Below are 56319 nucleotides of genomic sequence, written 5' to 3'. Positions count from 1 at the left end.
GCGCGGCGGCGAGTTCGGCGGGCGGCAGCATGAGCTCGTCGCGACGGGTGCCGGAGGCGGCGATGTCGAGGGCGGGGTAGAGCCTTCGATCGGCGAGCCTGCGGGAGAGCCGCAGTTCCATGTTGCCGGTGCCCTTGAACTCCTCGAAGAACACCTCGTCCATGCGGGAGCCCGTCTCGACGAGGGCGGTCGCGAGGATCGTCAGGGAGCCGCCCTGCTCCAGGTTGCGGGCCGCGCCGAAGAACTTCTTGGGCGGGTAGAGCGCGCCCGCCGCGACGCCGCCCGCGAGGATCCGGCTGGCGGTGGGGGCGGCGAGGTTGTGGGCGCGGCCGAGCCGGGTCAGCGAGTCCAGCAGGAGGACCACGTCGCGGCCCTGCTCGGCGCCGCGCTTGGCGCTCTCCACCGCGAGATCGGCGATCTCGATGTGCTCGGCGGCGGGCCGGTCGAAGGTCGAGGCGACGATCCGCGCGTTCGGCACCTTGCGCCGCAGGTCGGTGACCTCCTCGGGGCGTTCGTCCACGAGCAGCACGATCAGCTCGCACTCGGGGTGGTTGGTCGTGATGGCGTTGGCGAGGGTCTGCAGGATGACCGTCTTGCCCGCCTTGGGCGGGGCGACGATGAGCCCGCGCTGGCCCTTGCCGACGGGGGCGAGCAGGTCGATGATCCGTCCGGCGGGGGACGGGCCGAGCCGGAGCCGCTCGGTCGGGAACAGCGGTGTGAGGTTCTCGAACCGCGGCCGGTCGCGGCGCCCGCCGTCGACCGTCGCGAGGACGGCGGGGCCGCCCCTGCCGCGCGGCCGGGCGGTGCCGGCGACCCGGTCGCCGGGCCGCAGGTCGTACCGCTGCACGAGCGCGAGCGGCACCTGGACGTCCTCGGGCGACGGCGTCAGGCCGCGGACCCGCAGATGGGCGTTCTTGCCGGTGACGGAGAGGACACCGGAGACGGAAACGGTGGTACGCGCCACCGAATCCTCGGTAAGGGTGGTCATGCGTGCTTCCAGGGGGGAGGGCGCGCGGCTTTCGCTTCGCGCGGGATGAGGAACGCGCTCGAAAGGGAAGAAGGCGCGTGATCGGCACTGTGCCGGAGGGGAGGCGGCGCGCCGTGACACGGCGGAAGAACTGCTCTGCCTCTCCCCGAAGGAAACACGCACGGGGCGCGGATGTCAACCCATCTTGCGGTGGTCCCAGGACGCGACCCGGGTCGGCTCCAGCACAACGGCGACGCGCTTGGCCATCGCGAGCCGGACTCCGTCGACGAACGAGGGGTCCACCTCCGAGACGTCCTCGGGCACCGGCAGGCCCACCATCCGGTGCGTGATGAGCGTGCCGATGGGGACGATGACGTCCTGGTCCTCGACGATGCGGGCCTCGCCGTACAGGGTGGCGCCGCGCAGCTCGTTGTAGAGGGTGCCGCCCTCGACCAGGCAGGTCATCACGGGGTTGCGGCGGAGGTTCACGACCTTCTGCGACGTCCGGTACGTGGTGAAAGCGATCTTGCCCTCGTGGAGGGTGTAGAACATGGTGACCAGGTGTGGCACGCCGTCCTTGTTGACGGTGGCGATCTGCACCTTGTGCTCCTGCGCGAGGAACTCCGCCAACTCCGCGTCCGACATCCTGATCTGATCGCGTTTGCTCACACCGGCTCCCGAATCACGTTCTGGAAAGGCGCGACCAGACTATGCCGCGCGACGCGCGTCACACCAGCCCCGGCCGTCCGCGAAGTTATCCACAGGCTGGGGAGCGGGATTTTGGGAATCGGCGCACAATGACGGTGGGTGCCCGGCCGGGCACCGGACGTCGAGCCGAACGGGGGCGCGAGATGGCACGCGTACACGTGGTGGACCGGGCGCGACGCGCGTGGGAGCGCGTGGTGACGGCGGTGTTCCGGGGTGTCGCGCGGGCGTTAGGAGGTCGCGGGTCAGCGCAGGGCGCGCGCTGTCAGCGCGGCGGCGAGCTCCGGGCCGGAGGGGTCGAGGCCGGTGAGCGTGGCGATGCCGCGCAGCCGGTAGTCCAGGGTGTTGCGGTGCACCCGCAACGTCTCGGCGGCGCGCCGCCGGTTGTGCCCCTGGTCGACGTACACCCGCAGCGTCTCCATCAGCTCCGGCCTGTCGTCCAGCGGGTCGAGCCGCGCCGCGAGCTGCGCGAGGCCGTTGCCGGGCCTGGCGATCTGGTACTCCAGCAGCACGTCCGTCATCCGGTAGAAGCCCGGCGGCTTGCCCAGCCGCGTCACCAGCTCGGCGACCTCCGTCGCCTCGCGCAGCGCCGCCGGAATGCCCTCGGGGCCCTGCGCGGGCGCCGTCGTCACCGTCACCGCGCGGTCCGTCGCCACGGTGATCCGTTCCACCAGCTCCGCCAGCGGATCCACCCGCGGCTCCTCCTCGGCCGGGCGGGCGGAGGCCCTGGCGCGCGCGGGCCTGGCCGTCGCCTGCTCGGCGGGCCTGGCCGGGAGCAGCGCGGTGCCCGAGGCGCCGTCGAGCATCGCCAGCACATGGGCCTGCGTGTAGGCGTCCAGCGCCGACTGCACCTGCCGGGTCAGGTGCCGGGCCGTCGCCGGATCCTGCTCCGGATCGGCCCGCAGCACCAGCACGTCATAGGCCGAGGCGATCGGTACCCCGGCGCGCAGCGCGGGCTCGTCGGCGGGGATGCCCGCCAGCAGCGAGTCCAACACCGCCCGTCGCGCCGCCCGCAGCTCGCCGTAGCGCTCCCGGCCCTCCTGGGCGTGCGCCAGCGCGACGGCAGGCACCACCGAGCGCAGATACGTGAAGAAGTGCAGCGCGAGCGCGCCGAGCTCGGCGGCGTCCTCCTCGCGCGCCTCCGCGGCGATCGCCTCCCAGCACAGCTCGATCGCCAGATGGTAGGCGGTGAGCACCGCCTCCAGCGGCACACCCTGCTCGGCCCTGCGCGCCGACCACGCGATCACCTCGGCCCGCTCGTCCACGGTGAACGTGCGCTGCTGGCGCAGGGTCCGCACCGAGATCCGCAGGTTCGCCTCGATCGCCGGGCGCAGCTGGCCGTCCAGCACCTCGCGCGGCTGCTCGGCGTAGAACGGGATCCGCCGGGCGAACTCCTCGACGAGCCGCTCGGTGAGGTCCGGCAGGTGCTCGACGAGCCAAAGGTGAAGTCTCGGTTCGCTCACCGCTCCGATGCTGGCGGCGTCCGCGCCACCCGGTCCATGGCAGACCGCACTCGGCTCACGGAAAGAGTTGTGCGCGCGCCCAAACACCTTCGGCAGGGCGCACAGGAGGCACCGCCCCCCACCGGACATCTCCGCAGGTGGGCAATGTCACACGCCGGGGGCATTGTGCGGACGCACAGGGCCGCCCGGCGCATCGGAGTCCGACGCCTATCGCCAGCAGTGGCGTGGGACACGCATCATCCTCGCACCGTCTGTGAGGAGGATCATGGTGAACCCGCCGGCCGTGCGAGACGGCACAGCCTTGTCCGTGCGCGACCTCACGGTCTCCTATCGGGCCGTGCGCGCGCTGCACGGCGTCTCGCTCCAGGTGCCGAGGGGCGAGATCGTCGCCGTCCTCGGCGCGAACGGCGCCGGCAAGACCACGCTGATGCGTGCGATCTCCGGGGTCCTGCGCTTCCACGGCGGCTCCGTCGGCTCCGGGCAGATCTCGTGCGGCGAGACCACGCTGACCAAGGCCGCCCCGCACCGCATCGTCGCCTCGGGAGTCGTCCAGGCCCCCGAGGGGCGCCGGATCTTCGGCCGCATGAGCGTCGAGGAGAACCTGCGCGTGGGGGGCTTCCACGCGCCGGCCGAGGTGCGCAAGCGCGTCTTCGACCTCTTCCCGATCCTCGGGGAGCGCCGGGCACAGCGCGCGTCGCTGCTGTCCGGCGGCGAGCAGCAGATGCTCGCGATGGGCCGCGCCCTCATGGCGCAGCCCAAGGTGCTGCTGCTGGACGAACCCACCCTGGGCCTCGCGCCCAAGATGGCCGAACACATCGCCAACACCGTCACCGAGATCAACCGCCAGGGGACCTCGGTGCTGCTCGTCGAGCAGAACGCCGCGCTCGCGCTACGGCTCTCGAACTACGCCTACGTGCTGGACGTCGGCGAGGTCGCCCTGGAAGGGGCGTCGGCCGAACTCGCCGCGAGCGACGAGGTCCGCCGCCGCTACCTGGGCGTCTCCGAGGACGCGACGCCCGTGCTCGCCGCCCGCCGCGGCATCACCAAGTGGAAGGGGTGAGCGGCATGACCGAGGTGCCAGAACTCACCGTCGAGAACCTGACCGTCAGGTTCGCCGGGATCGTCGCGCTCGACGCGGTGAGCTTCGCCGTCGCGCCCGGCACCCTGCACGCCGTCATCGGGCCGAACGGCGCGGGCAAGTCGACCTGCTTCAACGTCCTGTCGGGGGTGTACCGGGCGACGTCGGGGCGCGTCACCTTCGGCGGCCACGAGCTCACCTCGATGGCGCCGCACAAGGTCGGCGAACTCGGCATCGCCAGGACCTTCCAGAACCTCGCGCTGTCCCCGATGCTCACCGTCGAGGACAACCTCATGACCGGCAGGCACCGGCTCATGCGCTCGGGATTCGTCAGGTCCGGGCTGCGCTGGCCGAGCGCGGTACGCGAGGAGCGGCTCCACCGGGACCGGGCCAGGGAGATCGCCGAGTTCGCCGGCATCGGGAAGAAGCTGGCCCACCCCGTCGGGGCGCTGCCCTACGGCGACCAGAAGCGCGTCGAACTCGCCCGCGCCCTGTGCGGGGAGCCCCGCCTGCTCATGCTCGACGAACCCGTCGCGGGCATGAACGCCACCGAACGCCACGAGATGGCCGAGCTCATCGTCACCGTACGCGAGTCGCTCGGCATCTCCATCCTCCTGGTCGAGCACGACATGGGCCTCGTCATGCGGCTCGCCGACCACGTCACCGTCCTCGACTTCGGCCGTCTCATCGCCTCCGGCACCCCCGCCGAGGTGCAGAACGACCCCGAAGTCCTCCGCGCCTACCTGGGAGAGGAGGCCGCCTCGTGATCGGCCTTCCCGCCGTTGCCGGTCCACGCCTCCGGGAGGGGGCGGCGTGACCAGGTTCATCGAACTGCTCATCAACGGGCTGAGCCTCGGCTCGGTCTACGCCCTGATCGCCCTGGGCTTCGTGGTGATCTTCCGGGCGACCGAGGTGGTCAACTTCGCGCACGCCTCGCTGCTGCTGCTCGGCGGGTACGTCACCGCCGTCCTGCACGCCGACCTCGGGTTCGTCGGCGCGCTCGCCGTCGGTGTCCTCGCCGCCGCCGCGGTCGGGGCGCTCATCGAACTCGTGCTGCTGCGCCGGGCCAAGGCGCCCCGCCAGGTCGTCGCGATCGCCACCATCGGCATCGACATCGTCCTCATGGCGGAACTCAGCAGACGGCTCGGCACCCAGGTGCTGTCGCTCGGCGACCCGTGGCGCGAGAAGGTCGTGACGATCGGCGGCATCACCGTCGCGCAGACCCGGATCGCCGCCCTCGTCGTCGCCGCCATCCTCATCGGGCTGTTCCTGCTCGCCTTCAAGTACACGTCCTGGGGCGTGTCCATGCGAGCCGTGGCCGAGGACTCCGAGACGTCGGCGCTGATGGGCATCAGGCTCGGCCGGATCTCCATGTCGGCCTGGGCGGTCGCCGGGGCGCTCGCCGCCGTCGCCGCCGTGTTCATCACCGCCTTCCCCACCCCGGGACTCGACCGGACCAGCTCGATCGCCGCCCTCAAGGCGTTCCCCGCGGCGATCCTCGGCGGCCTCGACTCGGTGACGGGCGCGCTCGTCGGCGGCCTCCTCATCGGCGTCACCGAGGCGCTGGTCGGCGGCTACCAGAACGACCTGACGTTCCTCGGCCGCGGTCTCGGCGACGTCGCACCGTACGTCGTCATGATCGCGATCCTGCTGGTGCGGCCGTCGGGGCTGTTCGGCACCCGGGAGGTCTCCCGTGTCTAAGCTCCGCTACCTCCCGCTGCTCCTCCTCCTGCTCCCGCCGTTCTACCTGGATCTCTTCTGGCTCCAGGCAGGGCTGTTCGTCATGGCCGCCGCGATCGGCGCGATCGGCCTCAACCTGCTCACCGGCTCCACCGGCCAGCTGTCGATGGGCCACTCGTTCTTCCTCGCGGTCGGCGCCTACGGGTACGTCTACTTCGCGGGCGAGAGCGACGAGCACCTCGTCGGGCTCGGGCTGCCGCCGGTCGTCGCCATCGTCTGCGCGGTGGTGCTCGCCGGGCTCGCCGGGCTCGCGTTCAGCCCGATCGCGGGCCGCCTGTCCGGCGTCTACCTGGGCATCGCGTCCCTCGCCCTGATCTTCATCGGCCAGCACGTGCTGTTCAACGTGCACGACGTGACCGGCGGCTACAACGGCAGGGCCGTGCCCCCGCTGGAGATCTTCGGGTTCACCTTCGACAACTCGGGCGACGTCGCCCCCTTCGGCATCCCGTTCGGCGGGCTGGAGAAGCTCTGGTTCGTCGGGCTGATCCTGCTGGGCGTCTCCGCGCTGTTCGCGCTCGGCGTCCTGCGCAGCCGCCCCGGACGGGCCATGAACCTCATCCGCGACCAGCAGACGGCGGCGGGCGTCATCGGGATCCCGGTGGCCCGCACCCGAGCGGCCGTCTTCACCCTCTCGTCCATGTACGCCGGGCTCGGCGGCGTGCTGCTCGCCCTCACCTTCCAGCGTGCCGTGCCCGACTACTTCGGCATGCTCCTCGCCCTCGACTACCTGGCCATGATCGTCATCGGGGGGCTCGGCTCGGTGACCGGCGCGATCGTCGGCGCCACTTTTGTGACGCTGCTGCCCCAGCTCCTCACCCGCTACAGCGACTCCCTCCCGCTCGTGTCCCCTCCGGGGACGGGCGGGGTCAGTCCCGCCGACGCGGCGCGCTACCTGTACGGCGCGGCGGTCGTCGGGATCGTCCTCTTCCTCCCCGCGGGCCTACGCGGCCTCCGCATCCCCTCCCTCACACCCCGCAAGGAGACCACCCCGTGAAGATCAGGAACATCATCGCCGGCATCGCCGTCCTCGCCGTCACCGCGACCGCGTGTAGCGGCAAGTCGGCCGACAACGGCGGCGAGACCGGCAGCGACGGCGTCAAGACCGGGCCCGGCGTCACCGCCGACAAGATCACCCTGGGTTCGCTCACCGACCTCACCGGTGTGTACGCGACCCTCGGCAAGAGCATCACGCAGGCGCAGCAGCTGTACTTCGACGAGCTCAATGCGGCGGGCGGCGTCTGCGGCCGCACGATCGAGGTGCTGGTGCGCGACCACGGCTACGACGTGCAGAAGGCCGTCACGGCCTACACCGAGGTCCAGTCGAAGGTCGCGGGCCTGCCGCAGGTCATCGGCTCGCCGGTGATGGCGGCGATCGGCGCGAACGTCGCCAACGACAAGATCATGACGATCCCGGCGGCGTGGCCGTCGGCGCTGCTGAAGGCGCCCTACGTGCAGGTCGTCGGCAGCACCTACGAGCTGGAGATGGCGAACGGCATCGACTTCCTGCTGAAGGAGAAGGGCATCAAGTCCGGCGACAAGATCGGCCACGTCTACTTCGAGGGCGAGTACGGCGAGAGCGCGCTCGCGGGCTCGAAGTACGCGGCGGAGAAGGCGGGGCTGAAGCTCGTCGAGCAGCGCATCAAGCCGACCGACACCGACATGACGTCGCAGGTCAGCGCGCTCAAGGCGGAGGGTGTCAAGGCGATCCTCATCAGCGCGGGCCCGCGCCAGTCGGCGTCGCTCGCGGGTGTCGCGGCGGCGGGCGGCTTCGCTGTGCCGATCGTCTCCAGCAGCCCCGGCTACAGCCCGCAGCTCCTCGGTACCGCCGCGAAGCCCGCCTTGGAGGCGCTGTTCTACCAGGTCAGCTCGGTCGCGCCGAGCGGCGTCGACACGCCGGGCATGAAGGCCCTGGTCGCCGCCTACGAGAAGAAGCACCCGGGTGAGCTGCTCGACAGCGGTGTCACCTTCGGCTACATCGGCGCCATGGTGTTCGGCGAGGCCCTGAAGAAGGCGTGTGCCGCCAAGGACCTCACCCGCGAGGGCATCTACAAGGCCCACCAGACGCAGAGCGCCTTCGACAGCAACGGCCTGGGCGTCCCGCTCGACTTCTCCAAGCCGGGCCAGCCGGGCACCCGCCAGACCTACATCCACAAGCCCGACTCCAAGGCCAAGGGCGGCACCACCCTAGAGTCCGGCCCCGGCGCCTCCGAAGCCGCCAACTCCTACCCCTTCTCCTAACCCCAACCCCCCAACCCTGAGCCCCCTCCTCTCTGCCCAGAGCAGGGGGCCCAGCCCAAGGCCCCTCCCACCCCCGGGAGGGGCCTCCTCTCATACAAACGAAACAAGCGGACACCCCGCACATCACCGCTCTAACGGTTTCCCTCTACAGGCCCGTCCGCGACAGCCGCGCCAACACCGCCGAAGAAACGACCGACAGCAGAATCAAGCAGATCCCCGAATTCCGCCGCCGTGGAAATCCGCGGACATTCAGTGACAACGTCATCAGCGCACAACGCGTCGAGGTCAGCCCACCCTCCGCGATAGAGGACCACCTGCACTTCAGTCCATCCGTCCGCACCACGGATCCGCACCCCGATCGAGTCCGGTTCGGCGACAAGAGCCCGCTCGGTCTCCAGCCTCCGGGGCCACGACACCGCCCCCTCCCGCCAGGTGATCCCCCCGAATTCAAGCCCGGCTTCAGCCCACCCCACAACCCGCACGGCGACCTCCGCCGCAGCCCGGTCAAGATCAACGACTTGGTCCACCGGCCCGCTCCCCTCCCGCTACCGCACCTCGGCGTCCCTGGACTTCTCGGCGACCCCTGGGCAAGCCGGGGAGCATCCTCGTACCTGCTCTGCTTTGGTGGGTGGACGATCTGCTCGACTCTGAAGCAAGTTGCGGTTTACCCTGCGCGGGTGAGTCGACGCAGCCCTCAGGAAAAGAAGCGCTTGAGCTACGCTCGCGACCGCCGCAACGACTACGCCGAGAACGACAAGTCCTCACGGACGGCCGTCCGCCTCAACAAGCGCTTCCCCAACCGGTCCAACCGGCACCAAGCCCGGCAGGACCTCCGTGCTGCCACCGGCACCCGCGACTCCGAAACCGCAGAGATCGCCGAGAACACGCTTCGGTCTCGACGCCCCAGGAAGTGGCGCAAGGTCCCGGACAGAGCACTCGGCGATCATGTCGAGACCATCCTCACGCGCCGAATCCGAACCGACCCCGCCGACGCCGCTTCCGAAACCAGGCTCACCACCGTCCGCACCCGCCGACGCGCCCATACCCGCCGCTCCGCGCCCACCGAATGGACCTACCTGGGCCGTACGGCTCAACACTGGTGATTCTCCTGGCCGGCGCTCCCCCACGTCGTCGCGGCGCGGCTCGGGCACGCGGACCCGGCGATCACGCTTCGGGTCTACGCGCACGTGACCCGGTCGGCTGAGGTGAAGGCGACGGATCCCTTCGCCGAAGCGATCAAGGAAGACGAAGAAGCCGGGTGAACCGCGGCTGTTAGCAAGAAGGCCCCTTCCGGATCGGAAGGGGCCTTCTGGGGTGGAGCCGCCTAAGGGAATCGAACCCTTGACCTACGCATTACGAGTGCGTCGCTCTGGCCGACTGAGCTAAGGCGGCAGCAGCGGCTTGGGGCCGTGCGGGTAGCAGTCTACAGGGTTTGGGGGGTGGGTGGCATCGTGGATTAGGTGCAGGTTGTGTTGGTGGGGGGGAGGGTGAGGGTGGTGAGGTAGGTGTCTACGGCGTTGCGGATGCAGGGGGGGCCGGAGAGGTAGGCGGTGTGGCCGTCGCCGTCGTAGGTGAGGAGGTGGCCGTTGGCGAGTTGGGAGGCCAGGTTCTTCGACCACTGGTAGGGGGTGGCGGGGTCGCGGGTGGTGCCTACGACGAGGATCGGGGCGGAGCCCTCGGCGCGCAGGGCGCGGGGCTCCTCGGTCGCCTTCACCGGCCAGAAGGCGCACGGGAGGGTGTTCCAGACGATGAACTCGCCGAAGTTCGGGGCGGCCTTCGCGGCGGCCTCCGCCTCGGACTTGTAACCGGCGAGGTCGGAGCTCGGCTTGTCGAGGCAGTTGACCGCCATGTTGCTCTCCGTCTGGCTGGAGAACGTGCCGTTCTGCTCGCGTTCGACCAGCAGGTCGGCGAAACGCAGCAGGGTGGTGCCGTCGCCCTGCATGGCCTGGGCCAGGGCGCCGCGCAGCAGCGGCCAGGCCGCCTTCTGGTAGAGCGGCGTGGCCAGGCCCCAGGCGACGAGCGACTGGTCGACGTCGCGGGAGTCGGCGGTGTTCTTGAGGGCCTGCCTGTCGGCCTTCTCCAGCAGGGCGGTGACCTTCTTCATCCCGGCGTCGACGTCGGTGCCGAGCGGGCAGTCGGGCTGCTTGACGCAGTCCTCGGTGAAGGCGCGCAGTGCCGTCTCGAAGCCCTTGGCCTGCTGGATGTTGGTCTCGGCGGCCGTCAGCGTCGGGTCGAGCGCGCCGTCCAGGACGAGGGCGCGGACGTTCTGCGGGAACTGCTCGGCGTACCAGGCCCCCAGGTAGGTTCCGTAGGAGGCGCCCCAGTAGGTGAGCTGGGAGTCTCCGACGGCGACGCGGATCGCGTCCATGTCGCGGGCGGCGTCCCTGGTGGAGACGTACGGCAGGATGTCGGCGGATTTCTCCTGGCAGCCCTCCGCGAAGCCCTGGGACACCGTTGTGAGCTGCTTCATCTCGGCGTCGTCGTCGGGCGACATGTCGGTTTCGAGGTAGGCGTCGAGCTGCGCGTCGGTGAGGCATTCGACGGGGCTGCTCTTGCCGACGCCGCGCGGGTCGAACCCGATGATGTCGAACGCGCGGCGCAGGCTCTCGCCGAACGCGCGGCCGTTGGTCCTGATGAAGTTGACGCCGGAACCGCCGGGACCGCCCGGGTTCGTCACGAGGGAGCCCTGTTTGGCGCCGGTGGCCGGGATCTTGATGAGGGCGAGCGCGATCTTCCTGCCGTCCGGCGCGCCGTAGTCGACGGGGACGTCGAGCGTGCCGCACTGGAAGCCCTCGCCGCAGTCCTTCCAGGCGACGGGCGGTGGCGTGTACTGGCCCGCGGGGCGCGACGGGGCAGAGGAATCCGTGGTGGTGCAGGCCATCGTGACGGCGAGGGCGGCGCCCACCGCCGCGCACGCCCGCATCCAAGACTTGCCGCTCACCGTGCCGTCCCCCTTCGTTTTGACGCCCGACCATCGTCGCACCTCCCGCCGACAAAAAAGCAAAACGCCTCGGCGCCTGTGGATAACCCGCTGAAGAACGAGAAGAATGCGGGGTTACCAGGTGATAAGTCGCTTGGTAAATCGCGATCGGAAATGCCCGCTGTGTCCCGGCGATGGCGTTTGTGCCGACGGACGGTCAGACCCGGCGCGCGGCGTCGAGCAGCGCCGACCGGTAGGACGACCCGAACAGCACGACGTGGACGGCCAGCGGATGCAACTGGTGCAGCGGCACCCGCTCCCGCCACCCTTCGGCCAGCGGAGACGCCTCGTCGTAAGCGGCGAGAACGGAGTCCAGGAGCGGGGCGCCGAAGAGCGCGAGCATCGCGAGGTCCGTCTCGCGGTGCCCGCCGTGCGCCGCCGGGTCGATGAGACGGGCGCCGCCTGACGTGTACACGACGTTCCCGCTCCACAGGTCGCCGTGGATCCGGGACGGCGGCTCGACCGGTTGCGCCGCCCGTCCGAGCGCGTCCTCGACCTCACGCGCGTCACGCTCGGACAGAACGCCGCTGTCACGGGCACGCCGTAGATAGGGCAGCACCCTCCGCTCGGCGTACCAGGACGTCCATTCCTCGCCCGGCGTGTTGTCCAGGGGCAGGTCGGCGATGTTCCCGTCCCACGCGGCGCCGAAGGAGGGCGCGCCACGCGCGTGCATCGCGGCGAGCGCACGGCCGAACTCTTCGGCCGTCTCCTTACGCGGGGAAGAGGAGGCCAACCAAGGCAGGACAAGAAGGTCGTCGTCAACCGCGAGCACCTCCACCGCTGGAGGGCCGAGCCACCGCAATCCGTCGGCCTCGGAAGAGAAGTCGTAGCCCTTCTTGACGAACACCTCGCGCCCGTCGTCCAGCGTGACGTGGTGCAGGGTCCAGGAGTGGCCGCGCCCCAGGTCCCGTGTCCGCGCCACGGTGGAGCCGAGCAGCCTCACGCCCCGCGCACCTCCGCGAGGATCCCCGGCACGGCAGCTTCGATGAGCTCAAGGCACTCCTCGAAGTCGGCGTCACCGCCGTAGTACGGGTCGGGGACGTCAAGGTCGGCGGCCTGCGGGTCGAAGGAGCGCAGCAGGCGGATCTTCTCCCTCTCCTCCGGGGTGGACGCAAGGGACCGGAGCGCCTTCGCGTGCCCCTGGTCGAGCGCGACGACGAGGTCGTACCGGGCGAACCAGGACGGGCTGAACCGGCGTGCCGTGTGCGCGCTCGTGTACCCGTGCCTGGAGAGCGTCCGGACCGTCCGGTGGTCGGCCGGGTCGCCGACGTGCCAGCCGTCCGTCCCCGAGCTGTCGACCTCGACGTCCAGGCCCTCCTCGGCGAAGTGCCGCCGCACGACGTGCTCGGCCATGGGAGACCTGCAGATATTGCCCGTGCAGACGAAGGTGATCCGGTACGTCATGGCACTCATTGTGCCCGCCACGACCGCGTGAGGGGCCAGCGGACCCGGCAGCGATATCCTGCGAGGTGCCCGAACCGGCATCTCGCAGAAGGACGCGCAGTGACTTCTCAGAATGTGGCTGACCTCCACGCCAAGGCTCGCCAGGACTACGAGGCGTTCAAGGCCCGTGGGCTGAAGCTGGACCTCACCCGGGGGAAGCCCGCGCCGGCCCAGCTCGACCTGTCCGACGGCCTCCTCGAACTGCCGGGCGAGGGCGCCTACACCTCCGCCGACGGCACCGACCTGCGCAACTACGGCGGCCTCACCGGCATCCCCGAGATCGCCGAGATCTTCGCCGAGGGCCTCCAGGTGCCCGCCAAGCAGCTCATCGCGCTCGGCAACGCCAGCCTCGCGATCATGCACGACACACTCGTCTACGCCCTGTTCAACGGCGTTCCCGGCGGCGCGGGGCGCTGGCTCGACGAGGAGATCACCTTCCTGTGCCCCGTCCCGGGCTATGACCGGCACTTCGCTCTCACCGAGCGGTACGGCATCAAGATGGTGCAGGTGCCCATGACGGACGAGGGCCCCGACATGGACGTCGTCGAAGGGCTCGTCGCGCAGGACCCGACGATCAAGGGCATCTGGTGCGTGCCCAAGTACAGCAACCCCACGGGCGTCTCCTACAGCGACGACGTGGTGCGCCGCCTCGCCGCGATGCCTACGGCGGCCCCCGACTTCCGCGTCTTCTGGGACAACGCTTACGCCGTCCACCACCTGACCGAGGAGCACGACGAGATCCTCGACGTGCTCGCCGAGGCCGCTGCGGCCGGGAACCCCGACCGGGTGTTCGTGTTCGGTTCCACGTCCAAGGTGACGTTCGCGGGTGCGGGCGTCGCGTTCTTCGGGTCGTCCGAGGCGAACCTCAAGTGGTTCACCGGGCTGCTCGGCAAGGGCACGATCGGCCCCGACAAGATCAACCAGCTACGGCACGTGCAGTTCCTCAAGGACTCCAAGGGCCTCGCGGAGCACATGCGCAAGCACGCCGAGATCGTCAGGCCGAAGTTCGACGCCGTCGAGCGCATCCTCAGCGAGCGGCTCGGCGGCACCGGCCTGGCAGCCTGGACGCAGCCCAAGGGCGGCTACTTCATCAGCCTCGACGTGCCTGAGGGCTGTGCCAAGCGGGTCGTGCGGCTTGCCAAGGAGGCGGGCGTCGCGCTGACCCCGGCGGGCTCGACCCACCCGTACGGCGACGACGCCGCCGACCGGACGATCCGTATCGCGCCGACCTTCCCGGTGCTGGCGGAGCTGGAGGTCGCGATCGAGGGCCTGGCGACCTGCGTCCTGCTCGCCGGATACGAGAAGCAGCTCTGACCGTTTCCTGCGGAGAGGCCCGGGTGCGTCCCGGGCCTTTCTCATCGCTGGGCGGAGGTGCTGCTCGGGGTCTCGATCGGCTTCGCGTAACCCGTCCCCTGGCAGCCGGACGCGGTCACCGTCACCGTCACCGTCAGCGCCAGCAGGAGCGCCGTCAGGCGCGAGGCGTTCATCAGATCCTCCAGTGTTTCGTATTACCGGAGATCGTGCTCCCGACCGGTTGTGAACCACTTGGATTTTTCTTGGGCGCTACCTTGGACTGGCCGCTGACATTGGAGGATCAATGAAGCTTCTTGTTACGGGTGGGGCCGGTTACATCGGATCGGTCGTCGCGGCCCAGCTGGTCGAGGCGGGCCACACCGTCGTCGTGCTGGACAATCTGACGACGGGATCGGCGGCGGGCGTGCCCGAGGGCGTCGAGTTCGTCAGGGGGGACATCAGGCAGGCGGGGGACGTGCTGTCGGCCGGGGGGTTCGACGCCGTCCTGCACTTCGCCGCCAAGTCGCAGGTCGGCGAGTCGGTGCGGCGCCCCGAGCTGTACTGGGACAACAACGTCGGGGGCACGCTGTCGCTGCTGGAGGCCATGCGCGACAACGGGGTCCGGCGCATGGTGTTCTCCTCGACCGCGGCGACCTACGGCGTGGCGGGAGACGAGCCGATCACCGAGCAGGCGCCCGCCGCGCCGATCAACCCCTACGGGCAGTCGAAGATCGCGGTGGACTTCGCGCTGCAGGGCGAGGCCGTCGCCTACGGGCTCGCCGCGACGAGCCTGAGGTACTTCAACGTGGGCGGCTCCTACAAGGGACTCGGCGAACGCCACGACCCGGAGACGCACCTCATCCCGAACGTGCTGCGCGCCGTCGCGGGCCTCATCCCCTCGGTCCAGGTGTACGGGACGGACTACCCGACGCCGGACGGGACGGCCGTGCGGGACTACCTGCACGTCGCCGACCTCGCCGAGGCGCACCTGCTCGCGCTGGACGCCGTCGAACCGGGCGTCCACTCGATCTACAACCTGGGCAGCGGCAGGGGCTCCTCCGTGATGGAGGTCATCGACACCGCCCGGGCCGTCACCGGGCGGCCCGTCCCGCTGGACGTCCATCCGCGCCGTCCCGGCGACCCGCCCTACCTCGTGGCCTCCGTCGCCCGGATCGAGGAGGCACTCGGCTGGAAGGCGCAGCGCCCCCTGCCCCAGATCATCGAGGACGCCTGGAGGTTCCTCCAGTCCAGCCGCTGACGCCGCCCACCGGCCTGGACGGCGCGGATGCGGCCGTCCGGGCCGATGGCCGGGTGTCGGTGACGGGTGGTCAGGGGGCGGCGGGACGGTAGGCGTCCGGCCAGGGGTCGTCGGGCGTGTGGAGGTTGAGCTTGCGACGCTGCTCAGGGGTGAGCCAGTCGTGGGCGAGGCGCCGGGCCAGGTAGTCCGCGACCGAGGTGGCGGCGGGGATCTCCGGGTCGGTGGTCTCGCCGTCGGGCAGGAAACGCAGATTGAGGAACTTCTCGATCAGGTGCTCCGCCGGGACGCCCGACCGCACGGCGAGGGTGATCGCCTCGCCGAGCGCGGCGGCCAGCCCGGCGGCGGGGGAGCCCGCGTCGCCCCAGCTGATCCTTACTTCCCTTTCACCATCTGTCTCGACCCACACGGGGGTTCCGCCGATCATCATCACCCGCCGAAGCTATCGCCGACCCCTGACAGAACCGGACTCCCCGATCCCCGCGTGTCAGCGCTGGAACCGGGCTCCCCGATCCCCGCGTGTCAGTGCTTTGGACCCGGCTCCTTGAAGCCCGCGTGTCAGTGCTGGAACCGGGCTCCCCGGCCCCCCGCGTGTCAGTGCTCTGGAACCCGGTTCCCCGAGTTCCCGGGGTCAGCGCTTCCAGAAGGGGCGCGGCTTGGTGAGGGCGGTGAGGCGGTCGACGAGCTCGGACCAGAGGGACAGGGGGTCGGGGGCGGTCTTGAGGGTGGTGAGGAGCGGGGTGAGGTCGGGGATCTGGAGGGCCTCCAGACGGGTGATGAGATCTGTCAGGTGGCGGCGGCGCGCGGGCTCGGGGGCGTCGGCGAGCGCCCTGAGCCGGTCGAGCTCCACCGCCAGCAGCGGCGTGAGATCGGGGCTCGCGGGCCGCGGCGCGGCGGCACGGCGGGCGCGGGCGGGCCGCGGCGCGGGCGGCCCTGCGGTGTGCTGGGGGCCGCCGGTGCCGTACGGGGGCGGCTCCGCGGCGCGCTCGGGTGCGTCGAGGACGGGCGAGGGCGGCCCCGCGGGGGCGCCCGCGTAGCCGGGAGGCGCGGCCGCCGGCGCCGGGGCGGGCACCGGCATCGAGGCGGCGGCCATCCGGGGCGCCGCGCCGAACGCGGGGGCGGCGACGGACAGCGGCTGCGCCCAGCCGTCCGGCAGTTCGACCGGCTGGACGACGGGGTGCGGCGCCGCGCCGTCCGTCACCACCCGGGTGTCCACCGCGATGTACGCGGTGAACCGGCACAGCACGCCGTGCCGCAGCGACGTCGCGACGATCCGCTCCTCCAGCGTGCCGGACGGGCTCGCCGCGTAGGAGTCCTCCAGATCGCGCAGGTGGGCGCGCGCCCACAACACGGCAGCCGGTGACTCGGGGACGACCACGGGCGTCAGCGTCCGCGCCCAGGACCCCTCGTCCGCGCGGACCGTCAGCGGGCCCGCGCCCCGGTAGCGCCCGGAGATGACGAGCGGCACCCCGGGGAACAGCGACGGCGGCCGCGCGGGGGAGACCGTCTCGCCGAGCAGTTCCAGGCCGGGGCCGGGGTCGAGGGTGATGCCGGTGCGCACGGGCGCGGCGATCCGGTGGTGGATGTGCTCCATCGCGGCGTCGAGCCTGTCCTCCGACTCGACGAGTTCGCAGCGGCCCTGCCCGTAGGCGGCGAGCCTGCCGAGGAAGCCCGCGTTCACCGCCCTGTCGACGCCCACCGTGTGGATCCTGATGCCGTCGGGCCGGGGCGCGGGGAGCGCCGCGAGGATCTGGTCCTCGTTGCCGACCTGGCCGTCGGTGACGAGGACCAGGACCCTGTCGCGCGCGGGGTCGGCGAGCAGGGCGGTGGCGCGGCGCAGCGGGTCGAGCATCTCGGTGGCGCCGCGCGCCTCGGTCTTGGCCAGGTGCTCGACGGCGCGGAAGCGGTGCCTGTCGGTGGCGTCGGCGAGGCCGTCGGGCAGCCCCTCGGGGGTCTGGACCTCGTGGTCGAAGGCGAGGACCGCGAACCTGTCGCGCGAGTGCAGGCTGTCGATGATGCGGGCGGCGGCCCGGCGCGCGGCGACCATCTTCCAGCCGTGCATGCTGCCCGACCTGTCCAGCACGAGGACGACGTCCTTGGGCCGTGGCGCGGCCTCGGCCGCTGGCAGCAGCGTGAGGGTGAAGGTGCCCTCCCCGCCTTCGGCGTCGGGCGTGAGAACCAGCGACTCGGCCCCGACTTCGTCGGGAGCGCCCGCCGGGCTGTGTTCGTTTGGGCCCGTGGGGCGCTTCGCGGGCCCGACTTCGTCGGGAGCGCCCCTCGGGCCGTAGGGCAGGCGCAGGATGAAGTCCCTGTCGAGTCGTGCGCCGTGCGCGACGGTGAGCACGCCCGCCTCGTCCGGGGTGACGGGGTGGGTGCAGGTGACGGGGCCGAGGGGGAGCCCGGCCGGGTCGATCCGCGCGGTGAGCGCGAGCGTGACGGGGTGGGGGTAGCCGGGCAGCAGGACCGGCGGGCTGATGCGGGAGGCGTCGGGCACGTCGGTGGTGTCGGGCGTGACGCCCAGGCCCGCGTCCGGCCCGCCCAGCGGGGTGCCGGGGACGTAGCGGGGCGCGACGACGAGCGGGAACCGGAAAACGGCGGTGCCGTCCTCGCAGGGGAGCGGCTGGCTCAGCGTGAGCCGGACGGTGACGCGCTCGCCCGGCGGGATGTTGCCGACGCGCATGGAGAAGACGTCGGGCCGGTCCTCCTCGGCGATGGACGCGCGCTGCCCGGCGGCTATCGCGGTGTCGTACGCGGCGCGCGCCTCGCCGCGTTCGCGCAGTTCGGCCCGGAGGGTACGGCCCGCCGCCTCCATGACGAGGGCCGTCACCGCGGCGCGGTCGGGCAGCGGGAAGATGTAGGTGGCTTCGAGGGGGATCTCGAAGGCGTTGCGGAACTCCTGCACGACCTCGACCCCGGCGGCGAGCCCGGCGATGTCGGCGTGGATCCGCACGGCGTCGAGGGGCAGGATCCCCTCGGAGGTGCTGAGGACGCCGGTGACCGCCCCGGCGGGGGGCGGGCACGCGCCCGGCTCTTCGATCTGCGTGGTCACTGCTGCCTCCAGACTGGCTTGCGCTTGCTCGGACGTCGTGCTGGGTTCAGGTGCGCGCGGCGGGTTCCCCCTCTCCTGGCAGCAGGCCCCGGTGGGCGAGTTCGGCGAGCAGCGGTGAGGCCGCGCGCAGCAGCGCCGCAGCGTCCTCACCGCCGACCGGCCCGCCTTCGAGCAGCAGCGTCACCCCGGGCGCGAGCCGCACCCCCTGCACGGCGAACACCACGTCCACCGGCGCGGACTCCGTGCCTGCCGCCGCGTCGGCGACGGCTGGCAGTGGACCTCGCGCGGAAACCGCGGCTGGTGGGGGTTCCGGGCTCGGCGCCGACCCCGCGCGCGTCGACCGTGCTTCGGACCGCTCAGGCTCGGGGCGCTCGTCGGGCGCCGGGGGTTCGGCGGCCCAGAAGCGGCGGGGCGAGGGCCGGGGGGCGCTCCAGGCGATGTCGACTTCGGGGAGCGGGCCGGTGATGGCGGTGAGCCTGCCGTCGGGCGCGCTGACGAGCTCGGCCTGGATCTCGGCGAGGCTCAGCCCCGTGGCCTGGCGGCGCTTGACCGCGACGAGCTGGAGCAGGTGCCGGGGCGTGTAGCGCGCGTGCCTGCCGTGCCGGACCGGCGGGTCGAGCAGGCCGAGCGTGGTGTACCAGCGGATGAGCCGCTCGTTCGGCACGTCCTGGACGCGCCCGTTGACGTCGAGGTCGGCCAGGGCCGCCGCGGCGCGCGCGGCCAGCTCGGCGATCGTCCACCCCTCGCTCATCTGCGTCACCTCCCGCCCGTTGGCACCGTGCGCCGGCGCCGCGGTTCGGCGGCCGACGCTGCAATACTGACACTGTCATCGTTGCAGTGTCAAACCGCGCCCGGCTTGCCCTGGTATGCCGCGACGACACCTGCCGGGTGCGCCGAAGTCCTTGAATGCGGCCCGACCTGCCACGACTCTTGCCCCCGGGGGTGAGCAGGTGGGTCGGAGTGAGATGGGGATGGCCGGAGCTTCGGCTTGGGCGCGTTACCGGACCCTCTCCTCGCGGGTCGAGCGCTGCGCGGTGGGCAGCGCGCTGGGCGCCGCGGCGGGAGTGATGACGGCGGGGTTCGTCGACTGGCGGATCGGCGCCTGCTCGGGGGCGGGCGTCGCGGCCCTGCACTACGGGCTGAGCTACCTGGTGCCGGGGCCGGAGACCGAGTGGCGGCGCGGGGCGCGCGCCGAGCGCAGGACGGGCCGCGACCTGGGCGGGCTCGGCAGGGGCTATGCGGTCCTGCACGACCGGACGGTGCCGTACCTGTCGGCGACGAACCTCGACCATCTGGTGGTCGGCCTGACCGGCGTCTACGTCGTCATCACGCGCAGGGTGCGGCGGGGCGTCCGGCTCTGGGCGGACGAGGGGCGGCTGTGGGCGGGGGAGGAGCCGGTGGGCGGCATCGGCGAGACCGCCGCGCGCGCCGCCGAGCTCGTCTCGCGGTTCCTCGCGGAGGAGCTCGACGAGGAGGTCGGCGTTGTTCCTCTGGTCGCCGTCCAGTCGGGGAAGGTCGAGCCGGAGGGTCTGGAGCACGAGGGGGTCACCTTCCACCGGGGCCGGGAGATCCCCGAGTTCGTCAAGGCGCATCCGGTGATCTTCACCTCGGCGCAGGTGACCGCGATCGCGGCGGCGGCCGACCGGCTCTTTCCGCCCATGCGGCTGCAATTCTGAACAACCGGACCTCTGTCCGATCGGCGACGGTTCCCGGAAAGGGCGTTGCGAAGATCGCGATATTTGCGGTGAATCACCTGGATCGCTCTGAAGAATTGCTGAGCAATTCCAGGGATTCGGTGGAGGTGAAGATGGCGGCCCCTTTAGCTTTTCCGCCATGGATGACCGCCAGCTCGTCGAGGCGCTGCGCGCCCGTGATCCCGGTGCGCTCGCCTCGGTCTACGACGCGTATGCCGAGCCCCTGTACGCGTACTGCTGGTTCCGGCTGACGAACGCCGAGGCGGCGCAGGTGGCCCTGCGCGACACCTTCATCGTCGCGGAGGCGCACGCCGACAGGCTGCACGACGTCGCGCTGTTCCGGCCCTGGCTGTACGCGATCGCCAGGTCCGAGTGCGCGCGGCGGCCCTTCCCGACGTCGCCTCCCGACCTCCCGGCGCCGGAGGGCGACCGGCGCGAGGCGGACCAGCGGCTCATCGCCTGGCGGGCCGTCCGGGCGCTCGAACCGCGCGCGCGGGAGGCGCTGGAGCTGGAGACGCTGCACAAGCTGTCGGTACGGCACGCTTCGCTGGTGCTCACCGTGCCCGAACGGCAGACGCAGGCGCTGCTCGCCGACGGGAGGAACGAGCTGCGCAGCACCCTGACGGTGGAGCTGCTCTCCCACCTCGGGCCCTTCGGCTGCGCGTCCCGCGCGGACATCCTCGCGGCGGGGGAGGCGGGCGAAGTCGACGCCAACGTGCGGGCGAACCTCCTCGCGCACGTGAAGGCGTGCCCGGAGTGCGCCGTCCACCGGCCGACGGAAGCGGTGTCGCCCGCCAAGATCTTCGCGATGGTCCCCAGTCCGGCGCCGCCCGCCGGGCTGCGCGCGAAGGTGATGAGCTGCTTCACCGATCCGGACCTCGTGGGCTACCGGCTGTTCGTCGCGACCCGCAGCACCGACTTCACGCCGCTCGGCTTTCCCGGCCACACGACGGTCCCGCTCGATGAGGAGCCTAAGGACCGCGCGCGGTGGTGGCGCAGGATCCTGGTGGTCGGGGTGCTGTCGGGAGGGCTGATCGCGGGGACGACGTTCGTTGGCTGGCTGGTGGGCGATCCCCGCCACGATGTGCGCACGATCGCGTCGGGGGGCACGCCGGGGTCACGGCCCGCTCCTTCGGGTGACACTGCCGACGACCGGCCGCGTCCGCCCGAGCCGCGCGACGGCGCCCTGCCCGCGCGGCTCCAGGTGGGCGGCAAGGGGGCGGCGGCGTCCGACACGGCAGCCACCCCGCACGTCAAGCCGCCCGCGCACACACCGCAGAGCGCGGAGCTGGACGCCGTAGCCGGTGCGCCCGAGCGCCCCGGCACGCTCACGGTGTCGCCGCTGCGGCTCGACCTGGGCGCGGACTCGGTGGGCACGCTGCGGCTCTCGGCCGACGACGACCTGGTGTGGCGGGCCAAGGTGAAGGGTCCGATGCGGCTTTCGGAGCCTTCGGGGCGGCTGGCCAAGGACCAGAAGGCGACGGTCAAGGTACGCGTCCTACGCACGGCGGAGGACGGCGCGGGCAAGGGGACGATCCGCCTTGGCCGCGTCACGGTGACGGTCACCTGGACGTCCGCCCTCCCGCCGACGGGGCAGCCGGCTTCTCCACCGCACCCGGCGACGGGCGTCCCGCCGACCTCGTCGCCCGCGCACACGGCGCCCGCCGGGACGCCGACAAGCGGCCCCGTCCCCGCGCCGACGGGCACCGGGACGCCGGAGCCCTCGCCGTCGCTGTGCCCGCCCGAGGAACACCCGGCGGACGAGAAGGTCACACCCGACAAGCCGGAATTGTGGTTTCCGGAGAAGGGCTTCCCTTTCGGCCTGGATTAAGAATCTCAGCGAGGCGGAAGCGACTGCCCGAGTTGTCGGGAGAAAGCCGGAAATAGCGCCCTGGGCTCCTTGGAAAAGTGGAAAGAAGACCGTAAAGCCGGAGTGGCGACAAGGCCGCGCGGGGTAGAGGCACACCGTGTGACAGATGTTCACAGGACGTGTTCGCAGCGTTGCCCCTCAGCGGGTCACGTGTCCTGGGTGGAGGTGGGAACCGTGCCGCGGTCGTCGTCTACAACTCTCGTCCTTGTCGTCGCGGGAGCGCTGGTCGTCGGCGTCGCCCCGGCGCTCGCGGCCGAACCGTCGCCGGCGGGGCAGGCGGTCGCGAGCCGCGCCGCGCCGCTGACCAAGGCGCAGAAGATCGGCAGGCTCAAGGCGCGGCTGGCCGCCGCCGACGCCGAGCTGACGACGCTCGGCTGGGACGCCGAGCTCGCGATGGAGCGGCACAACGGGCGGCTCGTGGCGCTGCGCAAGGCGCGCGCGGCGGTCCGGGACGCCAGGGCGCGGGCGCGCAAGGCGGAGGCCGCCTACGAGGCGGCCCGGCGGGAACTCTCCGCGCGCGAGGTCGGCGCCTACACCTCGGCGGGCAGGCTCGGCCTCGCCGTCGGCGGGACGGGCGGCGCGCAGGCCGCCCTCGACAGGGCGCGGCTGCTCCAGGTCGTCGAGACGCGCCACGAGGGGCTGCGCAAGCGGGTGAAGGCGGCGCGCAAGGTGTCGCGCCTGCTCCGCTCGGAGGCCAGACGCGCGCACACGCGGCAGAAGGAGACGGCCGTGACGGTCGAACGCACGCGCCGTGACGCGGTCGCCGCGGTACGGGCGCAGAAGGAGGCGTTCACCCGGATCGGCGCCCTGAAACGTGGGCTCACCGCGCAGCTCACCCGCACCCAGAGCCGAGCCGACAGGCTGGCCGAGCGCAGGATCGCCGCGCTGCGCGAGGAGCGTGCGGAACGCCTCGACCGCGAGGCCGTGCGCAACTTCGAGGACGACCTCTCGCCGCGCGTAAGCGGCCGCGGCAAGACGGTCGTCAAGGAGGCGCTCAAGTGGATCGGCACTCCCTATTCATGGGGAGGCGGGACGCAGAAGGGGCCGTCCTACGGGATCCAGCACGGGTCGAAGATCAAGGGCTTCGACTGCTCCGGCCTCGCGCTGTACGCGTGGGGGAAGGTCGGCATCGGCCTCGACCACTGGACGGGGTCGCAGTGGGTGGCGGGCCCGCGGGTGCCGACGACGATGCTCCGGCCGGGCGACCTGGTGTTCTTCGCCAAGAACACCAAAGATCCCGACACGATTCATCATGTCGGGATCTTCGTCGGTGACGGGCGGATGGTCGAGGCGCCCTACACGGGTGCGAAGGTGCGGATCTCGTCCATCTGGCGGAACGGCTTCATCGGCGCCGTCCGCCCCGGTTGACGGCCGCTCGGGTCAGTGGCCGTGCTCCTCCGCGCGCTTGCGCGAGCGGAGGATCTCCTCCTCGGCCTCGACCCGGCCCACCCAGTTGGCGCCCTCGACGGACTTGCCGGGCTCCAGGTCCTTGTAGACCTCGAAGAAGTGCTGGATCTCCAACCGGTCGAACTCCGGAACGTGGTGGATGTCACGCACGTGCTCGAAGCGCGGGTCGGTGGCCGGGACGCAGAGCAGCTTGTCGTCGCCGCCCGCCTCGTCGGTCATCCGGAACATCCCGACGGCGCGGCACAGGATGAGGCAGCCGGGGAAGGTCGGCTCCTGCAGCAGCACCAGCGCGTCTAGTGGGTCGCCGTCCTCACCCAGGGTGCCGTCGACGAACCCGTAGTCGGTGGGGTACTGCGTGGACGTGAAAAGGAGGCGGTCGAGCCGGATCCGTCCGGTCTCGTGGTCCACCTCGTACTTGTTCCGAGAGCCCTTCGGGATCTCGATGGTCACGTCGAATTCCACTGTCTTCCTCCGCTCGCCATGGTCCGAAGCTGCCGCGTTGATGCGTGGCTCATGGGGTGTTGTGTGTATACAAGGATCTCGCACTCACGTGGCAGACCTGGACGAGGGAGAGACGTGACATGGTGACCGTTGACCGGCCGGTGGCCGTGGTCACACTCTTCCTGCTCCAGGTCTTCGCCGTCAGCGCGAGCGCCGGTGTGGTGAAAATCACACCAGAACGGGAACTCTCCCCGCAACCGGCCGCGGTGGCCGAGCGGCGGGTCGTGGATCCCGGTGAGACAAGGCAGGTTACCGGTGCCGGGAAGATTCCCGGAGCCGCACTCGCCTCCCGGCTGGCGGCCCGCAACGCCGACGGCAAGATCACCGGCGTCGTCCTCGACGCCAGGACAGGCAGGACGCTCTTCGACGCCGGATCGACCAAGGCCGCCGTGCCCGCCTCCACCACAAAGATCGTGACCTCCGCCGCGGCGCTGGCCGTCCTGGACCCGGGCATGACCCTGCGGACCCGTGTCGTCCGCAAGGGCGACCGGCTCGTCCTCGTCGGCGGCGGCGATCCCACCCTCTCGTCCAAGGCCAAGCCCACCTCTTACCCGCGCCCCGCTTCCGTCGCCGACCTCGCGCGGCAGACGGCGGACGCGCTGAAGACCGAGGGCGTCGGCGCCGTCACGGTGGACTACGACGCCTCCCTCTACCAGGGCTCCGACATGGGACCGGGATGGAAGCCCACCTACGTCACCGAAGGCAGCGTCGCCCCCATCGCCGCCCTCATGGTGGACAACGGCAGGTCCGCGCCCAACCCGTGCGAGGGCACCGTCACCCCCGCCGACAACGGGCCGAAAGCGGCCACCCAGGCGTTCGCCAGGTACCTGAACCAGTACGGCGTCGCCACCACCGTCGGACGACCCGCCTCAGGCTCGGGCGGGCAGGACGTCGCCTCGGTCGACTCGCCGCCGGTCGCCGAACTCGTCGAGCACCTCATGCAGTGCAGCGACAACGAGGTCGCCGAGGCGATGGCCCGGCAGGTCGCCCTGAAGAAGGACCTTCCCGCATCCTTCGAAGGCGCCTCCCGCGCCGTCCGCGAGACGCTCCAGTCGCTCGGCATGGCCCAGGGCGTCGCCACCGTGGACGGCAGCGGGCTCTCCCCGCAGAACCGGATCACCCCGCTCGCGCTCGCCCGCCTCGTCTCCTTCACCGCCTCGGGCAAGCGCCCGGAACTCGGCACCGTGCTCACCGGCATGCCCGTCGGCGGCTTCAGCGGAACGCTGAGTGAACGCTTCCTCGGCATGCCGAGCGCGGGCCTCGTCCGCGCCAAGACCGGGACCCTCAACGGCGTCGCCACCCTCGCGGGCGTCGCCTATGACTCCACCGGCCGCCTCCTCTCCTTCGCGTTCATGGCCAACGACGCCGCCGACCTCGGCGCCGCCCGGGTGGCGCTCGACCAGCTCGCCGACACCGTCGTCACCTGCGCCTGCTGACCGCCGCGCCCGCCCGCACCCATCCTGCTACACCCGCGCTGACCTGCGCGGACGCCCCTGTGGATAACTCCGGCCGCAGGTTGTCCGGCGGGGCGCGGGGGAACGTCTGAGTGGTGCCGGGCGTTGGTCGCATACGGTGGAGCAAGAACGCGAGTGAGTCCTATCCGGGGTTCCGGTCCCGGCGGAGGGAGCGGGCGTGGGCGGGATGATCGACTGGGGGACGGCGGTCCAGACGGGGGCGCGCCTGGTGCGGCCCGGACCACAGGTCTCCGCCGAGGAGGCGCGCGAGGTCGTCCGTGAGCTGCGGGAGCTGTCCGCCGTGGCCCAGGAGCACGTGCGCGAGTTCACCCGGATGGACGTGCTGCCCGATCCGAAGCCCGCGACGGTCGTCGACCGCCCCGGCTGGATCAAGGCGAACGTCGACGGCTTCAGGGTCGTCCTGGAACCCCTCGTGGACAAGCTGTCCGAGCGCAGGCCGTCCGCGGGCCCCGTGGGCATCGCCGTCGACCTCGTGGGGTCGCGCGTCACGGGCATGCAGATGGGCGCGATCCTCGCTTACATGGCCAGCCGGGTGCTCGGCCAGTACGAACTGTTCCTGCCGCCCGACCCCTCCGGCCAGGCGCCCACCGGACGGCTCACCCTCGTCGCGCCCAACATCGTGCAGACCGAGCGCGAACTCGGCGTCGACACCCGCGACTTCCGCCTCTGGGTCTGCCTGCACGAGGAGACCCACCGCGCCCAGTTCACCGCCGTGCCCTGGCTGCGCGGCTACGTCCAGGACCAGATGACCAGGTTCCTGCTGGCGTCCGACATCGGCCCGACGGAGCTGCTCGACCGGATCAAGGACGCGGCCGAGGCCGTCGCGGACGCGGTCCGGGGCGGCGAGTCCACCCTCATCGACGCGATCCAGAGCCCGGAGCAGCGCGAGATCCTCGACCGGCTCACCGCCGTGATGACGCTGGTCGAGGGGCACGGCGACTTCGTCATGGACGCGGTCGGGCCCGGCGTCGTCCCGACCGTCGCGCAGATCCGCAGCAAGTTCAACGGCAGGCGCGGCGGCGGCTCCCGGCTCGACAAGACCATCCGCAGGCTGCTCGGCATCGACATCAAGATGAAGCAGTACGCCGAAGGCTCCCGGTTCGTCCGGCGCGTCCACGCGGAGGTGGGGATGGAGGGCTTCAACCAGGTGTGGGCGTCGCCCGAGACCCTGCCGACCCTCGACGAGATCGCCGACCCGTCGGTGTGGATCGCCCGCGTCGTCAAGCCCGCGCTGCCCGGCGAGGTGCTCTCGCTGGAGAAGCCGAACGGCACGGAGCCCTGACGCGCCGCCTCCCGGAAATGTCATCGGCCCGTGGCACGCTGGGTCCCGGCAGCACACGGCGCGCGTCGGCGGGAGGAAGCGGTGGGGCCTGATCCTGCGGTCGCCAGGGTGCGCTCGGCGGTGCGGGCGGAGCTGTCCGAGCTGTCCCGTGGCGCCCTCGTCCTCGTCGCGTGCAGCGGCGGGGCTGATTCGCTGGCGCTCGCCGCCGCGCTGGCGTTCGAGGCGCCGCGCGCGGGGCTGCGCGCGGGCGGCGTCACGGTCGATCACGGCCTCCAGGAGGGCTCGGCCGCGCGGGCCGCGAGGATCGTCGAGACGCTCTGGGGGCTCGGCCTCGATCCCGCGGGGTCCGTCGCGGTGGAGGTCGGCGCCAAGGGCGGCCCCGAGGCCGCGGCGCGCGAGGCGAGGTACGCGGCGCTGGACAAGACGGCAGCGGAGTTCGGCGCGGCCGCCGTCCTCGTCGGCCACACCCGCGACGACCAGGCCGAAACGGTCCTGCTCGGCCTCGCCCGTGGCTCGGGCGCGCGGTCGCTCGCCGGGATGCCCGCGCGCAGCGGCCTCTACCGGCGTCCCCTGCTCGGCCTGGGCCGGGCCGAAGTACGGCGTGCCTGCCTTGCGATGGACCTGACGCCCTGGGACGACCCGCACAACACCGACCCCGCCTACACCCGCTCCAGGGTGCGTGCCTCCCTTCTCCCCGCGATGGAGGACACGCTCGGTCCCGGCGTCACCGAGGCGCTGGCCCGAACGGCCGATCTCCTGCGCGCGGACGCCGAGGCGCTCGACGAGTGGGCGGTCCGGGCGCAGGCGGAAGCACGTGGCGTCGGCCACACCTACGAGGTGTCGGTGCTGGCCGGGCTGCCCCGGGCCGTCAGGGGCCGGGTGCTGCGCAGAGCCGCCGTGGAGGCGGGCTGCCCGGCCGGATCGCTGGCGGCGGTGCACGTCACCGCGATGGACCGGCTGGTCACGGCCTGGCACGGCCAGCGCGGCGCCGACCTGCCCGGGGGGATCGTTGCGTTCCGGAGGTATGGCAAGCTGCATCTTGGCCCGGCCGCAGCGGCGGGCCAGGGCCGCTGACGAGAGGCGTGGGGTGGACGAGAAGGACCTGGGAAATGACCTGTCCGAGGTGCTGATCCCGGAGGACGAGCTGCAGGCGAAGATCCGGGAGCTCGCCGGACAGATCGACGCCGACTACGCGGGGAAGGACCTTCTGCTCGTCGCGGTGCTCAAGGGCGCCGTCATGGTCATGGCCGACCTGGCGCGCGCGCTGAGCTCGCACGTCTCGCTCGACTTCATGGCGGTGTCGTCCTACGGGTCGGGCACGAAGTCGTCGGGCGTCGTGCGGATCCTCAAGGACCTGGACACCGACATCTCCGGCAGGCACGTCCTGATCGTCGAGGACATCGTGGACTCCGGCCTGACGCTGTCGTGGCTCATCGACAACCTGCGCACGCGGCAGCCCGCGAGCCTTGAGGTCTGCACGATCCTGCGCAAGCCGGAAGCGGTCAAGGCCGAACTGGACGTCAGGTACGTTGGGTTCGATATCCCCAACGAGTTTGTTGTGGGATATGGCCTGGATTATGCCGAGAAGTACCGGAACCTCCCCTTCGTAGGAACGCTGGCGCCCCACGTGTATGGCAGCTGATCGCGGGGAACATCCCGGTCCACCCGATCGTTGGCAAGACGCTGGGGAGATCGCTGGCTGCATGCCCTGCATCGTCCGGTGTACCTTCAGTAGCTAGCTTTCCGCAGACGTTGGTCAGGAGGGACGGGCCCCGCCCGGGGAATCCGCACATATGGACGTGAAGCGATACTTCCGCGGACCACTGCTGTGGGTCCTTCTCTTCGGTCTGCTCGCCGCGCTCGTGGTGTGGGGAATGAATCCCGGTCAGACCTACGAGAAGGAAGACACCTCCACGGTCGTCTCCGCGATCGAGAAGGGCCAGGTCAAGTCGGCGAAGATCGTCGACAAGGACCAGGTCATCCAGATCACCACCCACGACGGCAAGCACATGCAGGCCAGCTGGGTGGGCAGCCAGGGCGCCCGCCTCCAGACCCAGCTCCAGCAGCAGGTCGACGCAGGCAAGACCCAGTCCTACCAGGTCGAGGTGCCCAAGCAGAGCCTGCTGCTCAGCTTCCTGTTCAGCCTGCTGCCCCTCATCATCATCGTCCTCATCTTCCTGTTCATCATGAACCAGATGCAGGGCGGCGGCTCCAGGGTGATGAACTTCGGCAAGTCCAAGGCCAAGCTCATCACCAAGGACACCCCCAAGACGACGTTCGCCGACGTCGCGGGCGCCGACGAGGCCATCGAGGAACTCCAGGAGATCCGGGACTTCCTCCAGAACCCCGCCAAGTTCCAGGCGATCGGCGCGAAGATCCCCAAGGGCGTCCTGCTGTTCGGCCCTCCCGGCACCGGCAAGACGCTGCTGGCGCGGGCCGTCGCGGGCGAGGCCGGGGTGCCGTTCTACTCGATCTCCGGCTCCGACTTCGTCGAGATGTTCGTCGGCGTCGGCGCCTCCCGCGTGCGCGACCTGTTCGAGCAGGCGAAGGCCAACGCCCCGTCCATCATCTTCATCGACGAGATCGACGCCGTCGGCCGCCACCGCGGCGCCGGCCTGGGCGGCGGCCACGACGAGCGCGAGCAGACCCTCAACCAGCTCCTCGTCGAGATGGACGGCTTCGACGCCAAGGGCGGTGTGATCCTGATCGCCGCCACCAACCGTCCCGACATCCTCGACCCGGCGCTGCTGCGCCCCGGCCGCTTCGACCGCCAGGTGACGGTCGACCGTCCCGACCTCGAGGGCCGCAAGGGCATCCTGCGCGTCCACGGCCGCGGCAAGCCGTTCGCGCCCGATGTCGACCTCGACACCATCGCCCGGCGCACCCCCGGCTTCACCGGCGCCGACCTCGCCAACGTCATCAACGAGGCGGCGCTGCTGACGGCCCGCTTCGACCAGAAGCTCATCGACATGGCGACGCTGGAAGAGTCCATCGACCGCGTCATGGCCGGGCCGGAGCGCAAGACCCGCGTCATGTCCAACGCCGAGAAGAAGATCATCGCCTACCACGAGGGCGGCCACGCGCTGGTGGCGCACGCGCTGCCCAACGCCGACCCCGTGCACAAGGTGACGATCCTGCCGCGCGGCCGCGCCCTCGGCTACACCATGACCCTCCCGATGGAGGACAAGTTCCTCACCACCCGCTCGGAGATGAACGACCAGCTCGCCATGCTGCTGGGCGGCCGCACCGCTGAGGAGCTCGTCTTCCACGAGCCCACCACGGGCGCGTCCAACGACATCGAGAAGGCGACCACCATCGCGCGGAACATGGTCACCGAGTACGGCATGAGCGAGCGCCTGGGCGCCCGCAAGTTCGGCACCGGGCAGGGCGAGGTCTTCCTCGGCCGCGACATGGGCCACGAGCGCGACTACTCCGAGGACATCGCCTCCGCCATCGACGACGAGGTGCGCCGCCTGATCGAGGGCGCCCACGACGTCGCATGGGAGATCCTCACCGAATACCGGGACGTGCTGGACCACCTCGTGCTCGAACTCATGGAGAAAGAGACGCTCAGCAAGGAGCAGGTGCTCCAGGTGTTCGCGCCCATTCGCAAGCGCCCGCACCAGAACTCCTACACCGGCTACGGAAAGCGGCTGCCGTCCGACCGTCCCCCGGTCATGACGCCGAAGGAACTCGCGCTCAACGGCGCCAAGGACACCACGGTCGTCGAACTGCCGTCCGGGGAATCGGACGCATAGCGTCACCGCGTAGAGTGTCCGTTATGAGTGCTTCCCCGGAGTTCGATCACGCGCGGATCGAGAAAGCCGTACGCGAGATCCTCTACGCGATCGGTGAGGATCCCGACCGTGACGGACTCCGGGCCACCCCCGCGAGGGTGGCCCGGGCCTATGCCGAGCAGTTCGCCGGCCTGGCCATGGGCCCCGAGGACGCGCTGACGACGTCCTTCGAGGCCGATCACGACGAGATGGTGCTGGTCAAGGACATCGAGCTGTACTCGACCTGTGAACACCACCTTGTCCCGTTCCACGGGGTCGCGCACGTCGGATACACCCCGGGGGAGAAGGGGCAGATCACGGGCCTGTCGAAACTGGCCCGCCTTGTCGACGTCTACGCGCGACGCCCGCAGGTTCAGGAGCGGTTGACCAGCCAGGTGGCGGACGCGCTGATGGAACACCTCGACCCGCGGGGCGTCATCGTCGTGATCGAGGCGGAACACCTCTGCATGACGATGCGCGGAGTACGCAAGCCGGGGGCCAAGACCATCACTTCCGCGGTCCGTGGGGATTTCCGTAAATCCGCGGAAACGCGCGCCGAGGCGATGAGCCTCATTCTCGGCCGTTCCTGACCGCGCACGCCCTCGTGGAGCAGGGGGACTCCTCCACGAAGACGCCGCGTACGGTCTTTCAGCGGGTCGCCGCCTCGATGTTCGCCTGCGAGCGGCGGATGTCGCCGGCGCCCTCCTCAAGGGCGACGGCCATCCTGTCGAAAGCGGATTTGGCCTCCGCCCACGCCGCCCGGAAACGGTCGGCGCCCGGACCCCACCAGATCTCCGAGGACCCGACGGTACGACCGTTCAGATCCCTGATCAGGCTGTCCAGGTTCCGGGAGTGTTTGGAGAAGAGCCGCGACAACTCCTCCATCTGCCCCAGATTCCCGCCGCGCCGATCCGCGCCCATGGACGTCAGTCCTTTCCGTGGAAGACCGATTGGCCAAGACTTTAGGCCGTCCCGGAGAATCCCGCCGCCGCTTCGTCGCCTTGTGTGGAAAAGTCACCGCTGTCCCTGAGTAATCCGGGCCGATCGGTCATTCGAGCGTGCCGCTATTTCCCCAGCTGTCCTGAGGTAGCGGCACTGATACCTGATATCCGGCGGAAACCCGAGAAATGCGCTTTCGCGGGGCCGTCGGCGCCGTCCGCGGCCGGTCAAGGGGACGGTTCGGGCGGGTGCGGGTTCGGGCAAGTAGGGGACGTGCGGGCCCGCAGGTGCTGAGGATGGCTTCCGGCGGGTGAGGGGCGCCCGCCGGGAGGGCTGCATGGTCACGGGCGAACTGGTGCGGCGGGCCGGGGCCGGGATCGCGCGGGAGGGCGCGCGGGCCGGGGCCGCGGCAGCCGGGATCTACCGGCTGCTGGGCTCGGACGTGCTCGTCGGGCCCGCCGGAAGCGCCCTCCACACACGCGTCGCCGACCGGCACCGGGACGTCCGCAGAGCCGTCGGGGACGCCGCCTACCGCGCCGACGAGGTGGGACGCGCCCTCACCCCTCCTGTGCGTGTCCCTGAGCCCGCGCTGCCCGCTCCCGGGGCCGGGCCCTCCTCGCGCCCCGGCGTGGCCGAAGGGTCGCCGTCCGGGATCGCCGAGCTCGTGCGCGTCCTGGACCGTGCCGCGCGGACCTGGATCTCCGTCGGCGAGGAGATCTCCCGCCTTCTGACGTCGCTGGGCGCCCCCTCCGGGCCCGGTCGGCGCATCGCCCGCGCAGGCGCCGACCTGCGCGTGGAACTCCCCGACCTGCGCCGCCGCCGCGACCTCCTCAAAGCCGCCGCCGACCCCACCCGACAAGAGTGGATCAAAGCCTCGAACGCCCTGATGAAAACCCTCATGGGCGAAAACCACTCCCTCTACACAAGCCTCATCAATTCCGGCCTCCACCCGATGGACATCCCCGTCCACGACCCCCAGGCCGCCGCCACCTGGTGGTCCCACCTCACCCCCCGCCAACAATCCCTCTACACCCGAGCCTTCCCCTCCACCATCGGCTGGACCGACGGCCTCCCCACCCCCGCCCGAGACAAAGCCAACCGCCAAACCCTCACCACCCGCCTAACCCACCTGGAATCCCTACCCCCCACCCACCAAACCCCTTTCGAAACCCGAGACCTCACCCGCCTCAGGCAACTTGTGGGACAGATTGAAAGGCTCGAAGGTGGCGGCCTGAAAGTGAGATTGATCGGATTTGATTCGACAGTGCCTGGAGAATGGGACTCATTTGGAGGTGGGGGATTGAAGTTCGGACTCAGGCTGAGTGCCATCTCTGATGGTCTTGATGGGCCTGACGGTAGGTTGATCCTGTCTATCGGAGATCCGGACAGTGCGGATAATGTTGCCGTTTACGTTCCTGGAACGACGGCACAGATAGATAGTATTCGGGGGGATCTAGACAGGGCGGCAAATCTGTGGCGACGTAGTGTGAAATATGGATCCGGATCCGTTGCGACTATCGTCTGGCTTGGCTATGACGCTCCAGACACGATCCTGAAGGATGCTCCGGTGGATAAGTACGCTGAGGCAGGTGCTCCGAAACTGCTTCGATTCATTGACGGGCTTCCGGCTGGTTCCAGCAAGCATGTTACTGCAATAGGGCATAGCTATGGCTCAGTTGTGATCGGTGAAGCTGCTATTCGCGGCGACCTCAAAGTCGATGAGGTGATTGCTGTGGGGAGTCCTGGTATGCATGTAGGCGAAGCAAAGGATCTCGATGTTAAGCCTGAGAATGTGTGGGTCATGGCGGCGACTGGGGATCCTGTTCCTCAGATAGGTCGGTTCACTCATGGTGGTGCTGCCATTAATGGGGTGTCGGTAGTTCCGCAAGTTCCTTCAGATGAAGGATTCGGTGCTAATATTCTCGCGACGGATACAAGAGGTCATAGTGCCTACTGGGCAGAAGAATCACAAAGTCTGGACAATCAGGCAAAGGTGATTATGGGCGGTCACTTTACACCCGAGCAATCAGACGACCCGGTTCTTGCCGAGAGGCCAAGGCTCTATAGATGACCAACTGTGCGGTACCTATAAAACTGTCCTTGCCAGTCGTTGTCTTGTTCGGAACTATGGCGTGTTCGAATCTTGGGTCCATGATAAATGATTTTGAAGGGCCGCTTCCGACTGCTGCTCCGGACGTGGTCGCGGAAGTTCTTCGCGGGTATGTTCGACAGGTCGAGGAATCTATGGGCGATGGGCTCGTCTTGCAGAGCCCTGTAATTGCGCCTGTCTCCTGTTCGGAATCTATGGCTATGGATGTTCCTGGCGCAGAGTCTCGTAGTGAGTCGTGGTATCCGAGCTACTCGCCATTTCGTGAGACCGTCGATACTTTTGTTGTCGTCGGTGACCGGGATCCGGCAGTCGTGCTCTCCGGGCTCTCTCAATCACTTGCTGATCTAGGCTGGACTCGGGTGTCCAACAATGGTAATCGGCGCGAATATGTCTTCAATGCGCCGACAGTTGGGTATGGTGCATCATTCGAGATAATTGAAGCTAGCAATAAAAGAGGCGTACGCATTGGGGTTAATGTGGGGTCTGGGTGTTTTCGGGTGCCGGGGGTGGAGTAGGGGAGGGGGGTGGGGGAGGAGGGGGAGGGCTTAGGGTGGGTGTATGAGGGTTCCTGGGCTGCCTGATGGTGATCGGTGTTTGGTCATGGGGGTGGTGAACGTCACTCCTGACTCCTTCAGTGATGGGGGGGAGTGGTTTGATCAGGAGCAGGCGGTGAAGCATGGGCTTGAGTTGGTGCGGGACGGGGCCGACATCGTCGACGTGGGTGGGGAATCGACGCGGCCCGGGGCGCAGCGGGTCTCGTTGAAAGAGGAGCTGCGGCGGGTGCTGCCCGTGGTGGCGGGGCTGGTGGGCGAAGGGGTGCCGGTCAGCGTCGACACGATGCGGGCCGAGGTGGCGGAAGCGGCGGTGGCGGCGGGCGCGCGGCTGGTGAACGACGTGAGCGGCGGGCTCGCAGACCCCGACATGGCGCAGTTCGTCGCAGGGGCGGGGGTGCCTTACGTGGTGATGCACTGGCGCGGCCACGGGCACGAGATGCACACCCGGGCCCAGTACCGGGACATCGTCGTGGACGTCCAGAAGGAACTCAGGGCACGGGTCGAAGAGGTCATCGGCCAGGGGGTCGCGCCGGAGATGATCGTGCTGGACCCGGGGCTGGGGTTCGCCAAGCAGCCCGAGCACAACTGGGAACTCCTCGCCGTGACCCGCGAACTCAGCCGGGACTTCCCGGTGCTGATCGGCGCGTCCCGCAAACGGTTCCTCGGCAAGCTCCTCGCCGACGCCGACGGCCGCCCACGCCCGTTCACGGAATGTGACGACGCGACGGTCGCCGTCAGCGCCATCGCCGCGCTGGAGGGGGCCTGGTGCGTACGGGTTCACAACGTCAAGGCGAACGCGGACGCGGTACGGGTGGCGGCGGCCGTAGGCTCAGCGCGTGGATGACGCCGCAGCGGTAGAGGCCGCGAATGCCAGGTTCTATTCGGCTTTTGAGAACGGTGACCTGGACCTCATGCACGAGGTCTGGGCGGACGGGGACTTCGCCGAGACGCTCACCTGCGTCCACCCGGGCTGGTCGATGCTGCGCGGGCGCGACGAGATCATGCGCTCGTGGGCGCTGATCATGGCGAACACCGCCTACATCCAGTTCGTGCTCACCGACGTGCGGACCGAGGTGCGCGGCGACCAGGCCGTCCTGACGTGCGAGGAGAACATCCTCACGGCCGACGAGGGCGAGGAGGGTTTCATCGCCGGGGGAAGCGTCGTGTCCACCAAGGTGTTCGTACGTGATGAGGGCCGCTGGCGCCTGTGGGTGAACCACGGTTCGCCGGTGCTCGACGGAACGGACGACGATGGATCGGATTGAGCTGCGCGGGTTGCGCGCGCGGGGCAACCACGGGGTGCTCCCGGCCGAGAGGGAACTCGGACAGGAGTTCGTCGTGGATGTTGTGCTGGGCCTTGACCTGCGTCCGGCCGCCGAGAAGGACGACGTTTCCCTTACCGTCCACTACGGCGAACTGGCCACGTCGCTCGTGGATGTCGTGACGGGCGAGCCCGTTGATCTCATCGAGACCCTTGCTGAGCGGCTCGCCGATGTGTGCCTGGCCGATCTGCGGGTACGCAGCGCCGAGGTCACCGTGCACAAGCCTGCCGCACCGATCCCCCACCCCTTCGCCGACGTCGCCGTCACGATCTTCAGGAGCCGCGGATGAGCGCACACGACGATCCCACCGTCACCGGCGGCCACATGCTGTCCGACCACAGGGTGGTGCTGTCGCTGGGCAGTAACCTCGGTGATCGCCTGGACAACCTCCAGGAGGCCATCGACGCGCTCTTCGACGCGCCCGGCCTGACGCTGAGGAGGGTGTCCGGCGTCTATGAGACAGCCCCGTGGGGCGGTATCGAGCAGGACGACTTCCTCAACATCGTTGTGGTCGCCACCACCCGGCTCGCGCCTATGACGCTGCTGGACAGGGTCCTGTCTATCGAGGAGTCGATGCGCCGGGAGCGGGTGATCCGCTGGGGGCCGCGCACCCTCGACATCGACATCGTGTTCTACGAGGGCGTCACGTCTGACGATCCGGTGCTCTCGTTGCCGCACCCGCGCGCGCACGAACGGGCGTTCGTGCTCGTCCCGTGGGCGGAGGTGGATCCTGACGCGGTGCTGGAGCCGCACGGCCGGGTCGCCGACCTCGCGGCGGTGATCACCGATCAAGTCGTCACCCTGCGTGACGACCTGGCCCTCCAGTTCCCCTCGTGAAGCCGTCGCGTCCGGCGGTGCTGCTGGCGCTGGTCGTCGTCCCGGCGCTGGCGGTGTGGGTGGTGTTGCGGCTTTTCTACAGCACGCTGCCGCCGCTGCCGTGGACGGCGGTGCCGACGTTCCTGCTGCTGGCGGTCGGTGAGGTCTTCAGCGGGGTCAGCACCCGGAACAAGATCCTGCACAGGTCGGCGGCGGAGTCGGCGCGGCCGGTCGATCCGCTGAGCGTCGCCCGGATGGCGGTGCTGGGCAAGGCGAGCGCGCACGCCGCCGCCGCGCTCGCCGGTGTTTTCCTGGGCTTCGTCCTCTTTGTCGCCGGGGATCTGGACAAGCCGACGCTGCGGCACGACTTCTTCGTCAGTGCCGCGACGGCGCTTTCCGCCCTCGTCCTGACGGGCGCCGGCTTCTTCCTGGAATGGTGCTGCCGCATCCCCAAGGGCAAAGACGACAAAAACCCCAGATAGCGCTATTTGTCGACATCTCCGACCACAAAAAACATGCTGCCGAGGATGGCGATCATGTCGGAGATGAGGAGGCCCCTGAGCATTTCGGGGAGTACCTGGATGTTGTTGAAGCTGGCGCTGCGGAGTTTGAGGCGCCACGGGGTCTTCTCGCCGCGGGAGACGAGGAAGTAGCCGTTGAGGCCGAGGGGGTTCTCGGTCCAGGCGTAGGTGTGGCCGACGGGGATCTTGAGGATCTTCGGCAGCCGCTGGTTGATCGGGCCCGGCGGCAGGTCGGCGAGCCGGTCGAGGCAGGCGTCGGCGAGGTCGAGGGAGACGCGGGTCTGGTCGAGGAGGATCTCGAAGCGGGCGAGGCAGTCGCCCTCGGTCCGGGTGACGACGGGCACGTCGAGTTCCCCGTAGGCGAGGTACGGCTCGTCGCGGCGCAGGTCGAAGTCGACGCCGGACGCCCGCGCGATGGGCCCGCTGACCCCGTACTGGAGGATCTGCTCGCGGGTGAGCACGCCCACGCCGCGCGTCCGCGCCCGGAAGATCTCGTTGCCGAGGATCAGGTCGGAAATGTCGCTCAGCCGGGACCGGACGAGGGCGACGGCCTGGCGTGTCCGCTCCAGCCAGCCGTACGGAAGGTCCTCTTTGAGGCCGCCCACCCGGTTGAACATGTAATGCAGGCGTCCGCCGGAGACCTCCTCCAGCACCCGCTGAATTTCCTCGCGCTCGCGGAACGCGTAGAACACCGGAGTGATGGCGCCGACCTCAAGCGGGTAGGAGCCGAGGAACATGAGGTGGTTGAGGACCCGGTTCAGCTCGGCGAGGAGCGTGCGCGCCCACACGGCCCGCTCCGGCACCTCCATGCCCAGCATCCGCTCGGCCGCGAGCACGACGCCCAGCTCGTTCGCGAACGCCGAAAGCCAGTCGTGCCGGTTGGCCAGCACGACGACCTGGCGCAGGTCGCGCACCTCAAAGAGCTTCTCGGCGCCGCGGTGCATGTATCCGATGATCGGCTCGCACGCCTCGATGCGCTCGCCGTCCACGGTGAGCCGCAGCCTGAGCACACCGTGGGTGGACGGGTGCTGCGGTCCGATGTTGAGGACCATGTCCTCGGTCGCGAGCTCCTTGGCGCCGGCTCCGATCCCGACAGTGCGCGTCTCCATGGAGGCCATGGTGACAGACGGCCGCGCGCGGTGCGCGGGCGCGGCGGTGTCCAAGCCGGGGCGTTTCGGGTTGACTGGGGCGCGATGAACGAGCAGCCGCAGATGATGCCGCCGGAGCCGTACCGCCAGCGCAGCCGCGAGGAGGCGTTCGGGCCGCCGGACGGCACGCGCTGGTGGCCGCTGTCGCCGCGCTACCGGTGGTACCGGCGGCTGGTGGCGGCGCTGGTGGCGGCCGCCGTCGGCCCGGTCGGCGCGTTTGTGGTGGCGCGGTCGGCGGGCGACGTCGGGGTGCTGCTGTGGGTGCTCGCCGTTGTCATCGGGCTGGTGCTGGCGTGGGTGGCGGCCGAGCAGGAGTACCAGGCGTGGGGGTTCCTGGAGCGCGCGGACGACCTCGTCGTCACCTCGGGGGTGTTCGGCAGGCGTGTCGTGATCGTGCCGTACGGGCGGATGCAGTTCGTCGACGTGACGTCGGGGCCGCTGGAGCAACTGCTCGGGCTGGCGACGGTCCGGCTGCACACCGCCGCCGCGACGACGGACGCGCGCGTCCCCGGCCTGCCGACGGCGGTGGCCGACCAGCTGCGCGACAGGCTCGCGCGCCGCGGAGACCAGGGGTCGGGCCTGTGACGCCGTACTTCACGATGGCGCCGCGCGCGGCCTGGCCCGCCGTCGGGGCGCGCCGCCTGCACTGGGCGACGGCGCCGCTGCGCGCGCTCACCATCTTTGTCGTCTACTTCGTGTTGTTTGGGATGTGGGTGCTCGTGGTGCCTTCCGGGGACGGCACGGTCACCATCCCGGTTGTCAGGATCGTCCTGTTCGTCGCGCTGTCGGTGCCGGTCGCGCTGGTGGCGGGCGGTGTCGGGCTGTGGCACTGGTGGGCGCTGCGGTACTGGATCGAGGGCGACGACCTCGTGGTGGACACGGGCATCGTGCGCAGCCGGATCCGGCGGATCCCGCTGTCGCGGACGCAGGGTGTCGACGTGGTACAGCCGCTCGTAGGCAGGGTGCTGGGCCTCGCCGAGGTGCGGGTGGAGCTGGCGGGCGGTGCGTCGGCGGAGATCGTGCTGCGGTATCTGGGGGAGCGGGAGGCGCGGGCGCTGCGCGCGGAGCTGCTGGCGCTGGCGGCCGGGCTGCCCGCGCACACGCCGGAGGCGCCGGAGCGGCCGTTCGGCAGGGTGACGCTGGGGATGCTCGTGGCGTCGCTGCTGCTGCGGATCCCGGTGCTGCTCGCGGTCGCCGCGTTCTTCGCGTTCGTCGTCTTCGGGATCGTGTTCGGTGAGCTGGGGGTGCTCGCCGTCGCGGTGCCGCTGCTGCTCGGGCTGCTTCAGGGGGTGGTGGCGCCGCTCGTGCGGTTCACCGAGTTCGCGATCGCGGTCGCGCCGGACGGCATCAGGCTGCGGTACGGGCTGTTCGAGACGCGGGTGCAGACGATCCCGCCGGGGCGGATCCAGGCGGCGCGGGTGACGGAGCCGCTGATCTGGCGTGTTTTTGGATGGGCGCGTGTGGAGGTGACCGTCGCGGGGTACGGGGGTGACAGGCAGGCGCTGTCGTCGACGCTGCTGCCGGTGGGGCCGCGCTGGGCGGCGTTCGCGCTGGTGGCGGAGTTCTTCCCCTCGCCCGCCGAGGTGCCGCTGACCACCGGGCGCCGAGAGCACGCCGCGGCGGGGGCGTCCCGCGAGGTGTTCGTGACGCGTCGGGGGTGGGCGTGCCGGACGTGGGACGTCGTGGCGTTCGCGCGGGCGCAGTCGGTGCGGTTGACGGCGACGCCGTGGCAGCGGCTGCGCGGGCTGGCGACGGTGCACGTCGACGTGCCGCCGGGTCCGGTGCAGGTCGCGGCGGTCGACCGGGATGTCGTGGAGGCACGGGAACTCGCAGACGAGACGGTGGTGCGCGCGGCGCTGGCACGGGCGGGCGCGGCGACGCCCGAACGCTGGGCCCGCTGACGGCGGGCGCGCCGACGTCGGGCGCGCTGACGGCGGGCGCGTGAGAGATCGGGTGGCGAGTGCGTTGGCGCGTGGAGGCCGGGTGGGTCGAAAGTCTTGGTGGCGGGTCAGGCGGCCTGGGTGGGAACGCGAACGGCCGGCGGTCCCGTGGGGACCGCCGGCCGTTTCACGAGCGACTTAGAAGTCGTTCTTGACGGCGACGCCGCTGTCGGTGCAGGAGCCGCTGGCGATGCCCAGGACCGCGATGCCGTTGCCGCAGAGGTTGACCGGGATCGAGATCGGCGCGATCAGCTGGATGCCCGTGAGGAGGCCGGTGTTGTTGTTGTTCTCCGGGCCGTCGTTACCGCCGTTCGAGGCGAGCGCCTGGGCGGAGCCGCCGAGGACACCGAAGGCGGCGAAGGCGAGCAGGCCGGTACCGGCGATTTTCTTGAGCGACATTGAAGGAGATCCTCCTGGTACGTGGACGAAGCATCGGAGCAATGCCGCCCCGAACTCTCACGTGGAGTAGTTATTCAGCTACTCGCCGGTAGTGGGTCGCTAATTCGAGCACGATTACCCGATCGGGGGGCAAGGATCACCATCCCTTTACCTTCCGTGGTCGATATGTCACAGGATCTGGTGGGTCCATGGCGACACGGGTGTGTCACGCTAGGCCGCGTGATCGGGTGGCGCGAGGCGATGGAGGGGGCCCTGTACGGGCCCGAGGGGTTCTACCGGACGCAGAGTCCGGAGCGACATTTCCGGACATCGGTGCATGCGTCGCCGCTGTTCGCGGAGGCGCTGGCACGGCTGCTCGTCGCCGTCGACACGGCGCTCGGCGGGCCCGCGCGGCTCGACTTTGTGGACATGGGCGCGGGCGACGGGACCCTCGCCGAGCGCGTCCTCGCCGCGGTGCCGCCCGGGGTGCGGGAGCGGACGCGCGCCGTGGCCGTCGAGGTGGAGCTGAGCGCGCGCCGCGAGGTGGACGGGCTGGTGTGGGCGACGGCGCCGCCGGAGCGGATCACCGGGCTGGTGATCGCCAACGAGTGGCTCGACAACGTGCCCCTCGACGTGGTCGAGCGCACGCCGGACGGGCCGCGCACCGTGCTGGTGGACGGCCGGGGCCGGGAGGCGCTCGGGCCGCCGCCGTGCCCGGAGGACCTCGCCTGGCTGGAGCGCTGGTGGCCGGACGGTGACCGGGCCGAGGTCGGCAGGGCCAGGGACCTCGCCTGGGCGGGCCTGGTGGCCGCGCTGGAGGCCGGGGTCGCCGTCGCCGTGGACTACGCGCATGACGCGACGACCCGGCGGCCGACGCTCACCGGGTACCGCGACGGCCACGTCGTCACGCCCATGCCGGACGGGACGTGCGACATCACCGCGCACGTGGCCCTCGACTCCGCCGCCGAAGCCGCCCGCGCCGTGGCGGACGCCCGGCGGGCCGACCGGCCCGAAGGGAACGCCCGCGACGTGGCCGGGCGGGCCGACGGGCCCGGAAGCGGGGTCCGCGCGGGGGCCGTCTCGGCGGCCACCAGGCCGGCCGGCGAGACGGCCCCGACGTCTCCTGGCCGGGACGCCTCGGAGGCGTGCGGCGTCCCTGCCACGCCCTCCCCGTGGGCGTCGCTGGAGACGGTGCTCACCACGCAGCGTGCGGCGCTGCACGCCCTGGGGGTGAGCGGCGCGCGGCCCTCGCGAGAGCTCGCGGAGGCCGATCCCCGGCACTACCTGCGGATGCTGGCGCGGGCCGGGGAGGCGGCCGAGCTGACCGACCCCGCGGGGCTCGGCGGCTTCGGCTGGCTGATGCAGTCCCGAGGGGTCGAGCTCGACATGGGCGCCGAGTTCGGCCCCGGGGGCGACCGCCGTCCGGACTTGACCGGGTGAGCACCAGGGCCGCCCCGAGCGAGCGGGGGAGCACCGGTAGGACGGCGGCCGCCAGGACCCCTGAATCCTTCGTCCGGAAGATCCGCGTTAGGCGCCTCCCTTCACCGTGTGTGATGGTTGTGTCGCAGGAACAACCTTGGCCCGTGGGACCCACGGGCCGCTATGGCGCCGAGGCGACCTTTTGCTGACCACGGGTCAGGGCGGGTGTCAGGAGAGCCGCTCCGGGGTTTGGGTACCCTTGGCTGTCGCAACCGTCCGGTACCCCTTGCGAGGACTGGAACGTTCATGAAAACGCCTTCTCAGCGACCCGGCAGGCTCCGGATCGGGGTGGTCGGCGCGGGCCGTGTGGGCGCGGTCCTGGCCGCCGCCCTGGCGCGCGCCGGGCACTCCGTGGTGGCCGCGTCCGCCGTCTCCGCGCGGCAGCGCGCCGAGGCGCTCCTGCCCGGTGTGCCCTTCGTGCCGCCCCAGGAAGTGGTGGAATCCGCCGATCTGGTGCTGCTGACCGTCCCCGACGACGAGCTCGCGGGGTTGGCCGCGGGCATCGTCGCGGCGGGTGTGGCGGTGCAGGGCAAGCTCTTCGCACACGCCAGCGGACGGCACGGCTCCGGCGTCCTGGAGCCCCTGACGCGGGCCGGGGGGCTGCCGCTGGCGCTCCACCCGGTGATGACGTTCACGGGCCGTCCCGACGATCTGGCGCGGCTGGCGGGGATCTCGTTCGGCGTCACCGCGCCGGGGCCGCTGCGCCCGATCGCCGAGGCGCTCGTCGTGGAGATGGGCGCGGAGCCCGTCTGGATCGAGGAGGAGAGCCGCACCCTGTATCACGCTGCTCTGGCGAGCGGCTCCAATCACCTGGTGACGCTCGTGGTGGAGGCCGCCGAACTGCTGCGTAAGGCGGGCGTGGCGGAGCCGGGCAGGATGCTCGGGCCGCTGCTGGGGGCAGCGCTGGACAACGGCCTCAGGCTGGGCGGCCAGGGGCTGACCGGGCCCGTCGCGCGGGGCGACGCGGGCACCGTCGCCGACCACGTCGCCGCGCTCAAGGCGGCGGAGCCCGACTCCGTCGCCGCCTACCTGGCGCTGGCCAGGCGTACCGCCGATCTCGCGCTCGACGCAGGGCTGCTCAAGCCGGAGGCCGCCGAACGGCTGCTCGGCGTCCTGTCCGACTCCCCGGAGGGATCACCATGATCGTCCACACCGTCGCCGAGCTGCGCGCGCGCCGCCGCGCGCTGCCGGGTTCGGTCGCTTTTGTCCCCACGATGGGGGCGCTGCACGATGGGCACCGCGAGCTGATCAGGACGGCGCGCGAGGCCGCCGACCACGTGGTGGTCAGCGTCTTTGTGAACCCGCTCCAGTTCGGCGAGCAGGCCGACCTGGACCGCTACCCCAGGACGCTGGAGGCGGACGCCGCCGTCTGCGCCGCCGAAGGGGTGGCACTTGTCTTCGCGCCTTCGGTCGACGAGGTGTATCCGAGGCCGCTTGAGGTGTCGGTGAGCACCGGCCGGATGGGCGAGATCGTCGAGGGCGCGGCGCGGCCGGGCCACTTCGACGGGATGGCGACGGTCGTGGCCAAGCTGTTCGGCATGGTCCGTCCCGATCTGGCGTTCTTCGGGCAGAAGGACGCGCAGCAGCTCGCGATCGTGCGGCGGCTCGTCGCGGATCTCGACTTCGGCATCGAGATCGTCGCGGTGCCGACGGTCCGGGAGCCGGACGGGTTCGCGCTGTCGAGCCGCAACAGGTTTCTCTCGCCGGAGGAGCGCAAGACGGGGCTCGCGCTGTCGCGTGCCCTCTTCGCCGGACGGGAGGCGGTCTCGGAAGGGCCGGAGGCCGTCCTGGCGGCCGCTCAGCCCGTCCTGGACGAGGCGGCGAAGGCGGAGCCCGCGCTACGCCTGGACTACCTCGTGCTCGCCGATCCGGCGACGTTCACCCCCGTCGCGCCCGGACATCGCGGTCCGGCTGTCCTCGCCGTCGCGGGCCGCGTCGGCGCCACCCGGCTGATCGACAACCTCCCCCTGGAGTTCTGATGTTCCGCACCATGTTCAAGTCCAAGATCCACCGGGCGACGGTCACCCAGGCCGACCTGCACTATGTCGGGTCCGTCACGATCGACGCCGATCTGATGGACGCCGCCGACCTGCTGCCGGGCGAGCAGGTCCAGATCGTCGACATCACCAACGGGGCGCGGCTGGAGACGTACGTCATCGAGGGGCCGCGCGGCACCGGGGTGATCGGGATCAACGGCGCGGCGGCGCACCTGGTCCACCCCGGCGACCTGGTGATCGTCATCAGCTACGCGGCGATGAGCGACGCGGACGCGCGGGCGTTCAGCCCGTCGGTCGTGCACGTGGACGGCGCGAACAAGATCGTGCTGCTGGGCGACGATCCGGCCGAGCCGGTGCCGGGGACGGACACCCGCCGTCCCGACCTCGTGGCCCAGGACGTCTAGCGGGCGGGGCGCGGGTTCGCGCAGGGCGGACGGGCCGCTGACCTGCGGGGACGGCGCCCCAGACCGGATAGTCCCGGCATTGCGGACCTTCTTCGCGAACCCTGAGGAATGCCTCGAAAGGGTTTAGTGTCATACTGACGAAAACCCCCCGAGGAGGGCGTGATGATCGAGCGGCTGACCGCCGGCGCACCGGGCTGGCACGTGGACACCGACGTGGTGGTGATCGGGTCCGGCATCGCCGGGCTCGTCGCGGCGATCCGCGCGGCCGCGCACGGCAGGGTCCTGCTCGTCACCAAAGCGCTGCTCGACGCCGGCTCGACCCGCTGGGCCCAGGGCGGCATCGCCGCCGCCCTCGCGCCCGAGGACAGCCCCGCCGAGCACCTCGCCGACACGCTCACCGCCGGGGTCGGCCTCTGCGACGAGGACGCCGTCGCGGCGCTCGTCACCGAAGGCCCCGGCGCGGTCCGGCGGCTCATCGAGGCGGGCGCCCACTTCGACCTCGCCCCCGACGGCAGCGTCTCCCTGACGCGCGAAGGCGGCCACCACCGGCGCCGGATAGCGCACGCCGGAGGCGACGCCACCGGGGCGGAGATAAGCCGGGCCCTCCTGGCGGTGCTCAAGGAGACGGACGGAGTCGAGGTGATCGAGCACGCGCTCGTCCTCGACCTCCTCATGGACGGCGGTCGCGCTGCGGGCGTCACCCTGCACGTCATGGGGGAGGGCTCGCATGACGGCGTCGGCGCCGTGCGCGCGCGGGCCGTCATCCTGGCTACGGGCGGGCTCGGGCAGGTGTTCGCGGCGACCACCAACCCGGAGGTCTCCACCGGGGACGGCGTGGCGCTGGCGCTGCGGGCCGGGGCCGAGGTCGCCGACCTGGAGTTCGTCCAGTTCCACCCGACCGTCATGTGGCTCGGCCCGGACGCCGAGGGCCAGCAGCCGCTCATCTCCGAGGCGGTGCGCGGCGAGGGCGCCCACCTCGTGGACGCCTCCGGGGAGCGCTTCATGGCGGGCCGCCACGAGCTCGCCGAACTCGCGCCGCGTGACGTCGTCGCCAAGGGCATCATGAGCCGGATGCGCGAGACGGGCGAGCCCTGCATGTGGCTGGACGGACGCCACCTGGGCGCCGCGTTCTGGGAGTCGCGCTTCCCCAACATCCTCGCGAGCTGCCGCCTGCACGGCGTGGATCCCGTGACGGAGCCCGTCCCCGTCGTCCCGGCGGCCCACTACGCCAGCGGAGGGGTCAGGACGGACCTGCGCGGCCGTACCACCATCCCCGGCCTGTACGCGTGCGGGGAGGTCGCCTGCACGGGTGTGCACGGAGCCAACAGGCTGGCTTCCAACTCGCTGCTCGAAGGACTCGTCTTCGCCGAACGGATAGGCGAGGCGATCAGGGACGACCTCGCAGGGCCACGTCCGCAGGCACGCCCGTCGGAACGCGCCACAGGGCTGCTCGACCCCTCAGTCCGCGCGGAGGTCCAGCACGTGATGAGCGCCTACTGCGGCGTCCTACGCGGCGCGGAAGGGCTGGCGAAGGCCGAACGCCGCCTTGCCGAGCTCGCCACCCGTACGTCCGCGCGGCCCGGCGTGGCCGCCTGGGAGGCCACCAACCTCCACCAGGTCGCCACGGCCGTCGTGGCGGCCGCCAGGACACGCGCCGAGACACGCGGCAGCCACTGGCGCGAGGACTTCCCCGGCCGCGACGACGCCGCGTGGCTCGGCAGGCTCGCCGGCCGGCTCGGGCCCGACGGCTACACGCTGCGCACGCTCCCCGCGAGAGCCGCGGAGACGACGACCACACCAGTGAAGGGCGAGTGATGACACCGGAGCTTCAGGAGCGGCTACGCGCCGCGGGACTCGATCCGGACGGGGTGGCCGCGCTCGTGCGCGCCGCGCTGGCCGAGGACGGCGACGTGGACGTGACGAGCGAGCCGATCTTCGACCCGGCGCAGGTCTCCACCGCGGACTTCACCGCGCGCGCGCAGGGCGTCGTGTCCGGGCTGCTCGTCGCCGAGGCCGTCTTCGCGCTCCTGCTCGGCGAGAGCGCCGTCCTGGAGCCGCGCGTGAAGGACGGCGAGCGGGTAGGGGCTGGCGAGGTCCTCCTGACGGTCACCGCCCCCACGGTCGGGCTGCTGCGCGCCGAGCGGGTAGCCCTGAACTTCCTCACGCACCTTTCAGGGATCGCCACCCGGACGGCGCAGTGGGTGGCCGCGCTGGAGGGCACGAAGGCACGCGTGCGGGACAGCCGCAAGACTCTGCCGGGCCTGCGCGACCTGCAGAAGTGGGCGGTGCGCTGCGGCGGCGGCGTCAACCACCGGATGTCGCTCCAGGACGCCGCCCTCATCAAGGACAACCACGTCGCGGCGGCCGGAGGGGTCACCGCTGCCTTCCAGGCGGTCCGGAAGCGTTACCCGGAGCTGCACATCCAGGTCGAGGTGGACACACTTGACCAGCTTCGTGAGGCATTGACGGCAGGAGCGACGGACATTCTGCTGGACAATATGACGGACTCCACGATGGCCGAAGCGGTACGCCTGACGGAGGGTCGCGCCACCCTGGAGGCGTCCGGCGGCCTGTCCCTCGACAGGGCCCGAGACGCCGCCGTGACCGGTGTGGACTACCTTGCCGTCGGTGGCCTGACGCATTCCGCTTCGGCCCTCGACATCGGCCTTGACTTCCGTTCAGCGGGGACCTGATGCTTCTCACGATCGACGTCGGCAACACCCACACCGTGCTCGGCCTCTTCGAGGGCGACGAGGTGATCGAGCACTGGCGCATCAACACCGATCCGCGGCGCACCGCCGACGAGATCGCCGTGGTGCTCCAGGGGCTGGTCACCCAGAGCCCCCTCCTCGTGGACACCGACATCAGCGGAATCGCCCTGTGCTCGACCGTCCCGTCGGTTTTGCACGAGATGCGCGAGATGTGCCGCCGCTACTACGGCGACGTGCCCGCCGTCATCGTCGAGCCTGGCGTGAAGACGGGCGTGCCGGTGCGGATGGACAACCCCAAGGAGGTCGGCTCCGACCGCATCGTCAACTCCCTGGCGGCCATCCACCTGTACGGCGGCCCCGCCATCGTCGTGGACTTCGGCACCGCGACGACGTTCGACTGCATCTCGGCCAAGGGCGAGTACGTAGGCGGGGCCATCGCCCCCGGCATCGAGATCTCGATCGACGCGCTGTCCAGCCGAGGCGCCCAGCTGCACAAGATCGAGCTGGTGCGGCCCCGGCACGTCATCGCGAAGAACACGGTCGAGGCGCTCCAGTCCGGCATCATCTTCGGCTTCGCCGGGCAGGTCGACGGCCTGGTCGACCGGATGGCCGAGGAGCTGTACGAGAACCCGGACGAGGTGAAGGTCATCGCGACCGGCGGCCTCGCCCCGCTCGTCCTGGAGGAGGCGCGCAGCATCGACGCGTTCGAGCCGTGGCTGACACTGCACGGACTGCGCCTCATCTACGAGCGCAACATAGGCGGCTCCTGAATCCTGTGTTTGATTTGGCCCGGGGGGCGGCCACCCACCCGTGCCGTCGGGCCCCGTACGCGCCGTCGGGGCCTGGCGGCCGGAGTTATCCACAGCTTCCGTTCGCGCGGGATTTGTGGTCTCGGTAGCCTGACACCGTGAGTGAGCAGACCAACGGTCCGGCCTCCGGCCCCGCCGCCGACTACACGGACGCGCCCGAGCAGATGCGCGTCCGCCTGGAGAAGGTGGCGCGGCTGCGGGAGAACGGCGTCGACCCCTATCCGGTGAACTTCCCGCGCACCCGCACCGTCGCCGAGGTGCGGGCGAAATACCCCGAGCTGGAGCCGGGCACCGAGACGGGGGAGAAAGTCGGGATCGCCGGGCGGGTCATGCTCTCGCGCGTCGGCGGCAAGCTCTGCTTCGCGACGCTGCGTGACGGCACCGGCGATCTCCAGGTGATGATCTCGCTCGCCGGGGTGGGCGAGGAGGCGCTGGCCGCCTGGAAGAGCGACATCGACCTGGGCGACCACGTCGGCATCGAGGGCGAGATCATCTCGTCCAAGCGCGGCGAGCTGTCCATCATGGCCGAGCGCTGGGTGCTGACGTCCAAGTGCCTGCGCCCGCTGCCGGAGAAGCACGCCGGGCTCACCGACCCCGAGGCCCGCGTCCGCTACCGCTACGTCGATCTCATCGTCAACGACGAGGCGCGCCGGATGGCGCGGCTGCGCAGCGACACGGTGCGCGCGGTCCGCGACTTCTGGCACGAGGAGGGCTACCTCGAGGTCGAGACGCCGATGCTGCAGCCGATCCACGGCGGCGCGTCGGCGCGTCCGTTCAAGACGCACATCAACGCCTACGACATGGAGCTGTACCTCCGGATCGCGATCGAGTTGTACCTGAAGCGGCTCGTCGTCGGCGGGGTGGAGAAGGTCTTCGAGATCAACCGGAACTTCCGGAACGAGGGCGCCGACTCCACGCACAACCCCGAGTTCACCATGCTCGAGGCGTACGGCACGTATCTCGACTACAACGACATGGCCGACCTCACCCAGCGGATGTACCAGAAGGCCGTCGTCGCCGCGTTGGGCCACTCGGTCGTCGTGCACGAGGGCCAGGAGTACGACCTGGGCCAGCCGGTGTGGCCGCGCGTCACGCTGTTCGGCTCGGTGTCGGCGGCGCTGGGCGAGGAGGTCACCCCGCACACCCCGATCGAGGCGGTGCGCAAGCTCGCCGACGCCCGCGACATCCACTGGGATCCCAAGTGGGGGCAGGGCAAGCTGGTCCAGGAGATCTTCGAGGAGCTGGTGGAGCACACCCTGCTCCAGCCGACGTTCGTGATGGACTACCCGCTGGAGACGTCGCCGCTGACGCGCCAGCACCGGGACGAGCCGCTGCTCACCGAGAAATGGGATCTCATCGGGTTCGGCACCGAGCTGGGCACCGCCTACTCGGAGCTGGTCGACCCGATCGAGCAGCGCCGCAGGCTCACCGAGCAGTCGCTGCTCGCCGCCGGGGGCGACCCGGAGGCGATGCAGCTGGACGAGGACTTCCTGCGCGCCCTGGAGTACGCGATGCCGCCGACGGGCGGCATGGGCGCCGGAATCGACCGGATGATCATGGCGTTCACCGGCAAGAACATCCGCGAGACGATCCTGTTCCCGCTGGTCAAGCCGGGCTCGTAACGCGCGAGCGGCTCAGGAGGCGGACTCCCGGACGACGAGTTCGGGAGCCAGCACGATGTGCCTGCCCTCGGCGTCGGCGAGCGCCAGCTCCGTCGCGATCCGGCCGAGATCGCGCCGGGGCTGGCGCACCGTGGTGAGCGGCACCACGGCGCTGGCGGCGAGCTCGATGTCGTCGTAGCCGACCACGGCGACGTCCTGCGGGACCTTCACCCCGGCCCGCACCAGCTCGTTGACGACACCGATGGCGATGAGGTCGTTGGCGCAGAGGATGCCGTCGGGGAGCGTTCCAAAGTCCAGCAGCCGCTGCGCCGCCCGCCGTCCGGCCGCGGGGCTGAGCGCGGGTTCGGCGATGGTGAGCGGCGCGGTGCGCCCGGCCTGGGTGAGCGCGCGCAGCGCCCCGGCCCGGCGCTGGCGCAGCGGCGGCGTCTCGGGCTCGGCGGTGACGAACGCGAGGTCGTGCCTGCCGAGCGCGGTGAGGTGCTCGGCGGCGAGCCTGCCGCCCGCCACGTGGTCCACGGTGACGGAGCAGGCGTTCACTCCGGCGATCCTGCGGTCGACGAACACCACGGGGATGCCGTGCGCGCGCAGCCGGGCGACGCGGCGCGCGTCGAGCCCGACGGGCGTCACGATGAGCCCGGAGACGCCCTGTTCCTCCAGGAAGTCCAGGCAGCGGCGCTCCTTCTCGGGGGAGCCGTCGCTGGTGCACCAGAGCACGTCGAAGCCGCCGGCGTTGAGCGCCGCCTCGGCGCCGCGCGCGACGTCGGTGAAGTAGGGGTTGGCGAGGTCCTCGACGAGTACTCCGAGTGTTCGGCCGGAGCCCTTGCGCAGGGCGCGCGCCGCCTCGTTGCGGACGAATCCGAGCTCGTCGATGGCGGCGAGGACCCGCACTCTGGTCGCTTCGGCCACCTGTTCTGGCCGGTTTAGGACATTCGAAACGGTCCCAACTGAGACTCCCGCGCGTCGGGCCACCTCACGAATGCTTGCTCGCATCAGGCCACTCCCCTCCGGTCCGGGATGAGTTCTCGCAGGTTAACGCCATATCGCTCGTGGAAGGCCGCACCGTGCGGCACCGGACGTGGCGGAATGATCACAATGAGCGCCCTTTTGGACCTTGACGGTCCGGATCCGGCCGCCTAGCGTTCCGGACCGTAGGGACCTTGAAACGATTCACGGAACGGGAAGGGGAAGGCTGCAACCGATGTCCCCTCTCTCACGCCGACGTTACTCACAGTTCCCCGCGAACGGCCCGCAAACGACGCATCGGCCGAGTCTGGCCACCGACGAACAGAACTGAGACCGAGAACCATTGCCCGTGCGGCCCCCCCAGGGCCGCGCCCCCGCGGTCGGCACCAACGACGAGGGAGGAATGGAGTGGAACAGGCCATGCTCGCACGCAGGGCGTTCGACGAACCTCGGCTGAGCGAGGACGAACTCAAACTGCTCGCCCAGATCGCCAGCGGGGTGACGGCGGACGTCGCCGCGCGCAAGCTGGAGCTCAGCGCGCGGACCCTGCGCCGGAGGCTCAGGACCATCTGCGACCGGCTCGACGTGAACACCCCCATTGAGGCCGTCGTGTGGGCGGCCCGCCGCCAGCTCATCTGACGACCTCGCGTCCCGCGCCGCCCGTGGGAGCCCCTCCGCTCCCGCGGGCGCCGTCGCGTCGCGGACGGGCCGGGTCAGGCGAGGCGCACCGCGCCCGCGTAGGGCCGGTTGCCGATCGGGGAGATCTTCACCACATCGCCGGTCTGCGGGGCGTGCACCATCAGGCCGTCGCCGATGTACAGGCCGACGTGGTGCAGGTCGTTGTAGAAGAAGACGAGGTCGCCCGGCTGGAGGTCCTCGCGGGCGATGTGGGTGCCCGCGTTCCACTGCGCGCCGGTGTAGTGCGGCAGGTTGATGCCGACCTTCGCGTAGGCCCACAGCACCAGGCCGGAGCAGTCGTAGGAGCTCGGCCCGGCCGCCCCCCACACGTACGGCCTGCCGAGCTGCGTCAGCGCGTGCCGCAGCGCCTCGGCGGCCTTGCCCGCGCCCGGCACCGGCGGGATGTCGACGACCTTCGACGGGTCCTTGCGGACGATCTTGTCGCGGATCTCGGTGTACTGCTTCTTCAGCTGGTCCTGCTTGTCCGTCAGCTGCTTGCGCAGGTTCCGGACCTGGGTGGCGCGGTCGTCGGCTGCCTTCTTGGCGCGGTTGGCCGCCTGCATCGCCGACAGCAGCGTCATGACGCGGGTGCCGTCCTGGGTGGCGAAGTAACTGAGCGTGGCGGACTGGTCGAGGAACGCCTGCGGGTCGTCGGCGGTGGCCAGGAAGATCGCCTGGTCCGCGCCGCCCGTCATGTAGCTGGTGGCGGCGAGCGTGCCCACGCGCTCGGCGACGGCCTCCAGCGCCTTCTGCTGCTTGGCCGCGTTGCGCGCGGCGACCTTGGCGGCGCGCTCGGCCTGCTTCAGCTTCACCCGCAGCCCGTTGATCTCCTCGCTGACCGTCTCCAGCTGCTCGTGGATCGCCTCGATCTTCTTCATCGGATCGGGCTCGGCGTGCGCGGCGCCGGGCAGGACGAGGAGAGAGGCGAGCAGGCCGCCGACGAAGGCGAGCAGACGGCTACCTACCAGGTTCACTGTCTTCCTCTCAGGGGCCGCCTATGGCTCAGCCGAGGAGACTAACGAACTCCCGGGTCCATGCCAACCGGAACCCGGTACAGGTCGGCGAAAGCGCTGCCAGGCGGATAGTCTCGGGCCCACTATGGAGTTGACGATCCGGCGGGCGCGCACGCCCGATGTCCGTGCTATCCGGCGGCTGGTCGACACCTATGGCGGCGACGGCCGCCGCCTCCTGCAGAAGAGCACGGTCAAGCTCTATGAGGACATGCAGGAGTTCTGGGTGGCCGACGCCCCCGGAAACGGCGGAGTCATCGGCTGTGGCGCGCTCCACGTGATGTGGGAGGACCTGGCGGAGGTCCGGACGGTGGCAATCGCCCCCGAATGCCGTGGCCTGGGCATCGGACACCAGATCGTCGGGCGGCTGCTGGACACCGCGCGGGAACTCGGGGTCCGGCGGGTTTTCTGCCTCACCTTCGAAGTGGAGTTCTTCGCGCGCCACGGCTTCACCGAGATCCAGGGCACGCCGGTGCAGCACGACGTCTATGAAGAGCTGCTGCGCTCCTATGACGACGGTGTCGCGGAGTTCCTGGACCTGGACCGGGTGAAGCCGAACACCCTGGGCAACACCCGGATGCTGCTTCGCTTGGAGGAATGACGTCATCATGAGTGGACCCCCCAATCCCTACGGACCCGGTGGGGGATATGGCCCGCCGCAGCCGCAGGGCCGCCCCCCGCAAGGCCCCGGATATCAGGGGCAGCCGGGATATGGGCCGGGTCAGGGATATCAGCCCCCCGGTCCGGCGCAGGGCGGGCCTTCCCGTCCCGCATATCAGCAGCCGCCTCAGCAGCCGCCCGTACCGCCGCGTCCGGCGGGCCCGCATCCGGCCGAGAGCCTTCCGCTGGCGGCGTTCCGGCCGCGCGCGATGGCCCGGTTGATCGACGCCGGTCTGGTGTGGGCCGCCGGTTTCGCTCTCATTCTTCCGATCGCTCTCGCCATCATCGGGGTGAACCGGGAAGAGGACGGCGTGTGGTCCGGTCCGACGCTGTGGACGCTGTTCATCGTCGTCGCGGTCATCCCGTTCCTGTACGAGGTGATCCAACTGGCCTTCTGGGGCCAGACGCTGGGCAAGCGCCGGATCGGCCTGCGGGTGGTGCTCGCCGATCCGGCGGGCGATCCGCTGCCGATCATGACGGCGGTGTACCGGGCGGCGATCAACAATCTCGGCTACGTGCTGGGCATTTTTCTCTTCTTCCTGCTCGGTGTGAAGGTCTGGTCCTTCTTCCTCTTCCTGATGGTCGTCGCGGCGGCCGGAGTCCTGATGGCCTACGTCTGGTCCGTCTGGGACAGGCCGCTGTTCCAGGCGATACATGACCGATACGCCGGGACTGTCGTGGTCGACGACAGGGCGGAGTGGCCATAGGGCGGACCGATAAGGTCCACGGGATAGACGAGACGCTCATCACAGGGAAGGCCGTCCGGAGGATCAACCGGACGGCCTTCGCCGCGTCCGGGCGGATCAAGCAATTCTCACCCTTATCTCCGGTTTATCTACTCCGTGCGCCGTCCGGGACGGGGGTGATGGGTTAAAGGTGGCTTCTGCGTTGGATTCGGATGGGAATCCATGATCGACTTGCCGGGGGAGATGGCCGCGGTATGAATCTGCCCCGGGAATCCTGGGTGATTACGGACCGTCACATCGTGCGCGCGAAAACTCCGGCCGGCGCTGAATTGTCAATCCGCAGTCTCCGGGTATATCTTTGTCAACCGAATGAACTGAAGCCGGGCTCGGTCCGATCGGTACTCGCCCTATCGGTGGCCGACTGGCCTGCCCCGGCACTACCGATTGCTGAAAGGCCAGCCCCATGGCACGCGAAACTATTGTTCGTCTGGTCGACGATCTCGACGGCGGCGCGGCGGACGAGACGGTGTCGTTCTCGCTCGATGGCGCGGCCTATGAGATCGACCTGAGCGCCGAGAACGCCAAGAAGCTGCGCGACTCGCTCGCCGCGTTCGTGGAGCACTCCCGTCGCGCCGGTTCCGTCAAGCGCGGCCGGACCGGGGCCCCGGCCAAGCGGGGCGCTTCCAACCGTGAGCGCAGCGCCGACATCCGGGCCTGGGCCAAGGGTCAGGGAATCAAGGTCAACGAGCGCGGACGCATCCCCGCCTCGGTGGTGGAACAGTACGACGCCGCGCACTGATCGGCTTCGAGTGAACGGCCCGTCCTCCGCGCGAGCGGGGGGCGGGCCGTTCGCTTGTGGCGTATCGGAAAGTCCGGTCGCACGCGCGAATCGGTGCGTCGACAGGGGTACTCGTGGAGCAAGAGCCCCAATAGGTCGTTCGCCTGTGGCGTATCGGGAACACGGCACGCTCAGTCGGTAGTTGGATGAGGATGAACAGCCCCAGCACTGGGAAGGTCTTCACCTGAGGACCTCCTGCGGGGCGGTGTGAGGGAGCGACGAGATGTTCGAAAGGTTCACCGACCGTGCACGGCGGGTGGTCGTCCTGGCCCAAGAAGAGGCCAGGATGCTCAACCACAACTACATCGGCACCGAGCACATCCTCCTTGGCTTGATCCACGAGGGTGAAGGTGTCGCCGCCAAGGCCCTCGAGAGCCTGGGGATCAGTCTCGAAGCCGTGCGCCAGCAGGTCGAGGAGATCATCGGCCAGGGTCAGCAGGCGCCGTCGGGGCACATCCCCTTCACCCCGCGCGCCAAGAAGGTGCTGGAGCTGTCGCTGCGCGAGGCGCTTCAGCTGGGCCACAACTACATCGGCACCGAGCACATCCTGCTCGGCCTGATCCGTGAGGGCGAGGGCGTCGCCGCCCAGGTCCTGGTGAAGCTTGGCGCCGACTTGAACCGGGTGCGGCAGCAGGTCATCCAGCTGCTGCACGGCTACCAGGGGAAGGAGGCGACGGCGACCGGCACCTCGACGGAGTCCGCTCCCTCCACGTCCCTGGTGCTCGACCAGTTCGGCCGCAACCTGACCCAGGCCGCCCGGGAGGGCAAGCTCGACCCGGTGATCGGCCGGGACAAGGAGATCGAGCGGGTCATGCAGGTGCTGTCCCGCCGCACCAAGAACAACCCCGTCCTGGTGGGCGAGCCCGGCGTCGGCAAGACGGCCGTCGTGGAGGGCCTGTCCCAGAAGATCGTCAAGGGCGAGGTCCCCGAGACGCTGAAGGACAAGCAGCTCTACACCCTGGACCTGGGCGCGCTGGTCGCCGGCTCGCGGTACCGGGGTGACTTCGAGGAGCGCCTGAAGAAGGTGCTGAAGGAGATCCGCACCCGCGGCGACATCATCCTCTTCATCGACGAGCTGCACACCCTCGTCGGCGCGGGCGCCGCGGAGGGCGCGATCGACGCCGCCAGCATCCTCAAGCCGATGCTGGCCCGCGGCGAGCTGCAGACCATCGGCGCCACCACGCTGGACGAGTACCGCAAGCACCTGGAGAAGGACGCCGCCCTGGAGCGGCGCTTCCAGCCCATCCAGGTCGCCGAGCCGTCCCTGTCGCACACGATCGAGATCCTCAAGGGCCTGCGCGACAGGTACGAGGCGCACCACCGCGTGTCGATCACCGACGGCGCGCTGGTCGCGGCCGCGCAGCTGGCCGACCGCTACATCTCCGACAGGTTCCTGCCGGACAAGGCGATCGACCTGATCGACGAGGCGGGCTCCCGGATGCGGATCCGCCGGATGACCGCGCCGCCGGACCTGCGCGAGTACGACGAGAAGATCGCCGACGTCCGTCGCGAGAAGGAGTCCGCGATCGACGCGCAGGACTTCGAGAAGGCCGCCGCGCTGCGCGACAAGGAGAAGCAGCTCCTGGCCGCCAAGGCGCAGCGGGAGAAGGAGTGGAAGGCCGGCGACATGGACGTCGTCGCCGAGGTCACCGAGGAGCTTATCGCCGAGGTGCTGGCGACGGCCACCGGGATCCCGGTCTTCAAGCTCACCGAGGAGGAGTCCGCCCGGCTGCTGCGCATGGAGGACGAGCTGCACCGGCGCGTCATCGGCCAGGAGGACGCCATCAGGGCGCTGTCCCAGTCGATCCGGCGCACCCGCGCGGGGCTGAAGGACCCCAAGCGTCCCGGCGGCTCGTTCATCTTCGCCGGCCCGTCCGGCGTCGGTAAGACCGAGCTGTCCAAGACCGTCGCGGAGTTCCTGTTCGGCGACGAGGACGCGCTGATCTCGCTGGACATGTCCGAGTACATGGAGAAGCACACCGTCTCGCGGCTGTTCGGCTCCCCGCCCGGCTACGTCGGGTACGAGGAGGGCGGCCAGCTCACGGAGAAGGTGCGGCGCAAGCCGTTCTCGGTCGTCCTGTTCGACGAGATCGAGAAGGCGCACCCGGACATCTTCAACTCGCTGCTCCAGATCCTGGAGGACGGTCGCCTGACCGACGCCCAGGGCCGGGTCGTGGACTTCAAGAACACCGTCATCATCATGACGACGAACCTGGGCACCCGGGACATCTCCAAGGGCCTGTCCATCGGCTTCGGCCGCGCGGACGACGCCAAGGGCGACTACGAGCGGATGAAGGCGAAGGTCGGGGAGGAGCTCAAGCAGCACTTCCGGCCCGAGTTCCTGAACCGTGTCGACGACATCGTGGTCTTCCACCAGCTCACGCCCAAGGAGATCATCCAGATCGTGGACCTGTTCGTCGCCCGCCTGGACGAGCGGATGCGGGACCGGGACATGGGCGTCGAGCTCAAGCAGTCCGCCAAGGACCTGCTGGCCGAGCGCGGCTACGACCCGGTGTTG

General features: G+C 70.4%; 54 protein-coding genes and 1 tRNA gene (2 of these 55 cut by a window edge). 38 read left to right on the top strand and 17 right to left on the bottom strand.

Translation table 11 applies throughout. From position 1 onward, the window contains the following. The 3 genes from rho to LO762_RS33670 all read right to left on the bottom strand — a co-directional run. Positions 1-988 carry the 5' portion of a transcription termination factor Rho gene (gene rho / locus LO762_RS24460; RefSeq protein ID WP_308104468.1) on the bottom strand. 110 nt of this gene lie to the left of the window's left edge, so the window shows 988 of its 1098 coding nt (coding positions 1-988); it begins with the start codon at positions 986-988; the stop codon falls past the left edge of the window. 174 nt (positions 989-1162) lie between these two features. Next, entirely contained in the window at positions 1163-1636 is a 474-nt protein-coding gene (locus LO762_RS24455) for a pyridoxamine 5'-phosphate oxidase family protein (protein WP_230618353.1), read from the bottom strand. 281 nt (positions 1637-1917) lie between these two features. Beyond that, entirely contained in the window at positions 1918-3135 is a 1218-nt protein-coding gene (locus tag LO762_RS33670; RefSeq protein WP_230618352.1) for a CdaR family transcriptional regulator, read from the bottom strand. A gap of 265 nt (positions 3136-3400) precedes the next feature. Between LO762_RS33670 and LO762_RS24445 the strand changes: the two genes are divergently transcribed. The 6 genes from LO762_RS24445 to LO762_RS24420 all read left to right on the top strand — a co-directional run bounded on the left by LO762_RS24445 (position 3401) and on the right by LO762_RS24420 (position 9294). Further along, on the top strand, positions 3401-4195 hold the full coding sequence (locus LO762_RS24445; RefSeq protein ID WP_230618351.1) for an ABC transporter ATP-binding protein: 795 nt from the start codon (positions 3401-3403) through the stop codon (positions 4193-4195). Between the two features lie 5 nt (positions 4196-4200). After that, complete coding sequence (locus LO762_RS24440; RefSeq protein ID WP_230618349.1) at positions 4201-4980, top strand: ABC transporter ATP-binding protein; 780 nt, start codon at positions 4201-4203, stop codon at positions 4978-4980. 46 nt (positions 4981-5026) lie between these two features. After that, positions 5027-5914, top strand: a complete 888-nt coding sequence (locus LO762_RS24435; RefSeq protein WP_230618347.1) for a branched-chain amino acid ABC transporter permease — start codon at positions 5027-5029, stop codon at positions 5912-5914. Further along, positions 5907-6947 carry a branched-chain amino acid ABC transporter permease gene (locus LO762_RS24430; RefSeq protein WP_230618346.1) on the top strand — a complete coding sequence of 347 codons (1041 nt, stop codon included), beginning with the start codon at positions 5907-5909 and terminating at the stop codon, positions 6945-6947. The genes LO762_RS24435 and LO762_RS24430 overlap by 8 nt, the downstream gene beginning before the upstream one ends. Beyond that, entirely contained in the window at positions 6944-8191 is a 1248-nt protein-coding gene (locus LO762_RS24425) for an ABC transporter substrate-binding protein (protein WP_230618344.1), read from the top strand. Before LO762_RS24430 ends, LO762_RS24425 begins: the two co-directional genes overlap by 4 nt. Positions 8192-8868: 677 nt before the next feature. After that, positions 8869-9294 (top strand): hypothetical protein, encoded by a 426-nt coding sequence (locus LO762_RS24420; protein ID WP_230618341.1) that lies wholly within the window; start codon positions 8869-8871, stop codon positions 9292-9294. 212 nt (positions 9295-9506) lie between these two features. On the opposite strand, the gene LO762_RS24415 is transcribed toward LO762_RS24420, so the two are convergent. The 4 genes from LO762_RS24415 to LO762_RS24400 form a co-directional block, all read right to left on the bottom strand. Next, positions 9507-9583: transfer RNA gene (locus LO762_RS24415), tRNA-Thr, on the bottom strand. 64 nt (positions 9584-9647) lie between these two features. Then, positions 9648-11132 (bottom strand): alpha/beta hydrolase, encoded by a 1485-nt coding sequence (locus LO762_RS24410; protein WP_230618339.1) that lies wholly within the window; start codon positions 11130-11132, stop codon positions 9648-9650. Positions 11133-11328: 196 nt separating this feature from the next. Beyond that, positions 11329-12114, bottom strand: a complete 786-nt coding sequence (locus LO762_RS24405) for a fructosamine kinase family protein (RefSeq protein WP_230618337.1) — start codon at positions 12112-12114, stop codon at positions 11329-11331. Beyond that, on the bottom strand, positions 12111-12575 hold the full coding sequence (locus LO762_RS24400) for a low molecular weight protein-tyrosine-phosphatase (RefSeq protein ID WP_230618335.1): 465 nt from the start codon (positions 12573-12575) through the stop codon (positions 12111-12113). The genes LO762_RS24405 and LO762_RS24400 overlap by 4 nt, the downstream gene beginning before the upstream one ends. Before the next feature lie 99 nt (positions 12576-12674). Here LO762_RS24400 and LO762_RS24395 point away from each other — a divergent pair, with 99 nt between their 5' ends. Then, on the top strand, positions 12675-13928 hold the full coding sequence (locus LO762_RS24395; protein WP_230618333.1) for an aminotransferase class I/II-fold pyridoxal phosphate-dependent enzyme: 1254 nt from the start codon (positions 12675-12677) through the stop codon (positions 13926-13928). A gap of 41 nt (positions 13929-13969) precedes the next feature. On the opposite strand, the gene LO762_RS32825 is transcribed toward LO762_RS24395, so the two are convergent. Beyond that, positions 13970-14101, bottom strand: coding sequence for a hypothetical protein (locus LO762_RS32825; RefSeq protein WP_255687767.1), 132 nt, complete (start codon positions 14099-14101; stop codon positions 13970-13972). A 110-nt stretch (positions 14102-14211) separates the two neighbouring features. Between LO762_RS32825 and galE the strand changes: the two genes are divergently transcribed. Beyond that, positions 14212-15165 (top strand): UDP-glucose 4-epimerase GalE, encoded by a 954-nt coding sequence (gene galE / locus LO762_RS24390; RefSeq protein WP_230618331.1) that lies wholly within the window; start codon positions 14212-14214, stop codon positions 15163-15165. A gap of 70 nt (positions 15166-15235) precedes the next feature. Here galE and LO762_RS24385 read toward each other — a convergent pair whose 3' ends face one another. From LO762_RS24385 to LO762_RS24375, 3 genes are all read right to left on the bottom strand, one after another. Next, on the bottom strand, positions 15236-15595 hold the full coding sequence (locus tag LO762_RS24385) for a hypothetical protein (RefSeq protein WP_230618330.1): 360 nt from the start codon (positions 15593-15595) through the stop codon (positions 15236-15238). A gap of 198 nt (positions 15596-15793) precedes the next feature. Further along, positions 15794-18211 (bottom strand): VIT domain-containing protein, encoded by a 2418-nt coding sequence (locus LO762_RS24380; protein WP_230618328.1) that lies wholly within the window; start codon positions 18209-18211, stop codon positions 15794-15796. A gap of 46 nt (positions 18212-18257) precedes the next feature. Continuing rightward, positions 18258-18962, bottom strand: a complete 705-nt coding sequence (locus LO762_RS24375) for a helix-turn-helix domain-containing protein (protein ID WP_230618326.1) — start codon at positions 18960-18962, stop codon at positions 18258-18260. 220 nt (positions 18963-19182) lie between these two features. Between LO762_RS24375 and LO762_RS24370 the strand changes: the two genes are divergently transcribed. The 3 genes from LO762_RS24370 (at position 19183) to LO762_RS24360 (ending at position 23143) form a co-directional block, all read left to right on the top strand. Beyond that, on the top strand, positions 19183-19887 hold the full coding sequence (locus LO762_RS24370) for a nuclease-related domain-containing protein (protein WP_230618324.1): 705 nt from the start codon (positions 19183-19185) through the stop codon (positions 19885-19887). 157 nt (positions 19888-20044) lie between these two features. Continuing rightward, entirely contained in the window at positions 20045-21736 is a 1692-nt protein-coding gene (locus tag LO762_RS24365) for a hypothetical protein (protein ID WP_230618323.1), read from the top strand. A gap of 213 nt (positions 21737-21949) precedes the next feature. After that, on the top strand, positions 21950-23143 hold the full coding sequence (locus LO762_RS24360; RefSeq protein ID WP_230618321.1) for an NlpC/P60 family protein: 1194 nt from the start codon (positions 21950-21952) through the stop codon (positions 23141-23143). A 12-nt stretch (positions 23144-23155) separates the two neighbouring features. Here the strand turns inward: LO762_RS24360 and LO762_RS24355 are convergent, their stop codons facing one another. Then, positions 23156-23644 carry an inorganic diphosphatase gene (locus LO762_RS24355; protein WP_230618319.1) on the bottom strand — a complete coding sequence of 163 codons (489 nt, stop codon included), beginning with the start codon at positions 23642-23644 and terminating at the stop codon, positions 23156-23158. Positions 23645-23763: 119 nt separating this feature from the next. Between LO762_RS24355 and dacB the strand changes: the two genes are divergently transcribed. The 6 genes from dacB to folE all read left to right on the top strand — a co-directional run bounded on the left by dacB (position 23764) and on the right by folE (position 30806). Further along, a complete protein-coding gene (gene dacB / locus LO762_RS24350) occupies positions 23764-25119 on the top strand; it encodes a D-alanyl-D-alanine carboxypeptidase/D-alanyl-D-alanine-endopeptidase (RefSeq protein ID WP_230618318.1) in 1356 nt (451 codons plus the stop codon). Positions 25120-25324: 205 nt separating this feature from the next. Further along, the gene (locus LO762_RS24345; RefSeq protein ID WP_230618456.1) at positions 25325-26440 is read left to right on the top strand and encodes a zinc-dependent metalloprotease; all 1116 of its coding nucleotides are present in this window, start codon (positions 25325-25327) and stop codon (positions 26438-26440) included. Positions 26441-26521: 81 nt separating this feature from the next. Next, the gene (gene tilS, locus LO762_RS24340; RefSeq protein ID WP_230618316.1) at positions 26522-27514 is read left to right on the top strand and encodes a tRNA lysidine(34) synthetase TilS; all 993 of its coding nucleotides are present in this window, start codon (positions 26522-26524) and stop codon (positions 27512-27514) included. A 13-nt stretch (positions 27515-27527) separates the two neighbouring features. After that, positions 27528-28082 (top strand): hypoxanthine phosphoribosyltransferase, encoded by a 555-nt coding sequence (hpt, locus tag LO762_RS24335; RefSeq protein WP_230618314.1) that lies wholly within the window; start codon positions 27528-27530, stop codon positions 28080-28082. 151 nt (positions 28083-28233) lie between these two features. After that, on the top strand, positions 28234-30198 hold the full coding sequence (gene ftsH / locus LO762_RS24330; protein WP_230618313.1) for an ATP-dependent zinc metalloprotease FtsH: 1965 nt from the start codon (positions 28234-28236) through the stop codon (positions 30196-30198). A gap of 23 nt (positions 30199-30221) precedes the next feature. Next, entirely contained in the window at positions 30222-30806 is a 585-nt protein-coding gene (gene folE / locus LO762_RS24325) for a GTP cyclohydrolase I FolE (protein ID WP_230618312.1), read from the top strand. A 58-nt stretch (positions 30807-30864) separates the two neighbouring features. On the opposite strand, the gene LO762_RS24320 is transcribed toward folE, so the two are convergent. After that, a complete protein-coding gene (locus LO762_RS24320) occupies positions 30865-31137 on the bottom strand; it encodes a WXG100 family type VII secretion target (protein ID WP_230618310.1) in 273 nt (90 codons plus the stop codon). A gap of 811 nt (positions 31138-31948) precedes the next feature. On the opposite strand from LO762_RS24320, the gene LO762_RS24315 reads away from it, so the two are divergent. The 6 genes from LO762_RS24315 (at position 31949) to LO762_RS24290 (ending at position 36439) form a co-directional block, all read left to right on the top strand. Then, complete coding sequence (locus LO762_RS24315) at positions 31949-33226, top strand: alpha/beta hydrolase (RefSeq protein WP_308104459.1); 1278 nt, start codon at positions 31949-31951, stop codon at positions 33224-33226. A 639-nt stretch (positions 33227-33865) separates the two neighbouring features. After that, positions 33866-34663 (top strand): dihydropteroate synthase, encoded by a 798-nt coding sequence (folP, locus tag LO762_RS24310; RefSeq protein WP_230618306.1) that lies wholly within the window; start codon positions 33866-33868, stop codon positions 34661-34663. Then, positions 34656-35084 (top strand): nuclear transport factor 2 family protein, encoded by a 429-nt coding sequence (locus LO762_RS24305; RefSeq protein ID WP_230618304.1) that lies wholly within the window; start codon positions 34656-34658, stop codon positions 35082-35084. The genes folP and LO762_RS24305 overlap by 8 nt, the downstream gene beginning before the upstream one ends. After that, the gene (gene folB, locus LO762_RS24300) at positions 35071-35430 is read left to right on the top strand and encodes a dihydroneopterin aldolase (RefSeq protein ID WP_230618302.1); all 360 of its coding nucleotides are present in this window, start codon (positions 35071-35073) and stop codon (positions 35428-35430) included. Before LO762_RS24305 ends, folB begins: the two co-directional genes overlap by 14 nt. After that, positions 35427-35978, top strand: coding sequence for a 2-amino-4-hydroxy-6-hydroxymethyldihydropteridine diphosphokinase (gene folK / locus LO762_RS24295; RefSeq protein ID WP_230618300.1), 552 nt, complete (start codon positions 35427-35429; stop codon positions 35976-35978). The genes folB and folK overlap by 4 nt, the downstream gene beginning before the upstream one ends. Further along, positions 35975-36439, top strand: a complete 465-nt coding sequence (locus LO762_RS24290; RefSeq protein ID WP_230618299.1) for a DUF3180 domain-containing protein — start codon at positions 35975-35977, stop codon at positions 36437-36439. The genes folK and LO762_RS24290 overlap by 4 nt, the downstream gene beginning before the upstream one ends. Before the next feature lie 2 nt (positions 36440-36441). Here LO762_RS24290 and LO762_RS24285 read toward each other — a convergent pair whose 3' ends face one another. Beyond that, positions 36442-37587, bottom strand: coding sequence for an NADH-quinone oxidoreductase subunit D (locus LO762_RS24285; RefSeq protein ID WP_230618297.1), 1146 nt, complete (start codon positions 37585-37587; stop codon positions 36442-36444). 84 nt (positions 37588-37671) lie between these two features. On the opposite strand from LO762_RS24285, the gene LO762_RS24280 reads away from it, so the two are divergent. Both LO762_RS24280 and LO762_RS24275 read left to right on the top strand, forming a co-directional pair. Beyond that, positions 37672-38211 (top strand): PH domain-containing protein, encoded by a 540-nt coding sequence (locus tag LO762_RS24280; protein WP_230618295.1) that lies wholly within the window; start codon positions 37672-37674, stop codon positions 38209-38211. Further along, a complete protein-coding gene (locus tag LO762_RS24275; RefSeq protein WP_230618294.1) occupies positions 38208-39527 on the top strand; it encodes a PH domain-containing protein in 1320 nt (439 codons plus the stop codon). Before LO762_RS24280 ends, LO762_RS24275 begins: the two co-directional genes overlap by 4 nt. 177 nt (positions 39528-39704) lie before the next feature. Here the strand turns inward: LO762_RS24275 and LO762_RS24270 are convergent, their stop codons facing one another. Next, on the bottom strand, positions 39705-39965 hold the full coding sequence (locus LO762_RS24270) for a chaplin family protein (RefSeq protein WP_230618292.1): 261 nt from the start codon (positions 39963-39965) through the stop codon (positions 39705-39707). Between the two features lie 219 nt (positions 39966-40184). On the opposite strand from LO762_RS24270, the gene LO762_RS24265 reads away from it, so the two are divergent. From LO762_RS24265 to lysX, 8 genes are all read left to right on the top strand, one after another. Then, positions 40185-41384 (top strand): SAM-dependent methyltransferase, encoded by a 1200-nt coding sequence (locus LO762_RS24265; protein WP_230618290.1) that lies wholly within the window; start codon positions 40185-40187, stop codon positions 41382-41384. A 285-nt stretch (positions 41385-41669) separates the two neighbouring features. After that, entirely contained in the window at positions 41670-42566 is an 897-nt protein-coding gene (locus LO762_RS24260) for a Rossmann-like and DUF2520 domain-containing protein (RefSeq protein ID WP_230618288.1), read from the top strand. Further along, on the top strand, positions 42563-43402 hold the full coding sequence (panC, locus tag LO762_RS24255; protein WP_230618287.1) for a pantoate--beta-alanine ligase: 840 nt from the start codon (positions 42563-42565) through the stop codon (positions 43400-43402). Before LO762_RS24260 ends, panC begins: the two co-directional genes overlap by 4 nt. Then, entirely contained in the window at positions 43402-43824 is a 423-nt protein-coding gene (gene panD, locus LO762_RS24250) for an aspartate 1-decarboxylase (protein ID WP_230618286.1), read from the top strand. Before panC ends, panD begins: the two co-directional genes overlap by 1 nt. Before the next feature lie 162 nt (positions 43825-43986). Beyond that, entirely contained in the window at positions 43987-45639 is a 1653-nt protein-coding gene (locus LO762_RS24245) for an L-aspartate oxidase (RefSeq protein ID WP_230618285.1), read from the top strand. Continuing rightward, positions 45639-46517: a carboxylating nicotinate-nucleotide diphosphorylase gene (gene nadC, locus LO762_RS24240; protein ID WP_230618283.1), complete on the top strand. Its 879-nt coding sequence runs from the start codon at positions 45639-45641 to the stop codon at positions 46515-46517. The genes LO762_RS24245 and nadC overlap by 1 nt, the downstream gene beginning before the upstream one ends. Continuing rightward, positions 46517-47305 carry a type III pantothenate kinase gene (locus LO762_RS24235; protein WP_230618282.1) on the top strand — a complete coding sequence of 263 codons (789 nt, stop codon included), beginning with the start codon at positions 46517-46519 and terminating at the stop codon, positions 47303-47305. Before nadC ends, LO762_RS24235 begins: the two co-directional genes overlap by 1 nt. A gap of 137 nt (positions 47306-47442) precedes the next feature. After that, on the top strand, positions 47443-48966 hold the full coding sequence (gene lysX / locus LO762_RS24230) for a bifunctional lysylphosphatidylglycerol synthetase/lysine--tRNA ligase LysX (protein WP_308104453.1): 1524 nt from the start codon (positions 47443-47445) through the stop codon (positions 48964-48966). Positions 48967-48978: 12 nt separating this feature from the next. Here the strand turns inward: lysX and LO762_RS24225 are convergent, their stop codons facing one another. Beyond that, on the bottom strand, positions 48979-49956 hold the full coding sequence (locus tag LO762_RS24225) for a LacI family DNA-binding transcriptional regulator (RefSeq protein WP_230618280.1): 978 nt from the start codon (positions 49954-49956) through the stop codon (positions 48979-48981). Positions 49957-50349: 393 nt separating this feature from the next. Here LO762_RS24225 and LO762_RS24220 point away from each other — a divergent pair, with 393 nt between their 5' ends. Further along, positions 50350-50568, top strand: a complete 219-nt coding sequence (locus LO762_RS24220; protein ID WP_123670976.1) for a LuxR C-terminal-related transcriptional regulator — start codon at positions 50350-50352, stop codon at positions 50566-50568. Between the two features lie 74 nt (positions 50569-50642). On the opposite strand, the gene LO762_RS24215 is transcribed toward LO762_RS24220, so the two are convergent. Beyond that, positions 50643-51581 (bottom strand): C40 family peptidase, encoded by a 939-nt coding sequence (locus LO762_RS24215; RefSeq protein WP_230618278.1) that lies wholly within the window; start codon positions 51579-51581, stop codon positions 50643-50645. A gap of 124 nt (positions 51582-51705) precedes the next feature. On the opposite strand from LO762_RS24215, the gene LO762_RS24210 reads away from it, so the two are divergent. The 4 genes from LO762_RS24210 to LO762_RS24195 all read left to right on the top strand — a co-directional run. Then, the gene (locus LO762_RS24210; RefSeq protein WP_230618276.1) at positions 51706-52218 is read left to right on the top strand and encodes an amino-acid N-acetyltransferase; all 513 of its coding nucleotides are present in this window, start codon (positions 51706-51708) and stop codon (positions 52216-52218) included. A 7-nt stretch (positions 52219-52225) separates the two neighbouring features. After that, the gene (locus tag LO762_RS32820) at positions 52226-52984 is read left to right on the top strand and encodes an RDD family protein (RefSeq protein WP_255687766.1); all 759 of its coding nucleotides are present in this window, start codon (positions 52226-52228) and stop codon (positions 52982-52984) included. Positions 52985-53426: 442 nt separating this feature from the next. Beyond that, positions 53427-53762, top strand: coding sequence for an Lsr2 family protein (locus LO762_RS24200; RefSeq protein WP_230618273.1), 336 nt, complete (start codon positions 53427-53429; stop codon positions 53760-53762). A 262-nt stretch (positions 53763-54024) separates the two neighbouring features. After that, positions 54025-56319, top strand: partial view of an ATP-dependent Clp protease ATP-binding subunit gene (locus LO762_RS24195; protein WP_230618272.1) — the 5' portion only. It continues 222 nt past the right edge of the window; 2295 of the gene's 2517 nt are visible here — the first part of the coding sequence; it begins with the start codon at positions 54025-54027; the stop codon falls past the right edge of the window.

This window comes from Actinocorallia sp. API 0066 (genome assembly GCF_020991275.1).
In the GTDB taxonomy this organism is placed as follows: Bacteria; Actinomycetota; Actinomycetes; order Streptosporangiales; family Streptosporangiaceae; genus Actinocorallia.
This window is presented reverse-complemented; position numbering and strand designations above follow the sequence as displayed.

Bases quoted from the DNA above. Each gene is read 5' to 3' on its own strand.
- panD (WP_230618286.1), top strand. From the start codon at position 43,402: ATGTTCCGCACCATGTTCAAGTCCAAGATCCACCGGGCGACGGTCACC.
- LO762_RS24270 (WP_230618292.1), bottom strand. From the start codon at position 39,965: ATGTCGCTCAAGAAAATCGCCGGTACCGGCCTGCTCGCCTTCGCCGCC.
- LO762_RS24210 (WP_230618276.1), top strand. From the start codon at position 51,706: ATGGAGTTGACGATCCGGCGGGCGCGCACGCCCGATGTCCGTGCTATC.
- folP (WP_230618306.1), top strand. From the start codon at position 33,866: ATGGGGGTGGTGAACGTCACTCCTGACTCCTTCAGTGATGGGGGGGAG.
- LO762_RS24245 (WP_230618285.1), top strand. From the start codon at position 43,987: ATGATCGAGCGGCTGACCGCCGGCGCACCGGGCTGGCACGTGGACACC.
- LO762_RS24225 (WP_230618280.1), bottom strand. From the start codon at position 49,956: ATGCGAGCAAGCATTCGTGAGGTGGCCCGACGCGCGGGAGTCTCAGTT.
- LO762_RS24440 (WP_230618349.1), top strand. From the start codon at position 4,201: ATGACCGAGGTGCCAGAACTCACCGTCGAGAACCTGACCGTCAGGTTC.
- LO762_RS24235 (WP_230618282.1), top strand. From the start codon at position 46,517: ATGCTTCTCACGATCGACGTCGGCAACACCCACACCGTGCTCGGCCTC.
- nadC (WP_230618283.1), top strand. From the start codon at position 45,639: ATGACACCGGAGCTTCAGGAGCGGCTACGCGCCGCGGGACTCGATCCG.
- ftsH (WP_230618313.1), top strand. From the start codon at position 28,234: ATGGACGTGAAGCGATACTTCCGCGGACCACTGCTGTGGGTCCTTCTC.
- LO762_RS24285 (WP_230618297.1), bottom strand. From the start codon at position 37,587: ATGGAGACGCGCACTGTCGGGATCGGAGCCGGCGCCAAGGAGCTCGCG.
- panC (WP_230618287.1), top strand. From the start codon at position 42,563: ATGATCGTCCACACCGTCGCCGAGCTGCGCGCGCGCCGCCGCGCGCTG.
- LO762_RS32825 (WP_255687767.1), bottom strand. From the start codon at position 14,101: ATGAACGCCTCGCGCCTGACGGCGCTCCTGCTGGCGCTGACGGTGACG.
- LO762_RS24345 (WP_230618456.1), top strand. From the start codon at position 25,325: ATGATCGACTGGGGGACGGCGGTCCAGACGGGGGCGCGCCTGGTGCGG.
- LO762_RS24220 (WP_123670976.1), top strand. From the start codon at position 50,350: ATGCTCGCACGCAGGGCGTTCGACGAACCTCGGCTGAGCGAGGACGAA.
- LO762_RS24400 (WP_230618335.1), bottom strand. From the start codon at position 12,575: ATGACGTACCGGATCACCTTCGTCTGCACGGGCAATATCTGCAGGTCT.
- LO762_RS32820 (WP_255687766.1), top strand. From the start codon at position 52,226: ATGAGTGGACCCCCCAATCCCTACGGACCCGGTGGGGGATATGGCCCG.
- LO762_RS24365 (WP_230618323.1), top strand. From the start codon at position 20,045: ATGGATGACCGCCAGCTCGTCGAGGCGCTGCGCGCCCGTGATCCCGGT.
- LO762_RS24445 (WP_230618351.1), top strand. From the start codon at position 3,401: ATGGTGAACCCGCCGGCCGTGCGAGACGGCACAGCCTTGTCCGTGCGC.
- dacB (WP_230618318.1), top strand. From the start codon at position 23,764: ATGGTGACCGTTGACCGGCCGGTGGCCGTGGTCACACTCTTCCTGCTC.
- folE (WP_230618312.1), top strand. From the start codon at position 30,222: ATGAGTGCTTCCCCGGAGTTCGATCACGCGCGGATCGAGAAAGCCGTA.
- galE (WP_230618331.1), top strand. From the start codon at position 14,212: ATGAAGCTTCTTGTTACGGGTGGGGCCGGTTACATCGGATCGGTCGTC.
- LO762_RS24320 (WP_230618310.1), bottom strand. From the start codon at position 31,137: ATGGGCGCGGATCGGCGCGGCGGGAATCTGGGGCAGATGGAGGAGTTG.
- LO762_RS24200 (WP_230618273.1), top strand. From the start codon at position 53,427: ATGGCACGCGAAACTATTGTTCGTCTGGTCGACGATCTCGACGGCGGC.
- LO762_RS24370 (WP_230618324.1), top strand. From the start codon at position 19,183: ATGGCCGGAGCTTCGGCTTGGGCGCGTTACCGGACCCTCTCCTCGCGG.
- folK (WP_230618300.1), top strand. From the start codon at position 35,427: ATGAGCGCACACGACGATCCCACCGTCACCGGCGGCCACATGCTGTCC.
- LO762_RS24280 (WP_230618295.1), top strand. From the start codon at position 37,672: ATGAACGAGCAGCCGCAGATGATGCCGCCGGAGCCGTACCGCCAGCGC.
- LO762_RS24375 (WP_230618326.1), bottom strand. From the start codon at position 18,962: ATGAGCGAGGGGTGGACGATCGCCGAGCTGGCCGCGCGCGCCGCGGCG.
- LO762_RS24260 (WP_230618288.1), top strand. From the start codon at position 41,670: ATGAAAACGCCTTCTCAGCGACCCGGCAGGCTCCGGATCGGGGTGGTC.
- folB (WP_230618302.1), top strand. From the start codon at position 35,071: ATGGATCGGATTGAGCTGCGCGGGTTGCGCGCGCGGGGCAACCACGGG.